The 51,150-nt window shown below is 52.9% G+C and carries 52 protein-coding genes and 8 pseudogenes; 43 read left to right on the plus strand and 17 right to left on the minus strand.

Annotation, left to right across the window (positions count from 1 at the left end):
* Window positions 1-196: 196 nt before the first annotated feature.
* Entirely contained in the window at window positions 197-439 is a 243-nt protein-coding gene (locus tag G6M89_RS20845; RefSeq protein WP_165163830.1) for a hypothetical protein, read from the minus strand.
* A 211-nt stretch (window positions 440-650) separates the two neighbouring features.
* Between G6M89_RS20845 and G6M89_RS20850 the strand changes: the two genes are divergently transcribed.
* The 10 genes from G6M89_RS20850 to G6M89_RS20895 all read left to right on the plus strand — a co-directional run bounded on the left by G6M89_RS20850 (window position 651) and on the right by G6M89_RS20895 (window position 7,718).
* The gene (locus G6M89_RS20850; protein WP_165163831.1) at window positions 651-1,082 is read left to right on the plus strand and encodes a hypothetical protein; all 432 of its coding nucleotides are present in this window, start codon (window positions 651-653) and stop codon (window positions 1,080-1,082) included.
* Complete coding sequence (locus G6M89_RS20855) at window positions 1,079-1,522, plus strand: hypothetical protein (protein ID WP_165163832.1); 444 nt, start codon at window positions 1,079-1,081, stop codon at window positions 1,520-1,522. Before G6M89_RS20850 ends, G6M89_RS20855 begins: the two co-directional genes overlap by 4 nt.
* Window positions 1,519-1,746, plus strand: a complete 228-nt coding sequence (locus G6M89_RS20860) for a hypothetical protein (RefSeq protein ID WP_165163833.1) — start codon at window positions 1,519-1,521, stop codon at window positions 1,744-1,746. Before G6M89_RS20855 ends, G6M89_RS20860 begins: the two co-directional genes overlap by 4 nt.
* Window positions 1,739-2,281 (plus strand): hypothetical protein, encoded by a 543-nt coding sequence (locus G6M89_RS20865; protein WP_165163834.1) that lies wholly within the window; start codon window positions 1,739-1,741, stop codon window positions 2,279-2,281. Before G6M89_RS20860 ends, G6M89_RS20865 begins: the two co-directional genes overlap by 8 nt.
* 35 nt (window positions 2,282-2,316) lie before the next feature.
* Window positions 2,317-3,180 carry a hypothetical protein gene (locus tag G6M89_RS20870; protein WP_165163871.1) on the plus strand — a complete coding sequence of 288 codons (864 nt, stop codon included), beginning with the start codon at window positions 2,317-2,319 and terminating at the stop codon, window positions 3,178-3,180.
* On the plus strand, window positions 3,181-3,960 hold the full coding sequence (locus tag G6M89_RS20875; RefSeq protein ID WP_165163835.1) for a hypothetical protein: 780 nt from the start codon (window positions 3,181-3,183) through the stop codon (window positions 3,958-3,960). It abuts the gene before it with no gap.
* Window positions 3,957-4,877 carry a hypothetical protein gene (locus G6M89_RS20880; RefSeq protein ID WP_165163836.1) on the plus strand — a complete coding sequence of 307 codons (921 nt, stop codon included), beginning with the start codon at window positions 3,957-3,959 and terminating at the stop codon, window positions 4,875-4,877. Before G6M89_RS20875 ends, G6M89_RS20880 begins: the two co-directional genes overlap by 4 nt.
* 143 nt (window positions 4,878-5,020) lie before the next feature.
* Complete coding sequence (locus G6M89_RS22170) at window positions 5,021-6,052, plus strand: hypothetical protein (RefSeq protein ID WP_206335658.1); 1,032 nt, start codon at window positions 5,021-5,023, stop codon at window positions 6,050-6,052.
* A 189-nt stretch (window positions 6,053-6,241) separates the two neighbouring features.
* Window positions 6,242-7,084, plus strand: a complete 843-nt coding sequence (locus G6M89_RS20890; protein WP_165163837.1) for a hypothetical protein — start codon at window positions 6,242-6,244, stop codon at window positions 7,082-7,084.
* Window positions 7,085-7,451: 367 nt separating this feature from the next.
* Window positions 7,452-7,718, plus strand: a complete 267-nt coding sequence (locus G6M89_RS20895) for an AbrB/MazE/SpoVT family DNA-binding domain-containing protein (protein ID WP_165163838.1) — start codon at window positions 7,452-7,454, stop codon at window positions 7,716-7,718.
* A gap of 80 nt (window positions 7,719-7,798) precedes the next feature.
* Here G6M89_RS20895 and G6M89_RS20900 read toward each other — a convergent pair whose 3' ends face one another.
* Window positions 7,799-7,942, minus strand: a complete 144-nt coding sequence (locus tag G6M89_RS20900) for a hypothetical protein (RefSeq protein ID WP_165163839.1) — start codon at window positions 7,940-7,942, stop codon at window positions 7,799-7,801.
* Between the two features lie 53 nt (window positions 7,943-7,995).
* Between G6M89_RS20900 and G6M89_RS20905 the strand changes: the two genes are divergently transcribed.
* Window positions 7,996-9,264, plus strand: a complete 1,269-nt coding sequence (locus tag G6M89_RS20905) for an RNA-guided endonuclease TnpB family protein (protein WP_165163840.1) — start codon at window positions 7,996-7,998, stop codon at window positions 9,262-9,264.
* Window positions 9,265-9,282: 18 nt separating this feature from the next.
* Entirely contained in the window at window positions 9,283-9,732 is a 450-nt protein-coding gene (locus G6M89_RS20910; RefSeq protein ID WP_343162670.1) for a PIN domain-containing protein, read from the plus strand.
* Between the two features lie 834 nt (window positions 9,733-10,566).
* Here the strand turns inward: G6M89_RS20910 and G6M89_RS20915 are convergent.
* Complete coding sequence (locus tag G6M89_RS20915; RefSeq protein WP_165163841.1) at window positions 10,567-11,082, minus strand: hypothetical protein; 516 nt, start codon at window positions 11,080-11,082, stop codon at window positions 10,567-10,569.
* Window positions 11,083-11,449: 367 nt separating this feature from the next.
* On the opposite strand from G6M89_RS20915, the gene G6M89_RS20920 reads away from it, so the two are divergent.
* Window positions 11,450-11,896, plus strand: coding sequence for a S24/S26 family peptidase (locus G6M89_RS20920; protein WP_165163842.1), 447 nt, complete (start codon window positions 11,450-11,452; stop codon window positions 11,894-11,896).
* Between the two features lies 1 nt (window position 11,897).
* Here the strand turns inward: G6M89_RS20920 and G6M89_RS20925 are convergent, their stop codons facing one another.
* Window positions 11,898-12,380 carry a type IV pilin gene (locus G6M89_RS20925; protein WP_165163843.1) on the minus strand — a complete coding sequence of 161 codons (483 nt, stop codon included), beginning with the start codon at window positions 12,378-12,380 and terminating at the stop codon, window positions 11,898-11,900.
* A gap of 327 nt (window positions 12,381-12,707) precedes the next feature.
* Here G6M89_RS20925 and G6M89_RS20930 point away from each other — a divergent pair, with 327 nt between their 5' ends.
* From G6M89_RS20930 to G6M89_RS20960, 7 genes and pseudogenes are all read left to right on the plus strand, one after another.
* Window positions 12,708-13,502: a hypothetical protein gene (locus G6M89_RS20930; RefSeq protein ID WP_165163844.1), complete on the plus strand. Its 795-nt coding sequence runs from the start codon at window positions 12,708-12,710 to the stop codon at window positions 13,500-13,502.
* A 742-nt stretch (window positions 13,503-14,244) separates the two neighbouring features.
* Window positions 14,245-14,805 carry a homing endonuclease associated repeat-containing protein gene (locus G6M89_RS20935; RefSeq protein ID WP_165163845.1) on the plus strand — a complete coding sequence of 187 codons (561 nt, stop codon included), beginning with the start codon at window positions 14,245-14,247 and terminating at the stop codon, window positions 14,803-14,805.
* 321 nt (window positions 14,806-15,126) lie between these two features.
* Complete coding sequence (locus tag G6M89_RS22700) at window positions 15,127-16,080, plus strand: archaellin/type IV pilin N-terminal domain-containing protein (protein WP_165163846.1); 954 nt, start codon at window positions 15,127-15,129, stop codon at window positions 16,078-16,080.
* A 29-nt stretch (window positions 16,081-16,109) separates the two neighbouring features.
* Window positions 16,110-17,075, plus strand: coding sequence for an archaellin/type IV pilin N-terminal domain-containing protein (locus G6M89_RS20945; RefSeq protein ID WP_165163847.1), 966 nt, complete (start codon window positions 16,110-16,112; stop codon window positions 17,073-17,075).
* A gap of 8 nt (window positions 17,076-17,083) precedes the next feature.
* Window positions 17,084-17,629, plus strand: a complete 546-nt coding sequence (locus tag G6M89_RS20950; RefSeq protein WP_165163848.1) for an archaellin/type IV pilin N-terminal domain-containing protein — start codon at window positions 17,084-17,086, stop codon at window positions 17,627-17,629.
* A gap of 53 nt (window positions 17,630-17,682) precedes the next feature.
* Window positions 17,683-18,237, plus strand: coding sequence for an archaellin/type IV pilin N-terminal domain-containing protein (locus tag G6M89_RS20955; RefSeq protein WP_206335659.1), 555 nt, complete (start codon window positions 17,683-17,685; stop codon window positions 18,235-18,237).
* Between the two features lie 3 nt (window positions 18,238-18,240).
* Window positions 18,241-18,945: pseudogene (locus G6M89_RS20960) on the plus strand (hypothetical protein); the annotation flags it as partial.
* Between the two features lie 257 nt (window positions 18,946-19,202).
* Here the strand turns inward: G6M89_RS20960 and G6M89_RS20965 are convergent.
* Both G6M89_RS20965 and G6M89_RS20970 read right to left on the minus strand, forming a co-directional pair.
* Entirely contained in the window at window positions 19,203-19,652 is a 450-nt protein-coding gene (locus G6M89_RS20965; RefSeq protein WP_165163849.1) for a transcriptional regulator, read from the minus strand.
* A 31-nt stretch (window positions 19,653-19,683) separates the two neighbouring features.
* Window positions 19,684-20,007 (minus strand): DUF6516 family protein, encoded by a 324-nt coding sequence (locus G6M89_RS20970; RefSeq protein ID WP_165163850.1) that lies wholly within the window; start codon window positions 20,005-20,007, stop codon window positions 19,684-19,686.
* A 638-nt stretch (window positions 20,008-20,645) separates the two neighbouring features.
* On the opposite strand from G6M89_RS20970, the gene G6M89_RS20975 reads away from it, so the two are divergent.
* The 6 genes and pseudogenes from G6M89_RS20975 to G6M89_RS20995 form a co-directional block, all read left to right on the plus strand.
* On the plus strand, window positions 20,646-20,972 hold the full coding sequence (locus G6M89_RS20975; protein ID WP_165163851.1) for a hypothetical protein: 327 nt from the start codon (window positions 20,646-20,648) through the stop codon (window positions 20,970-20,972).
* Window positions 20,962-21,576, plus strand: coding sequence for a hypothetical protein (locus tag G6M89_RS20980; RefSeq protein ID WP_165163852.1), 615 nt, complete (start codon window positions 20,962-20,964; stop codon window positions 21,574-21,576). The genes G6M89_RS20975 and G6M89_RS20980 overlap by 11 nt, the downstream gene beginning before the upstream one ends.
* A 257-nt stretch (window positions 21,577-21,833) precedes the next feature.
* Window positions 21,834-23,138 (plus strand): RNA-guided endonuclease TnpB family protein, encoded by a 1,305-nt coding sequence (locus G6M89_RS20985; RefSeq protein ID WP_165163853.1) that lies wholly within the window; start codon window positions 21,834-21,836, stop codon window positions 23,136-23,138.
* A 1,058-nt stretch (window positions 23,139-24,196) separates the two neighbouring features.
* Window positions 24,197-24,763, plus strand: coding sequence for a hypothetical protein (locus tag G6M89_RS20990; RefSeq protein ID WP_165163854.1), 567 nt, complete (start codon window positions 24,197-24,199; stop codon window positions 24,761-24,763).
* Window positions 24,756-25,184 (plus strand): hypothetical protein, encoded by a 429-nt coding sequence (locus G6M89_RS22925; RefSeq protein WP_394352383.1) that lies wholly within the window; start codon window positions 24,756-24,758, stop codon window positions 25,182-25,184. The genes G6M89_RS20990 and G6M89_RS22925 overlap by 8 nt, the downstream gene beginning before the upstream one ends.
* 3 nt (window positions 25,185-25,187) lie before the next feature.
* Window positions 25,188-25,484 (plus strand): annotated as a pseudogene (locus G6M89_RS20995) (hypothetical protein); the annotation flags it as partial.
* Between the two features lie 676 nt (window positions 25,485-26,160).
* Here the strand turns inward: G6M89_RS20995 and G6M89_RS21000 are convergent.
* Window positions 26,161-26,685 (minus strand): winged helix-turn-helix domain-containing protein, encoded by a 525-nt coding sequence (locus G6M89_RS21000; RefSeq protein ID WP_165163855.1) that lies wholly within the window; start codon window positions 26,683-26,685, stop codon window positions 26,161-26,163.
* 159 nt (window positions 26,686-26,844) lie between these two features.
* On the opposite strand from G6M89_RS21000, the pseudogene G6M89_RS21005 reads away from it, so the two are divergent.
* Window positions 26,845-27,096, plus strand: a pseudogene (locus G6M89_RS21005) (zinc ribbon domain-containing protein); the annotation flags it as partial.
* Window positions 27,097-27,207: 111 nt separating this feature from the next.
* Entirely contained in the window at window positions 27,208-27,561 is a 354-nt protein-coding gene (locus G6M89_RS21010; RefSeq protein WP_241175490.1) for a DUF86 domain-containing protein, read from the plus strand.
* Window positions 27,562-28,022: 461 nt separating this feature from the next.
* On the opposite strand, the gene G6M89_RS21015 is transcribed toward G6M89_RS21010, so the two are convergent.
* Window positions 28,023-29,402 carry an ATP-binding protein gene (locus G6M89_RS21015; RefSeq protein ID WP_165163856.1) on the minus strand — a complete coding sequence of 460 codons (1,380 nt, stop codon included), beginning with the start codon at window positions 29,400-29,402 and terminating at the stop codon, window positions 28,023-28,025.
* Window positions 29,403-29,495: 93 nt separating this feature from the next.
* On the opposite strand from G6M89_RS21015, the pseudogene G6M89_RS21020 reads away from it, so the two are divergent.
* The 6 genes and pseudogenes from G6M89_RS21020 to G6M89_RS21045 form a co-directional block, all read left to right on the plus strand.
* A pseudogene (locus G6M89_RS21020) lies at window positions 29,496-29,714 on the plus strand (hypothetical protein); the annotation flags it as partial.
* Window positions 29,715-29,974: 260 nt separating this feature from the next.
* Window positions 29,975-30,346 carry a helix-turn-helix domain-containing protein gene (locus G6M89_RS21025; protein WP_165163857.1) on the plus strand — a complete coding sequence of 124 codons (372 nt, stop codon included), beginning with the start codon at window positions 29,975-29,977 and terminating at the stop codon, window positions 30,344-30,346.
* Window positions 30,343-30,801 (plus strand): type II toxin-antitoxin system VapC family toxin, encoded by a 459-nt coding sequence (locus G6M89_RS21030; protein WP_165163858.1) that lies wholly within the window; start codon window positions 30,343-30,345, stop codon window positions 30,799-30,801. The genes G6M89_RS21025 and G6M89_RS21030 overlap by 4 nt, the downstream gene beginning before the upstream one ends.
* Window positions 30,802-30,873: 72 nt before the next feature.
* Entirely contained in the window at window positions 30,874-31,041 is a 168-nt protein-coding gene (locus G6M89_RS21035) for a hypothetical protein (RefSeq protein ID WP_165163859.1), read from the plus strand.
* Window positions 31,014-31,205, plus strand: coding sequence for a hypothetical protein (locus G6M89_RS21040; protein WP_165163790.1), 192 nt, complete (start codon window positions 31,014-31,016; stop codon window positions 31,203-31,205). Before G6M89_RS21035 ends, G6M89_RS21040 begins: the two co-directional genes overlap by 28 nt.
* 341 nt (window positions 31,206-31,546) lie before the next feature.
* Window positions 31,547-32,953: an ATP-binding protein gene (locus G6M89_RS21045; protein WP_165163860.1), complete on the plus strand. Its 1,407-nt coding sequence runs from the start codon at window positions 31,547-31,549 to the stop codon at window positions 32,951-32,953.
* A gap of 165 nt (window positions 32,954-33,118) precedes the next feature.
* On the opposite strand, the gene G6M89_RS22675 is transcribed toward G6M89_RS21045, so the two are convergent.
* Genes G6M89_RS22675 through G6M89_RS21055 form a run of 3 tightly spaced genes read right to left on the minus strand, consistent with a single transcriptional unit; the run spans window position 33,119 to window position 34,687 of the window.
* Window positions 33,119-33,253, minus strand: coding sequence for a hypothetical protein (locus tag G6M89_RS22675; protein WP_255488605.1), 135 nt, complete (start codon window positions 33,251-33,253; stop codon window positions 33,119-33,121).
* Entirely contained in the window at window positions 33,234-34,553 is a 1,320-nt protein-coding gene (locus G6M89_RS21050; RefSeq protein WP_165163861.1) for a zinc ribbon domain-containing protein, read from the minus strand. The genes G6M89_RS22675 and G6M89_RS21050 overlap by 20 nt, the downstream gene beginning before the upstream one ends.
* On the minus strand, window positions 34,550-34,687 hold the full coding sequence (locus G6M89_RS21055) for a hypothetical protein (RefSeq protein WP_165163862.1): 138 nt from the start codon (window positions 34,685-34,687) through the stop codon (window positions 34,550-34,552). The genes G6M89_RS21050 and G6M89_RS21055 overlap by 4 nt, the downstream gene beginning before the upstream one ends.
* A gap of 345 nt (window positions 34,688-35,032) precedes the next feature.
* Between G6M89_RS21055 and G6M89_RS21060 the strand changes: the two genes are divergently transcribed.
* From G6M89_RS21060 to G6M89_RS21080, 5 genes and pseudogenes are all read left to right on the plus strand, one after another.
* Complete coding sequence (locus tag G6M89_RS21060) at window positions 35,033-35,329, plus strand: UPF0175 family protein (protein ID WP_165163863.1); 297 nt, start codon at window positions 35,033-35,035, stop codon at window positions 35,327-35,329.
* A gap of 10 nt (window positions 35,330-35,339) precedes the next feature.
* The gene (locus G6M89_RS22175) at window positions 35,340-35,852 is read left to right on the plus strand and encodes a hypothetical protein (RefSeq protein WP_206335660.1); all 513 of its coding nucleotides are present in this window, start codon (window positions 35,340-35,342) and stop codon (window positions 35,850-35,852) included.
* Between the two features lie 557 nt (window positions 35,853-36,409).
* Entirely contained in the window at window positions 36,410-36,949 is a 540-nt protein-coding gene (locus G6M89_RS22495) for an ArsR family transcriptional regulator (protein ID WP_241175492.1), read from the plus strand.
* On the plus strand, window positions 36,949-37,437 hold the full coding sequence (locus G6M89_RS21075; RefSeq protein WP_165163864.1) for a hypothetical protein: 489 nt from the start codon (window positions 36,949-36,951) through the stop codon (window positions 37,435-37,437). The genes G6M89_RS22495 and G6M89_RS21075 overlap by 1 nt, the downstream gene beginning before the upstream one ends.
* Window positions 37,438-37,704, plus strand: a pseudogene (locus tag G6M89_RS21080) (hypothetical protein); the annotation flags it as partial.
* Window positions 37,705-37,741: 37 nt separating this feature from the next.
* On the opposite strand, the gene G6M89_RS21085 reads toward G6M89_RS21080, so the two are convergent.
* On the minus strand, window positions 37,742-38,131 hold the full coding sequence (locus tag G6M89_RS21085) for a PIN domain-containing protein (protein WP_165163865.1): 390 nt from the start codon (window positions 38,129-38,131) through the stop codon (window positions 37,742-37,744).
* Between the two features lie 3 nt (window positions 38,132-38,134).
* Window positions 38,135-38,503 carry an HTH domain-containing protein gene (locus G6M89_RS21090; RefSeq protein ID WP_165163866.1) on the minus strand — a complete coding sequence of 123 codons (369 nt, stop codon included), beginning with the start codon at window positions 38,501-38,503 and terminating at the stop codon, window positions 38,135-38,137.
* 157 nt (window positions 38,504-38,660) lie between these two features.
* Between G6M89_RS21090 and G6M89_RS21095 the strand changes: the two are divergent.
* Window positions 38,661-38,857 (plus strand): annotated as a pseudogene (locus G6M89_RS21095) (hypothetical protein); the annotation flags it as partial.
* A gap of 496 nt (window positions 38,858-39,353) precedes the next feature.
* On the opposite strand, the gene G6M89_RS22680 reads toward G6M89_RS21095, so the two are convergent.
* Together G6M89_RS22680 and G6M89_RS21100 are read right to left on the minus strand one after the other, a co-directional pair.
* The gene (locus G6M89_RS22680) at window positions 39,354-39,488 is read right to left on the minus strand and encodes a hypothetical protein (RefSeq protein WP_255488606.1); all 135 of its coding nucleotides are present in this window, start codon (window positions 39,486-39,488) and stop codon (window positions 39,354-39,356) included.
* Between the two features lie 24 nt (window positions 39,489-39,512).
* The gene (locus tag G6M89_RS21100) at window positions 39,513-39,743 is read right to left on the minus strand and encodes a TrmB family transcriptional regulator (protein WP_165163867.1); all 231 of its coding nucleotides are present in this window, start codon (window positions 39,741-39,743) and stop codon (window positions 39,513-39,515) included.
* A gap of 917 nt (window positions 39,744-40,660) precedes the next feature.
* Between G6M89_RS21100 and G6M89_RS21105 the strand changes: the two genes are divergently transcribed.
* Complete coding sequence (locus G6M89_RS21105) at window positions 40,661-47,557, plus strand: PEGA domain-containing protein (protein WP_165163868.1); 6,897 nt, start codon at window positions 40,661-40,663, stop codon at window positions 47,555-47,557.
* Window positions 47,558-47,679: 122 nt separating this feature from the next.
* On the opposite strand, the gene G6M89_RS21110 is transcribed toward G6M89_RS21105, so the two are convergent.
* Together G6M89_RS21110 and G6M89_RS21115 are read right to left on the minus strand one after the other, a co-directional pair.
* Window positions 47,680-48,987, minus strand: coding sequence for a hypothetical protein (locus G6M89_RS21110; RefSeq protein WP_165163869.1), 1,308 nt, complete (start codon window positions 48,985-48,987; stop codon window positions 47,680-47,682).
* A 67-nt stretch (window positions 48,988-49,054) separates the two neighbouring features.
* A pseudogene (locus G6M89_RS21115) lies at window positions 49,055-49,531 on the minus strand (RNA-guided endonuclease InsQ/TnpB family protein); the annotation flags it as partial.
* An 80-nt stretch (window positions 49,532-49,611) separates the two neighbouring features.
* Here G6M89_RS21115 and G6M89_RS21120 point away from each other — a divergent pair.
* Both G6M89_RS21120 and G6M89_RS21125 read left to right on the plus strand, forming a co-directional pair.
* On the plus strand, window positions 49,612-50,700 hold the full coding sequence (locus tag G6M89_RS21120) for a transposase (RefSeq protein ID WP_241175494.1): 1,089 nt from the start codon (window positions 49,612-49,614) through the stop codon (window positions 50,698-50,700).
* 380 nt (window positions 50,701-51,080) lie between these two features.
* Window positions 51,081-51,150: pseudogene (locus G6M89_RS21125) on the plus strand (IS6 family transposase); the annotation flags it as partial.

The raw sequence follows: 51,150 nt of genomic DNA on the forward strand, positions 1-51,150 counted from the left end.
CGATGTGTCCGTACCGTTGGCAGCGAATCGTCCCGAGAGTTCTCCCCGTATCCGGCTAGGCGCAAACCCGTGGCAAGGGACGGCATATTACATGTTGCTACTTACCATCGCGATGCGCGCACGTGAACATAATTCGTCTTATAGAGTGTATCTCCGAGAGATCACGGTCTCGTTCAGAGAAATATACTTATAGCCATCACAGATTCTGATCAAGATATTCATGACCTTCATCACTTAGCCACCAAATAGGGACACGCCCTCCAGATTTTGTTTCTAGAAGGCCTTTCTCCTCAAGTTCTCGAAGACGGGGCAGTGTGCCTTGGTTAGAGAATCCAATTTCATCAGCGACTTCACCAGTAAATAGAGCGGGATCGTCTGATTTTGAAAAGAGCATAAGTATTTCAATATCCTCAACAGTTTCTTCTCGTCCGCCAGGCATACCAATAGGTTCTATCCTCTAGCTACATATTATAGTAGGGAATATTGTTTCCCGTGAAAAGCTAGTTTTTTGCAAACAACTAAGTGCGACGAGGTCTATGAATATCATAACGGAAGCTTAGGCAGATCTGACTCACCAGATCGGTAATACGACGGGCCGATGGGACAAGCATCAGCCCGTGAGAAGCTTCCGTAATCACGGTACGGAAGCCATGTACGCTAACAACCCAAGAGACCTTCAAGGTCTCGATAGACCAGATGCATCACCCGAAAACCACCCGGAGTGGACCACACTCACCGCACGCACTCGAGACATTCTTTTCGCGATCGCGTGTCTCGAACAAACAGCCCAACCAGCAATCCCGGCGAAACTGAAACCCGCTCTCCAGCGCTGGTACCCCGACGTAGAACCGACCCAACTCCACGCCGACCTCCAGACGCTCACCCACAAAAACTACCTGACCGAACAGCCAGCGACAAGCACCTACCAGCTCACTCCGGACGCACAGAACCTCCTCGAGACCTACACGAGCCACCTCCAACAGATCCTCAACCCGGATACGATCACCCTCGAGCTCGAGCGCCCGCTCACACTAGGAGACATCGAACAGACCCACACCAAACTGCTGGAGGAGTGTCGATGACCGACCCGATCACGATCCAGTGGACACCCAAAACCGGTCTCCCACGACGACTCACCTTCGAACCCCTCGAGAAGGGCTACCGCCGGATCGAACGCGAGTGGAACGGCAGCGAGTGGCGCCATTGCGGCTCCGAACACACCACGGACCTCACCCTTCACCCACCAGAGGACCCGCCAACACTCGAGGAACTCATCAGCCAAATCCACGGCACCTGGGACCACCCCAATCCAGCCGTCCTCACCTTCACCAACGAAGACACGGTCGCCGAAATCAACGGCCAACTCCGATATCGGTCGCCCACTCAAGACGGCTGGTACGCAGTCACAAAAACAGACCTCGAGAGTCATCTCCGGACGGCTGGGTACCCAACCATCCACAGACTCTCAGAAACGCCGTACAACCGCGCTGACTTTACCGCCGACTCAATCCCAAGACAATGAGCCCGCCAAACGAAGACACCTACCAGAAAACGCTCGAGGGGATTGAGACTCTCACAATCAACCTCCTCGAGGCGGTCGAAGCCGATTCACAGTTAGACAGAACCACCCGAAAGCGGCTCCTCGAGCGCCTCTACACTATCCACGCCGAACTCCAGCCGGCATTACTCACTGTCCGCTGGGATCCACCGACCAAAGACACAGACGGAGGCACTACCGATGAGTGACACCCACTCGAGCCCACTACAGACCATCCCAGCAAACACCCGAATAAAACTCACTTGGGGAACACCCACTGGACCCACCACAAAAACAGGGACCGTCACGGACTCCACCCCCAAACGGATCCGAACCAACGACCGAACGCTCCAGATCACCAACACAGCGGGCACCATCGTCTGGGAAACAACGCCAACCGAAACGATCGAACTCGGGCCCCTCCGAAGCCTCGAGATCACCACCACCGAACCACTCTACCTCACCGACGAGGGCACCACCGTCCCCTCGTACTTCGTCGGCTACGAGGGCTTTCTGACGATCGTTGACTCTCGAGACCGCATTGACGCTCGCATCCCCGACGGCCTCCAGGAGTACGACGACAGAGTCCTCACGGGTTTTGGCCCACTCCCCCCAACATACGACGAAACCGAAGTCGAGATCACATCATGGGGAGGCCCAACGCGCATCTTCGAGATCATCGACGAGCGAACCCCACCGGCACAGTCACCCACCAAAGACTCGCCCGAGACAAATCGTCCATGACTGAACACTTGAAGAGATCCGATCCAATCAACAAAATGATTGATAGCATCGACCGAGACGTGTTCGTCCGCATCCAGACCGACCTGCTGGTGGTTGGCGACTCGATAATGACTGACCGCCATCATGCTTCGAACGGTAACTACGAAGATACCGACCCACAGAACCAAATCGGCGGTATTATTCCGGCATTCCCGCTATCCGGGTGGCTTCGCCATGGAATGGAGCGAGTCGTCCGTGACTACGGGGCTACTGCCTGCCACCCTGGCGAGGCAAACGCGAACTTCCGCAAAGCCAATGTGTACGACCGCGACCTCGAGGCCGGCTACCACGAGAAGGGCGCGTGTACCGACGACCCGAAAGAAGACGACGGCTGTGTCATCTTTGACCTCTTTGGCGGCTTCGGCGACATTCCCGGTAAGGTGATGCGCCGGCCGATCAAGTTCAATCCTGTTCGCTCGAGCGTGGACTACACACGGGGACAGGCTGAGGGTCATTACCGCCGGTTGAACCGGAACGTCGTCTCCCGTAACCGAGAGGACAACCGCGAGCCGCTGCGAAACACGGAGATCGACGCCGTGGCGAACCTCGACGGCTGCTGGCACCTCTCCTTTCGAGAGATGAAGCCGGAGTTCGTCGGGCTGTTGATTGAAGCGATCGAGCTGCTACAAAGAAACAAGACGGATTATATGCACCAGCTCGGCGGAGCCCGCAATTTCGGCGCGGGAATCGTCGACTGCGAACTCATCAACCCGCTCTACGAGGATCGAGAACTGAAACGCGTCTTTGACCGTGGCAGGGGTGCCACGAACCCGATGGACGAGAAAGACGACCGGTGGGAAGCGGAGTACCGTCCGGCGTTCGTCAACGACCTCAAAGAGCGCATTGAGGAGGGACCGTAGATGAGCGAGAACGCTACCCGCAACGACGTTCAGAGTGAGGACACCCCGGACGAAACAGTCGCGGTCTACCGCCACGATGCTCACAAGATGAACGGCCAGTCACACGAGGACGCTCCCAAGACGTTCGCGGGCGTTCCGGTGAATCAGACAGTCCCCTACGGCGCTGACGGCGACGCGTCAGCACTGAGCCGACCCAGCGGCCAGCCTGAGCAAACAGTCGAAAATCATGAGACGCACTACCGACTCTCACTCATCGAGGGCGAGAGTCGGTACAACCCGCAGGAGTTCACGCACAACAGCGTCAAGAGCGCCATACGGGATCTCCTGACCGAAGACGACCCCGAAGCCATGCATCGGGCGTGGCTGAACAGCGATGTTGTCTCGGCGTTCAACGAGAGTGTCTACTATCCGTACACGAGCCTGAAGTACCACACCCTGCTCGTCGCGGCGCTGTTCGACAACTACCGCGCTGACCACGAGTTCGCTGGTCTCCACCTCGTTGTTGACGACGCCGACGAGATCGTTCCCCACCGAACGGTCTATGCAGACGAGTACTCCACACTCCGGATTGATGTCGACACTGGAAGACAGCCCGCTGCACGCCTCGGGAGTCGACCATGGCGATCGTGGGCATCAGTTTGGAACCGACTGCCAGCACACCCGCTCGAGACCAACCACGACAAATACGATATGGTACTCGATACGAACCTCCGACGGATCGGCTCCTGGTCAACAGCACTGCAGTACATCGAGGACTTCCGGGAGGCGTTCGACCAATGACGCGCATCCAGCCAGTCCACTGGGAGCTGGAGATGGACTACATCGGCCACCCGTACTACGTCTCGGGGAACGCCATCCTCCATGCACTCGGCCAGCACGTCCCACACGAGAGCCACCAGCACCTCCACGCCAGTCACGGGATGTTTGTGCCTGGCCAGTTCGGGCAGTTCCCGGATGAACACTCACAGAGCGGTGTGCGCCCGTATCTCGGGAGTGGACTCCCAGATGTCGAATCATACGAGGACTTGTTCCTGATGCGCAACCCCGCACATCGCTGGCTGCTCGACAGTCGCCCACGAGACGCGCTGAACACCCACGATATTCGCCCACAGAGCGGGCACCCAGCACTGGCCCACGAGATGATCATGGGCAAGCCCGAGGATGCACAGTACCAACACCAGACAACGAAGTGGTACATCCACGCCTACCTGCACGCTGACGATCCCGCCGTGCTTCCGCTGGATGAAGCGGTCCTTGACGGGCTTCAGTTCGGCGGCAAGCGGAACTATGGTTACGGCATCACCCGATTGAAAGAGACACGCGTCGTTGACTTAGAGGAAATAGACTATTCCTCCCTTGAAGAGAGCGAGACGTTCATCCTCGAACTCGTGACGCCATTCGTGCTGGAGTCGGAATACGCGAACGTCCATGATCAAGACGTCCCGTGGTGGTGGAAAGAAGACCGCTCCGAACTCCGTGAACGCAAAGAAAAGATACTGGAGCAACGCGAGGTATACAGGCTCCAAACGGTTGACCATGGGCAAGTGGTTTCCTACGATGGTAACCGCCCGGTGAAAACCGCCAAAAGCGGCATTCTCCGAGTTGGCAGTCATTCAAAGTACGGCTTCGGTGAGCTGCGGGTGATACCGGTTGAATCACCGTCAGAACGCACAACGAGGGGTGGATCGCCAGGGTAGATAACTGATGGAGACGAGTGGAATCGCCACGGAAAATCATCCCAGAGATCAAATAAAGAAATCGAATTTGCGACAAAAATTCACCTTCCGGTGGCAACCCCAACGAGACCAATGACTAACGACACCCCAATCCAACGAAACCAATGACTGAGAACACACCAAACCCGAACGCGTACTACGAGCAGCTCAACCCACTGCGAAAGACCGTCGACTCACTGCGAGAAAACGCGATGTCCCACAGCGATCTTGCAGACAACATCTACCAGGTCCGACAGTGTCTCTTCCTGGTCGCACTCAACCTCCAGGAGGCACGTGAGATACTCCCCGATCCGGACCCAGCAGCCGAACTCAATACAGAACAGGACGACTGGGAGGAATACGACGAGGCTATCCAACAGATCGAACGCCGACTCACAATCTGTCACGAACTGGCACAGAACGAACACCCCGATGAGTACCGCTACAGCGAATCCCCCGGAGAAAAATTCGAATCCGCACTCTCAGTGATCAGAGAGCTTCGCGACCTCCTCCCCGGCGTCGACACCAACAGCCCCCTCGAGATTGACCTAAACACCAAAGATGCGACGTACGCCCACGTCGAGGGCCGCGGCCAAGGCGATGGACGCTGGCTCGAGTACCAACTCCAGCGGGCGTTCAGACGCTGGGGCTACACCGCCGACACTCGCCAGACAGCGTTCAGCCTCGAGGTCGACGTCGTCGCCTGCCGGACCGAGAAACAACACGACCCTTCAGACTGGCTCGTCGCCCAGTGTAAAGACTGGACCAACGACACGATCACCCCGGGGACGATCTACCGACTGTGTACCGTGGCGTTTGCCTGCCGAGCAATGCCCGTCCTCTGTCATACGACCGAACTCACGACCCGCGCTGAACAACTCGCCCGCCATCTCGAGGTCCGCGTCCTTGAACTCGAGGATCTCGCACGTGGTGACCTCCCAGCACCGAAGACCACGACCCCCTCCTCGGATCTCTATGAGTACTCCGCGGAGTGGACGGCCCGCAAAAGCCGCGGCACGCTTCCCGTGATGTTTGCCACCGAGCCAGGCAAGCGCTTTAGCTACGTCCCCGGGTTCGAACCCGTCGGAAACGGCTGTGAATACAAACCCGTCGACGACGACCTCGACGATGACACCCACCCCGCCGCCGGTCACTGACCCAGCGTAAGCGTGGGAACCACCACCTGTCGCGCATCGGTGCGCACAGGCGCGTAGTTGGACTCAAACTCGAGCTCGAATCTGAACTCGAGTTCGGGACCCACACAGCACTCACACTCGAGTGCAGTTCCGGGTTCCTCAGCTACGCCTCTCGGTATCGTTCGCTCACTAATTCGATTCCACTTAGCAATGTCCACCAACAGCGATTCGACGACTGCACAGTATCCAGACCAGCTTGCCGACCAACTCGAGGCCCTCCACGAACGAGTGGAGACCCTCGAAAGCGACCTCGATGCCAAAGACGAACGCATCGAAGCCCTCGAGCGCGATCGTGACCGACTTGCAGAGCGAACAGCAGACCTCGAAGACCGCGTCAAATACCTCGAGGACGAAACCGCAGGCCTCGCGACAGCTGCACTCAACAAAGCAAGCGCGAACAAAGACCGGGTAACGGAACTCCAAAGCCGCGAACTCGAGAAAGGCGCACACCTGCGCACAGAAACTGTTGATGAGCATGCCGTCGATGTCGCCGATGGTCGCCTCGAGCAGATCACGAAAGACGATGGCAAGCAGTATTTTCGATTGCCTGAGCAGGCAGACCCGCTCGATCGAGGCGAAGTCTCGTTAGCGTATGGCGACCTCCTGCCGATTCAGCAACTCGCTCAGATGGACGACGATATGCGACGAGCAAGTACGAACGCACTGCCCACACGGCTGGCCGCGAAACTGTGGCAGGCTCGAGCAGACCCGAGCGTCGGCGACAATCCCTGGGAGACCGGTTGCAAGGACATCCAAGAGTACCTCAAGGCGAGTGATCTCAGGCATTGGATTCGTCGGCAAGAACCCGGTATCAGCAAGAGTTATGCGAAGAAGCTGGTCTCGAGGGTGATCGACGCTATCCTCGATCTCTCGAAGCATCGGGTGGCTATCCGGAAACGGACAGAGCGCAAGAACGGCCTCGAGTACACGGAGCGTCGGCTCGTGATCCCCGAAGACGTCGAGATCCCTGGAGAGACGACAGGTGATGAGTAAACACTGGTGACACCTGGTGTCCTCGGATGACCGGGGACAGGGGGTGAAAAAACGCCTCGAGAGGGGCCGTTTGACTCTCACGGAAACCTAATTCACACTAGGACAGCGGGTGTACGAGGGGTGGTTACCGGTGGGTGTGTCGCTCGAGTGGTCGTCGGTGGTCACACTGAAAGACAGGGGTTGAAGGCTGTTCTGAAGACAACAGCTGTCACTGGAGCCTCCAACTCGTCGTTCAGTTCCGGATCACTCCGTTGTAGTTCCTCCAACAGCATCTTCTCCTTTTTCCGTGAGATGCGAATCTCCACTATGGAACAGTCAACCGGTATTTGGGATAAAACCTTTATTTATGTCATACAAACAGATACCTATGTCAGTGGAAACGGATTCGCACGGGCGGGTGTACCTGTCCTCAGAACTGAGGCAGAAGTATGGCGAGAGGTTTCACGTGGTTGAATATGAGGATCGCCTCGAACTCATCCCTATCGACGAAAACCCTCTTCAGGCGATTCGTGAAGCTGCCGGTGACGCATTTGAGGGTGAGTCGATAGAAGAACTCCGTGAAGAAGCGAAAGAGCAGGCGAAAAAAAGATGCGAAAGCGGGATTCGATCGAGGAAAACGCGCGGTGGAGGATAGCGAGGAATGATAAAAAATAAAGCGCGTGCCTCCGCCTGAAGGCGGAGGTTGAGCGGTAGGCACTGCCGACCAACCGCCGACTACTGCTTGTCTGGGGTCTCTTCGCGGACGCGCTTCTCTCCTTCAAGGAGCAAGCCCTTCCACGTTAGTCCGTGGTGTTGCTTCAGTTCTTTCAGCCGACCGTACTGTTCATCGTCGTCGAACTCGATCCGAATCTCAACCACATACCATCACATAAATCACACACTTATGTGTCTTGCGCCACAAGAGATAGTTGATGAAGCGGACGAACCAGTTCGTCGTTCGCCCTCGATCCGAACAGGATCGCGAGCTACTACACAAACTGTTGGACGCTTCTGCCAGCCTCTGGAACGAACTCACCTACGAACGACGCCAGCAGTACTTCGACGGCGAAAGTATCTGGGACACCGCCGACTACCGCAAACAGTACGTCGGTGTGCTCGGAAGCGCCACCGCCCAACAGCTCATCCGAAAGAGTAAGAGTGCGTGGAAGTCGTTCTTCTCGCTCAAAGAAGAGGGCGAACAGTGTTCTCCTCCCGGCTACTGGGGGAATGAGGACGACGGCCGAACGTTGCGGACCTACGTTCGCAACGACCAGTACACACTGGAAATGGGCGACCGCTCCCGCCTCGAGATTCCCGTCGGGAAGGAACTCAAGGAGAAGTACGACCTTGGGTACACCGAACGGCTACGCCTCGAAGTCGCTGGCGATCCGAAGTGGGACGGCAAGCAGGGCCGGTTAGAACTGTACTACGACGAGCCGTCGGACCAATTCAGGGCCTTTCAACCTGTCACGGTAGACAATTCTCGACAGGATTCACCACTGGCGGACGAAACCGCCGCTCTGGACATCGGTGCGAACAACATCGTCGCCTGTACGACCACAACCGGCGAGCAGTACCTGTACGAAGGCCGCGACCTGTTCGAACGGTTCCGCGAAACGACGCGAGAGATCGCCCAGCTACAGTCGAAACTCCGAGAGGGAAGATACTCGTCGAACCGAATTCGGCGGCTGTACCGACGGAGGACGCGCCGGCGCGATCATGCGATGGACGCACTCGCTCGCGATCTTATCGAACAACTGTACGATCAGGGCGTTTCGACGGTGTACGTCGGCGACTTAACCGGTGTTCTCGAGACGCACTGGCTGGTTCGGACGAACGCGAAGACGCACAACTTCTGGGCGTTCCGCGCGTTCATCGACCGACTGGCGTGTACCGCCGAAGAGTTCGGTATCACGGTCGAAGTGCGTACGGAAGCGTGGACCTCGCAGACGTGTCCGAACTGCGGTTCGACCGAGGACACGACGCGGCACCAGGACACGCTGACCTGTCAGTGTGGCTTCGAGGGTCACGCGGACCTCACCGCGTCGGAGACATTCCTGAGGCGGCACGAAACAGACGTACCACGGCCGATGGCACGGCCCGTGCGATTCGAGTGGGACAGCCACGACTGGCTGGAGTCACCACGCTCTCACGAAAGTCCCAAAGAAGCGCGCACGAACCGGAGTATCCTACACACGTAGGAGAAAGTCGCTCGCGTGGTGGTTCGGCATGAGTCGAGACCCCAACGCGAGGATTCCCGCGCCTTTAGGCGCGGTGAGGATGTCAATGCGTATGTCGAGACAGACTATCTCCTCGCTCTTGCAAAAGACTCTGACTGGCTCAAAGCTCGAGCAGAGGAAGAGTTGGAAGAGCACGACGTTGTCACCTCCACGTATTCATATTTGGAGATTCTGCTCATCAGCGAGCGCCACGAGTTCGACTACATCAAGCTGTTCTCGAATATGCTTGAGGTTGTACCCGTTGAGACCGATGAAGAACGCCAGATCGTACTCAAGGCTGTGAATTATTTTGAGAACGGAATGACCGCGTTCGATTCTTTCCACGCTGCTACTGCCGAAAATCGCGGCCATCCCATTTTGAGCTCTGACAAAGCATACGAGGACGTCGATCCCGAGCGTCTTCCGTTGGAGCCGACCGAGGACGCTTAACATCCTCCCTGCGTTGAAGCGCGAGGATTCCACCGCTAGGGGTTCGGCCATGCCGATTCCACAGTGTCAACTTTCCCCTCACAGGTACTCCGGTTTGTACGCTCCTCGTTGGTCGTTGTCCCGGTAGGGGGCGACCTGTGGTCGGGCCGCCATTCGTGATAACATCGAGGATAACCAAAGCAGCCTTCGGAATTATGTTGAATCTTAATGTCTACTCGTATAAATACGCCTGGACACTCAGTTTCAATATCTGCGGTGAGTATTACTGCCAATTTGCGGATGGTCCTCGGCTAGCCAGAATATCTCGGTGCTTGCTCGCGTACTTCGGTCCACTCGTCGCAATCTTCCTTGCCGAAAAGGTTGCTCACTCTAGAAGCCCGACTCGAGAATCAGGATGAGCGTCTTGGGGAAACCGAACAGACGTGTGACCGGCTCGAAAAAGCCACTGAAGCAGCGCTGAACAAGGCCTCCATGAGCAAAAATCGGGTGACGGAACTGCAGTCACGCGAACTCGAGAGACGTTTAGTACGGTTCGCCGGGAGTGAGCCGACAGACAGTCAATCACGACCGATTCGACGCCAGCCACGTCGCCAAGTTGCTCACAGACACAGGCTGCCGAACAGGTCTTGCCCGCTCCTGGTGGCCCAAATAGGAACGCCCCGCCGGGTGCCACACCGTCGGTCAGCGGCTCGAGGACCGAACTCAGGTGGTCAATCTCACTGTCGCGGTGGACGACCACTTCCCGATCCGGTTGTACGTCGGGTTGCAAAACCGCGTAACCGGTAATCATGTCCGAACTGTTCAGTGTGCGGGTATGTATAGGCGACGGGCACCCTACGCGTCGAAAATGGCACTAACAAGTGATTTTACAGCCCGGCGCTTTGGCAACTGCCGACGCGGCGGCACAGGGTATGTAAGCGAAACACCACCACTTCTAATCCGGCCACCTTCGCTAACTTCAACGAGAATTGGGACTTTGAGATCGTTACCCTTCGCACTATCCATATCTGAGACGCGTTCTTTGATAACCCCGTCAATCGGCTCATTAGTGATGAATGCCGGAAACAGTGGTGTTGACGAGAGTTTATCAACACCAACTGTGTCGCTACTCAACCCACTCTCAGCAACCGATTCAAGTGCATCAATCCCAGAACGAACTGTCTCGAGTGACAAATCACCGCCGACGATAGCTGGTGCGATACAGCGGCACTCACGACCTCTGTCCAGATAACTGACTGTTTTCGTCTTTGTATATATACCTTCGAACTGGCCCTTATCGGTTTCAACTGTCTTGTATTCGTGATCTTGCAAACTGAACCGCACGCCCTCGATATATTCGTCAGTATCCATGACTATGCAACACAAGTATATTTACTTAAAGTTGTGTATACTGAACAAATCTGAACCGACAAGTCATGGAAAGGGCAGTAGGGCCGGTCGGGCGGACCGGCGGGTGGCGCAGCGTGAGGGGACAGTCTGGCAACGACAGTCCGACTCCCGCGCTATTTCGAACGTTCACAACGACTGATATAATAGTTTCGGTGACTGGCTGGTTGGTGGGGAATCTTGATATGGGCGACGTTCGTTGATGCCGATGCCTCGAGCGTATCGGGGCAATCCACTGTATGCACGCCGACCTGAACGGTCGGTGCCTCGGCATCCGCCGGGGCTTTCTATCGGCGGGAGTAATTTATAGATTCGAGTGACAGTCTCGAGTATGGATGACCGGCGGATCTACGCGGTTGGTTTGCTTGCATCGCTCTTGGCCGCAGCCTGGATTCTCGCTGGTCCAGTACTAGGCTTGCCGTTCGGAATTGTCGCATCGGACGGGCCGTCAATGGGCGACGACGGAATGATGGTCAATGTATGGGTTGACAGCGAACCAGAGGTTGGGGACGTGGTGATTTTCGAGCAAGACGGGCAGTTAACTGACGACCGCCCGGTCCACCGTGTTGCCGACGAAACCGGGTCTGGATACGTCACCCAAGGTGATGCGAACCCATACACTGATCAAGAGGTAACTGGCGTCGACTACGTAACTGACGAGAACCGCGTCGGTGTTGTCGTGGCTCGAACCCCAGTAAGTACTCTCACTCTCGGGTTATTTTTCACTATCATTGGGATTTCTCTGTACTCGAAAGAAAAAGAATTATATTATTTTTAACTCAGTCGAAGTTCCAAGTTACGTCTCCAATAACGCTCTCTTCACCATCTTCGCTAATAGCGACGATATTTAGGTCTCCATCCTCTGCCAGATCATCGTTTTCAGAGCCACCGTCTTCATAGAGAGTATGAGTCGTCCCAACTCCGTCTAAGTCACTCAACTCAACTTCGCCACCTTGATCACTGTCGTGAAAGTCACTACCATCGTCGCCGCGGACAACGAACTCTGCAGCATTACCGTCTTCTTCTAAGGTAAACTCAATGTATCCGTAGTCGCCGTCGGGATCTTCGGTAACATCCGTTCCTACAACAGCATTGACTGGCGCACTCCCAGTCTGCTGACCAAGGTCCAAGACAAACGCTGCGATTACAGCTGCCAAGATAACCGTTATGGCAACCATGAGTATAACCCCTATGACAGGAGAAACTGCACGTTCGTCTTCTGAACCGACCAATTTGTTCGCGATTGATTTTCCATCAAACATGTGTTTTATCACGCACCATAAACGGTCGGAAGGCCTATGCCCCATGCAGGAGTATCGAAACCCGCACGGGATGGGGGTTCCACACACCCGTCGCACCCTTCCCTGCCGTCCTTTCTGGCGCTGATACAAACCACTGAATCAGAGGTATATATAATTTCCCGATAGTGTATATTATCGAATCAAAAAACTGTCCTAAAGACTTTCAACAGTGATATTCAGGCCCGCACAGAAAATCCACAGCGACCGCTTGAAGCCGCGCCGTCTGCCATTCTCACGTTTGAAACACAATCCGGCACTTACTTGCCGGTCTCGCCACCACACGCGCACATGTCTGACGTTGAACCGTTGCCAACCGAACAGGCGCTCGCGCGCACGTATGACGGTGGGGCCTACGCCGATGCCTATGAAGCCGTCCACCAGTATCGCCGCGCGACGAGCTACGCGTTTCGCAACGACGCCAAGTCGGGCGCGACGGCCTCGGCGACGGGCCTCCCACGCGGGCGCATTCGATTGTGGGTTGACGAGGGCGGTGCGCCGGATGCCGTCAACGCAATCGAAGCCGCACATCGCCACGGGTGGCTCGAGTGCGAGTTCTCCGACCCAACGTTCACGGGCCTAAACGCACTCGTCGCGAACGTCTTTTCCGGCGGCTCTATCGGCGCACAGGATTATAGGCCGTCGTTCGCGCTGAACCAGCGCGGCGAAGACAGCCACGTTATCGACGCCCTCGAGCTTGTGGGCGCGGAGTACGAACTCATCGACGATCGGGACGGGCGGGCTGATGAGATTCGACCGACTGAGGACGGCACCGTGCTTGGGCGCGTACTCGCAGCCCTTGGCGCGCCCGTGGGTCCGAAAACAGACCGCCACCTCGAGTTACCGGCGTATCTCGAGGATGCACCGACGGACGTGTGCGAGACGTTCGTGTATGCGTATCTCGAGAACCGGGCGGTCGAACGGCCAAACAAGGACACACTCACGGTGCGCGAAGAGCGCAATCGGGAGTATCTCGAGTCCCTCTCTGCGTTGATTGAATCCGTGGCAGGCGACGGCGTACACCTGGGCAAACGGGATATCATTATCTCAGCGGACGCGGCGCGGACGCTCGGCACGGTCCGCTGAGACCATTTTTAAACAGCGAGAGAATTCCGCCGTTTCACGGCGTTCGCAAGACCGCAGATCTTGCGTGCCAACCAGAAGTCTTGACTTCTGGTGACGTCCTCAGAACGCAAGCGTTCTGATGGGTATCGCAAACCATCGGGTTGCTCAACGGGCGTGAACCGCATCATTCAAATACACAATTCACCGCTCAATGGCAGACCAAATATTCCGCGGTGATCCACATCATTAATCAGGCCAGCATTTGCTCGACCCGGTTCCAGCAAGTGGCATATCGTTGGCCCCGACGGCTGCCGTTACAGGTTGAAAAAGTACTCGAGAATCGATGAACAACATGCTGTCAAAAGGACGCTCACCGCATTGAACAGTAGAGTCAGTGGCGTCTGCAGAAGGTGGGATTCTCGAAGACGGCTGAGCGCCATCTTCGGTGGTGCGTGGGCAAGGGGGTGATGTCTTCGCACGGATGCCGGTGGCAACGACAATCCCCCACCCCCTTGCCATTTCAAAGAAAGGAACTATCCATATTAAGCCTACTTGCCAACTATTTTGGAAAGCGGACAACGGGAATGGAAGGGAGGTGATTGTGGATGTCAATGAAGACCGAGCCGCTCGTCCTGAACTCCTATGGTGAGCTTTTCGCGACTTTAGGTGCGTGAGGAGGTCAACTACGTGGAGTGAGGTGGGTGAACAGCATCTGGAATAGTACCCGAAAACTATTAGCAGGTTGTGGGGTCAATCTCCCGATATGCCCCAGAAGATCCCGCGCGAAGATCTCCTTGCGGAACTCCGACGACTTGCCAATGATCTCGACCGATCACCAACTACGACAGAAATGAACGAGCACGGCAAATACAGCGCTTTGACCTACAACAAACGGTTTGGATCGTGGAGTGAAGCACTTGATGAGGTTAATCTCAAGGCATCTCGCAAACGCCGAGTCACGGATGAGGAACTCCTGGAGGAACTCAATCGATTAGCCGACGATCTTGGGCGAATACCGGCTGCAAATGAAATGGTTAGCGACGGGGAATTCCACAACCGAACGTACACAGACCGGTTCGGGTCATGGGATGAAGCCTTGGATGCAGCTGGCCTCGAGGCAAGTGGCGAAGGGTATATTCCAAAGGAAACGTTACTTGGAGAGTTAAACCGACTCGCAGAGACGCTTGGTCGGACCCCCACGACAACCGATATGAACGAACACGGAGCACATAGTATTGGAACATACCGGAAGCGATTCGGATCTTGGGATGACGCACTCGATGAAGCAGGAATTGAGTACCCCACCCATACGCGTAGTAACTAATTCTAAGCCCGAGTACATATCTACTTTCGTTTATTTCTGAAGCCTAATCATTCGCTAGATGTTGCAATGACAAACGAATAGTCGAAGAAAGCATTACCCCGTCCATGGGTTGAATACACGCAGATTTTCGGATATGAAACCAATGGTTATTTTGATTTCGACCAGCAGCCAGAGGGCCATCGGCAAGTAGAGTTAAATACAACATGTCAAAATCGGCGAATAGATTTAAGCTATAATAGTCGAATCAACTGATACGCTCCGGCAGTTCCCAGTGAAGGCATAGGTGTCTTCGAAACTGGAACCGGACGCAAACACAACACTATGTTCGAACGAATCACAGACGAAGAAGAACGCGGTCAGGTGGGTATCGGTACACTCATCGTGTTCATCGCGATGGTGCTTGTCGCAGCGATTGCCGCAGGGGTACTGATCAATACTGCTGGATTGCTCCAGTCGCAGGCAGAGGCAACAGGTGAAGAAAGCACAGCACAGGTCTCAAACGTTGTCGATATTAATTCAGCTACTGGTCAAGTAGTTGGAGATGGAGATATTAACGACTTTGGTGATATCTCGGTTGAAATCGATAAGCTAGAAGACGTTAGTCTTGATAGTGACGATGAAGTCACTGTTACAATCAATGACAATGACGCAAGCGATGAGTCTCCAGATTCCGAAGTGGACCTCTCAGATAATAATCTGGATGGAGACTTTAACATTGACGAAGAGGACCTCAGATGGGGTCAAGAAGTCGTAGTCGAATTTGACCATAACGACGAGGATCCAGAAAACTTCGTAACCACTGTTGATCTCAACGACGTTGATACAAACTCGGACGAGATTGTAATTGGATTAACCGGTGAAGACCGAGATGTCGATGGGATCGAGCTGGTAAGCGAGAATGAAGATGCTCAGGTCGGCGACTCGGTCAGTTCCGTCTCGATGATGGTGTCACTCGGTCCTGGTGCAGATGCAGTTGACCTCGAGTCTGCAACCTTCGAGTACGTTGGAGATACCACGCAGAGAGGGACTGCAGCAGAACTCGATGATCTCGATATTCAGGAACTTGACGGTGAAAGCCTCGAACACAATGACATCAGTCCAGTGCTCGAGTCAGATAACGAATATCAGATTGAATTGAACCTTGGCCACGAAGAGTTCACGCCAATCGATGCTGGTGATGATGCGACGTTCACTATCACCACAGCAGACAGTTCTCAGACAGTGGAAGTGCTGATGGCACCGTCGACGCTGACTGATGACGCAGTCACACTCTAAAAACACGGATAAAACAATAACTAAATAAAATGTTCGAAAAAGTAACTGACGAAGAAGAGCGCGGTCAGGTGGGTATCGGTACACTCATCGTGTTCATCGCAATGGTGCTTGTCGCAGCGATCGCGGCAGGTGTACTGATCAACACTGCTGGTCTGCTGCAGTCGCAGGCAGAGGCAACAGGTCAAGAAAGTACGGCACAGGTCTCGAACGTCGTGGACATCAGCTCAGCTACTGGTGAGGTGAATCAGCTGGCTGAGCCTGATGAAGTTGTAGAAAATGTTAACCTTGCATTCAATAATGAGGACGATGTGGTTGAAGATGATGCTGATGATGAAGTTACAATAACCATCACAGATGAAGGTGGGGATGGCTCTGAAGTTGTTAGTGAAGATGTTCAAACAGATGATTCATTGATTGAGGAAGGAGACTTCGAAGAACTCGACTTGACTGGCGAGACAGAAATTCTAGTAGAGACTGCGAGTAATGGAGACTATGATGACGCAGATGATGAGTTGATTATTGCACTGCCAGAAGACTACCACGAGGAGGGTGAAACAGTCACTATCGATATTGTCGAGGTAGACGAGAGTTCAGATGACTTCACACTCGAGAGCAACTACGAAGCAGTCGATAACGGAGTCAACGACAGAATTGACACCGTCTCGATGATGGTATCACTCGGCCCAGGTGCGGATGCAGTTGACCTGAACGCAGCGACGTACGAATACGTTGGCGAAGATACTGTTCGAGGGACTGCAGAGGATCTCGATGATCTCTACATCTTAGACATGGAGAACAACGAGATTGACGCGGACGGGAACGCAGTTCTCGAGTCGGATGACAATCTCCAGATTGAGTTAGACCTCAATGGTGAATTCTCACCGATCTACGCAGGCGATGATGCAACGTTCACCATTACCACTGCAGACAGTGCCCAGACGGTCGAAGTGCTGATGGCTCCATCCACGCTGACGGATGATGCGGTGACGCTCTAATATAACTGATGTGGGGAAGAAGTGCTGAGAACGATCAACGAGGTCAAGTCGGAATCGGGACGCTCATCGTGTTCATCGCGATGGTCCTTGTCGCAGCAATCGCGGCAGGCGTCTTGATCAATACGGCTGACCAACTCCAGTCTCAGTCTGAAGCAACCGGGCAAGAAAGCACAGCTGAGGTTTCGAACACCCTCAATGTCCACTCGTCGATTGCTGATCTCGACAATGGTGACATTCAGGAGGTCGAAATATCAGTCGGGCTTGCGCCCGGATCCGGGCCAATCGATCTCGAGAACATTGTAATCGATTACAATGGGCCAAACGGCCAACAATATATCGAGGTTGATGAAGACATCATAGACGGAAATGATGGAACGGTGTTGGAATCTGGGGCCGACCGTGGAACGATCACAATCGAGGATATCGATGGTGATCTCGAAGCAGGTGATGACGCAACGCTCATGTTTGCCATCAATGATGGCGGACAAACAACTGTAGAGTGGAACGTCCCAACCGTCATTGATGATGATGATGACGGAGACGTTCACCTCTAATCAGCTGTAAGCAACGCCTCAGTGATGTCCCCGGTAATTTTTTGAGATAGACAATGTGGAAATCGGCTTCTGACGAAGAAAGACGCGCGCAAGCAGGTATTGGAACACTCATCCTGTTCGTAGCGATGGTGCTCGTTGCCGTTGTCGCGGCGGGTGTCCTAGTGAACACTGCTGGCGTCCTTCAGTCACAAGCCGAAGTAACTGGACAAGAAAGTACGGCACAGATAGCAAACACACTGAGCGTATATACCGCGGTCGGAACCATCAATGAAGATGGAAACATCGAGGAGGTCGATATGACTGTCAGTTTAGGACCTGGATCGAACTCCATCGACCTCGGGGATATCATCATTGACTATCTCGGACCAAGCGAACACGCCCATATCAAAAGCGAACATGTCGCTGTTGACGGCTCTGAGGGAACGATACTCGAGGACAGTTCCGATCGTGGGACGATCACCCTTGACCTCGAGGAAAAAGTCCAACCACTCGAACCCGGTGATGACGCAGTGATTACAATCTACACTCATGATGGAGCCCAAATCAGTCAGGAACTCACCGTGCCGACCAGCCTCAACGGTGAAGAGGGCGAAACAATTCGACTCTGAAACGATCGTAATCGCCTCGCAGAGCGAACAACCGACCTCGAAGACCGCATCAAGTTCCTCGAGGACGAGACCACAAGCCTCGCGACGGCTGCACTCAACAAAGCGAATGTGAACAAAGACCGGGTTGGGGAACTCCAAAGCCGCGAACTCGAGAAAGGCGCACACCTGCGCATAGAAACCGTTGATGAGCATGCCGTCGACGTCGCCGATAGTCGCCTCGAGCAGATCATGAAAGACGACGGCAAGCAGTATTTTCGATTGCCTGAGCAGGCAGACCCGCTCGAGCGAGGTGAAGTCTCGTTAGCGTATGGAGACCTCTTGCCGATTCAACAGTTGGGGCGCATGGACGACGAGATGTTACGCTCGACGGCGAACGCACTGCCCACACGGCTGGCCGCAAAACTCTGGCAGGCTCGAGCAGACCCGACCGTCGGCGACAATCCCTGGGAAACCGGCTGCAAGGACATTGCTGAGTATCTCAAGGCAAGTGATCTCAGACATTGGATCCGCCGGCAAGAACCCGGCATCAGCAAGAGTTATGCGAAAAAGTTGGTTTCGAGGGTGCTCGATGCGCTGTTGGATCTCTCAAAGCACCGGGTGGCTATCCGAAAACGAACGGAGCGAAAGAACGGCCTCAAGTACACGGAGCGTCGGCTCGTGATCCCCGAAGACGCCGAGATTCCAGGAGAGACGACAGGTGATGAGTAGGAGCCGGTGACACCTGGTGTCCTCGGATGACCGGGGACAGGGGGTGAAAAAACGCCTCGAGAGAGGCCGTTTGACTCTCTCAGAAACCTAATTCACAGCACGAGAGTGAGTGTACGAGGGTTGGGTACCGGTGGGTGTCTCGCTCGAGTGGTCGTCGGTGGTCACACTGAAAGACAGGGGTTGAAGGCTGTTCTGAAGACAACAGCTGTCACTGGAGCGCCTCACTCACCGTTCAGATTCATTAAGAAAGATTGGCATCAGTCTGCACTAGCAGCAGCGTCAGCATCAGTATCGTCGTCGACGAGCGGGTAGTCGATGTGCATCTCGATCCGTTCGTACGGGACGATGGGTTTCTTCGCGCCGCCGCGACCGCCCTCATCGAACTCGACGACGTCGAGCATTTCGAGTCGCTGCAGATCTGCATGGACATCAGAGACATCCCGATCGACAGTGCGAGCTGCATCGCGGATGCTCGATGGCTCATTCTTGACGATTGCCTGGATGAGCTCAAGCCGCAGCGGGGACAGATGTTCGTAGAGATCGTCGTAGCTCCCAAACTGGAGCACGGACCGATCTGTGAGATGCTTCGGTACCGAGTCCTCAATATCTTCGGGTGAGTCAGCGCTATCGATCACTCGAGCGACCTCAAGTGCGTCCTCACGAATCTGTTCGCGGTTGCCGACAGTGATGTGGAGTGTGGATGGCATGGGTGTGGTATAGTGGATGGCCGGGTCTAGTTCAGAACGAGCGATCAGGCCCGTCAGCGCCTTCAAGTTCCTTCCAGTAGGCGTCCGATTCGGAATAAAACTGCACCAGCAGTGATTCCAAACCGGGGTAGTCGATAGTCGTGTCACCGGCAGCAGTGTGCTTTTCATGGCCTTTCGTCGCTTCGTGGGAGTTATCGTAGCGGAGTAGCGTCATTCCGTCGAACGTGCCGATATGCATTGAGTACCGGTCACCGGATGGGTACGTCTCGATATCGGTTGCATATCCGATTTTGACTTTCTCAATCACTCCCGCTTCGATATGGCGCTGTTCGTACAGTACCGTGTATCCGACCATCCCTATTTGTTGGATCTCGGCCCAACACCATGAATGTTGGGATAAGAACCAACATTAGGTGTGTTTGTATGTCCAATCAAATCACCATACAACAATCCGCGAGACACTCTCGGCCACCACCGACCCAAAAGGGACCGTTCGTCGCCGTCGGCATCCGGGCCACAGTTCGAATCGAGACGCCAAGTAGTCGTTCTAGACCAGATCCGTCCAACTGTCGATCACTAACCCCACGACAGCAGTCACTCGGACCGGTAGAAGCCAGCGTAGACAGCTTGCCGATCCGGTTAGCAGCGTGCGCTAACCAGCCACGGTTCGCCGAATACACGACACGGAGTCTGCATTCACCAACACGACCGACACCAACGAACAGTTAGTCGACCAGTTCAGTGTTGTCTATGTCGAAAATCGCTAACTCAACTCTTCATCCACCGTAGCGAGCTACCGTTCAAATTTTCATTGGACGAGTTCACTAGCTTTCCCTTATTTCATTAGATCATAATGGTTCTACCCGATCTCTACCTCATATGCACCCCTTGAGAGAGGGAGACCTGTATGGTAGTGCTACGTTTTTGGCCACTTGTAATGACAAGTAAGTACGCGTCATAACATATATGCCTCTTCACATCGAACGTCAATGTATGAGCGGATCAAGCTATGACAAGACGATTCAGTTCCGTGCCGGAGCCGAAAAAGAGGCCGCGGAACTCCTCGATGAGATCCACATCGGTGGCGTCAACGTGAGCGAACTCGCCCGCGTCGGCCTGGTCGAAATGCTCCGACAGTCATTAGATGAACAAGACAGGATTGCGGTGTACGAACGATACAGTCGTGGTGAGATCAGTGAGGACGTGACCCGTGTCCTTCTCGGTGAGAAACTCGATAGGATGGAAGAGGAGAAAGAGTCGTTCGAGGCGGCTATGGAACGAGACACGTCTGGATTCTTGACGGGCAGCGATGGCGAGTGAGGCTCGCTATCCGATACTGGCTGATACGAGTTCCTTGATCGCGGTTGCGAACACCACTCAGTGGGAACTGCTGAAAGACGCGATCCACCTTACAACGACAAACGTCTGCAAGCACGAACTTCAAAACCACGTCAGCTCGAACAAATACCCGCCTGAGGGCAGCCGTGAGCACCACTTGAAACGAGGGAGCCAACGTGTTCTTGAACATCTAGACGAGGATTCGTCGCCGTGGTCGTGCGTCACTGTCGTTCCCCGCCTGCATGGACCAGACGCAGGCGAGCAATCGCTCAAGCAAGAACTTTCTGAGCATGCTTCTTCGTGTCAGATCGTAACGGTTCTTGACTCAGCTGCGAGACGGTCAATTCGGCGTCTCATTGACGACAACGCGTACGACATTGACGTTGTCGGACCACCGTATCTCCTCTACATCCTACTTGACAACGACCTCATCGAAAAGCCTGAATTCTGCGAGGCAACCGTGGAGATGATTCAGGCAGAAGGGTGGACCGGGTACGAGGTTGTGAAGAACGCGTGGACTAGTATCCCCGTCGATTGTTCCGAAATCCTTGACGGCGAATATGATGATGCTCTTCCACCAAGCTGATCCGACAAATCGTGTTCATCTGATCAGTACAGATGTAACACGCACCAGATCGACTCCGTTATCTGCGTTAGTGAAACTCGATATTACGTGTAGTGTATGGTCATTCGTCGGCCTTTTCTATCTTTCTACGAGGAGAGAATCCCGGCGTTCACGCCGGGCGTGAATCCGACAATCCCTCTACAGTCGACCGTCAATAGCAGGCCGGATATTCAAGACCAATCCACATCATTAAGTAGGATTATCTACATAGACTATGTATGGCGATTCAAGTCACTCGAACCTCTGTTGCTTCCATCCAAAATCAGCAACAGGTACAGAGTGATCTGGACTCGCTAGGGTTTGCCGCCTCGAAGCTCTGGAACATCGCACGCTGGACGTGCGACCGAATCTGGAACGAAACAGGAATAATCCCCGAGGATGGCCCGCTCAAGGCATACTTGAAGAACCACGAACGCTACGCCGACCTCAATTCTCAGTCGAGTCAGCGAGTCATTGAAGAACTCGCTGAAGCGTTCGGTAGTTGGTATGCCAAACGCCGAAACGGGGACGACCGCGCAAACCCACCGAAGTATCGCAAAAGTGGTGATGACCACCCACGGTCGACGGTGACGTTCAAAGAAGACGGTTTCAAACACGACAGCAAAAACAATCGGATTCGTCTCTCGAAAGGTCGGAATCTCAAAGAGCACTGGTCTGATTTCATCCTCTGCGAGATCGAAACCCGACCAGATGTTACTGTCGAGAACGTTCGTCAAGTGAAAGCGGTCTGGAATGGAGACGAATGGGAACTTCACATCGTCTGCAAGCACGAGATAGAGGCTGATTCTCCTGGCGACGAAACTGCTGGGATCGACCTTGGGATCTCGAATTTCGCTGCCGTCTCGTATTCCACGGGAGGCCACAAGTTGTATCCGGGAAACCTTCTAAAGACCGACGAACGGTATTTCGCCAAGGAGATAGCGAAGTGCAATTCGTCACGGTCGAACAAAGCCTTAAGACTCCGTAAGAAGCGATCTGAGCGTCGGTCACACTACTTGCACGCCGTCACGAAACACATTGTATCCGAGTGTGTTGAACGAGGTATCGGAACAATTGCTGTCGGCAACCTCGGAGGTATCCGTAAAGACGACGAGACAGGTGAGCCCCGCAATTGGGGCGACCGTGGCAACGAAGGCTTGCACGGATGGGCGTTCGACCGCTTTACGAACTTGCTCACCTACAAGGCGAAAGCCAAAGGCATCACCGTAGTTGTAGTGAGCGAGCGAGACACGTCGAAGACGTGTTCGTGTTGTGGGGAGAAACGAGACGCTAATCGTGTAGAGCGTGGCTTGTACGTCTGTCAAGGGTGTGGAGCCGTGATGAACGCCGACTCGAATGGTGCGGAGAACATTCGACTTCGGTTAGACCAAGCAGAAAAGGTAACTCTGAGTCCTCGGTCATCCGAGGATAGGAGTAGCGGGCGTGTGGCACGTCCAGTAGTCAACCTGTTCCGTCGTGGAGAACACGACCCCAGCTGTGGACAGGGGATGTTCGCTCAACAGGCGAGCAACTGCGAACCATAAATATCCCAACTGCGGTCGGGAAGCCTCGCCGTTCACGGCGAGGAGGATGTCACATAATACATTAACAGGTGAGCGACTGCCAGTCGGTCCAAATATTAAACGCGTGGTACTAGAATCGAAAATCGCCCGCCATCTCTTCAGCAATGTCAGATTTGACTCTCTTTGGAAACGTGATGCCCTTTATGGTGTTTGGCATCGGTATTTTCGGTTACTGTGTGACGATGGCTCTCAGAGACATGACCCACCAGAACATCATCTTCGACAAGTCCTTAATTACGCCCGCCAAATGCTGTAGATAGTACTATTCTGCAGATTCTACAGATTCCATTGTATCTGCGTATTCAGCACGACCCATAGCGAGATAGAAATCACTGTTCGCTTCACGGTGTTCGCGTGCTATGGAGAGGCCCTCTTCTTTCATCGCTCCTACCTAGCCTGTCCCGCTATAAATTTTTACTGGTGATCTCTCTGTGGCCAAATCCGAACATCAGCAATTGACATTCTCCTGCGGCTAACGTCGGCAGCTGACAAAAGTTGATAGCCAGCAGTGCTACCGGCTGCCTGAGAATACGGACTCGCTCAACCACGGTGGCGTCTCCCTCGCGTATGGCAACCTTCCACCGATTCAGAAATTAGCACGAACAGATGGCAAAATGTTGCGAACGATGGTGAATACCCTGCCCACACGGCTCGCAGCAAACCTCTGGCTGGCATTGACGGACTCGAGTGTCGTCTGCATAAGGTGGGATTCTCGAAGACGGCTGAGCGCCATCTTCGGTGGTGCGTGGGCAAGGGGGTGATGTCTTCGCACGGATGCCGGTGGCAACGACAATCCCCCACCCCCTTGCCATTTCAAAAATAGGAACGATCCATATTAAGCCTACTTGCCAACTAATTTGGAAAGCGGACAACGGGAATGGAAGGGAGGTGATTGTGGATGTCAATGAAGACTGAGCCACTCGTCCTGAACTCCAATGTAGCAAGAAGAGGCCTCACCTGTGTACTGAAATAATTCTGTGCACGGTGGATATATGACAGAGTACCCCGTTAGTGAGTATATGGAAATAACTGATACGCCTGATGGAATACCCGGTGAGGACGAAGAGCCGCCTGATTTCGATGCCTGGGAATCTCCTGAAGAGTTGCTAGCGGGGAAGCCAACGAGAGAGCGGCTGCTTGATGTCGTAATGCAGTTGCGGGAGCCGACGAAGGTATCAAAGATTGCTGAACGTGCAGATTGTGATACGGAGACCGCGCGTGATTATCTGGAGTGGTTTACGGAGATGGGAATGGTCCGTGAACTGTCCGGTCGACCTGTGCGGTACGAGCGGAATAATTCGTATCTGACGTGGCGCAGGATCGAGCAGATTCGCGGACAGTATTCGGAAGCAGAGATCGTCGAGCAACTCAAAGACACGCTTGACGCAACTGAGGAATACCGCCAACGCTTCGATGCGACGTCTCCGAGTGAGGTGTCGCTGGTTGATGAAAGCCGTGAAAGAGCTATTGAGGACGTCTGGGAGGCGGTATCTACCTGGAAGACGCTCGAGAAACGGGCGGCATTGCTAGATGCGGCACGCCGTGATGATCTGTCGAGTGGACGCGCTGGGGAAGTCAATGCCTGAGGGAGAATCAGATGACATTGGCGGTATCGATAGTGACGTCCTAGAGCGAATTGGTCGGCGGTTGCGCAGCAGCGCTCGGTTCTCAAGTGTTGAATATCGGCCTGCGTATGCACCGAACGCTGTAGTGGCAGATTTTGATGACGGGTATTTTCCGCGGGATGTTGAGCGTGCGTATCTTCGTATTCGCTGGTTCGAGACGGACGATTTCAATGTACACTATTCGGAGCAGTACCGTGATAGGGAAACGTGGGAGTGTCGGTGGGATAGGCATCCGAACAGTCACAACGACCGAGAACATATTCATCCGCCGCCAGATGCGCCAACACCTAGAGAAGATACAGCGTTCGCTAGCGATTGGCGGGAAGTGATTTCATATGTATTATCGGAGTTGGATGAGCGAATTCACTCGTTCTGGGAATGATGAGCTCGAGCAGACCCGAGCGTCGGCGACAATCCCTGGGAGACCGGTTGCAAGGACATCCAAGAGTACCTCAAGGCGAGTGATCTCAGGCATTGGATTCGCCGGCAAGAGCCTGGCATCAGCAAGAGTTATGCGAAAAAGTTGGTCTCGAGGGTGATCGACGCTATCCTCGATCTCTCGAAGCATCGGGTGGCTATCCGGAAACGGACAGAGCGCAAGAACGGCCTCGAGTACACGGAGCGTCGGCTCGTGATCCCCGAAGACGTCGAGATCCCTGGAGAGACGACAGGTGATGAGTAGAAGCCAGTGACACCTGCTGTCCTCGGATGACCGGGGACAGGGGGTGAGAAAACGCCTCGAGAGAGGCCGTTTGACTCTCACGGAAACCTAATTCACAGCACGAGAGCGGGTGTACGAGGGGTGGTTACCGGTGGGTGTCTCGCTCGAGTAGTCGTCGGTAGTCACACTGAAGGACAAGGGTTGGAGGAGATACTGAAGACAACAGCTGTCACTGGAGACTCCAACTTGTCGACGACTCACTCTTGAAGATGCGCTTGAAGTTCGTCGAGAATTTCCCACACAACCCGTGCTGGCTCTTGACTACCAAACTGGAACCTTTGATACGAGTAATCATCAGTCCCAGACTCCCGCTCTTGGTAATGACCCCACCCGGTTACGTGATCCTGTTTGTGATGATGCCACCCACAATCGAACCCTGACTCGTCCGAATAGTGGAAAATGAATTCAGGACGGTCATTCGGTTCAGTTACGAACCACCGGACAGTCAGTGTTCCACTCGGAGTATCTGTTCCAATGTGTGATGGTTCAATTTCTGCTCTCAATTCGGTATGAAGAGTATCGTGGGGAAGCCCCTTAACACTCATGACAGGATGGCGATTAAGCTCCCTGCGGATCTGTCGTAGTGCTTCATGTGCTATCTGGCGAGAATCATGACCCCCGTCGAAAACATACATATTCAAGCGTGAAGGCGGTTATCCAAGTCTGCATATTCACTGTAGTTGTTGATTGCATCGTTAGTGATCGAGAGATGGTAAAGAGCCAATTCCCAATCACTGGCATCCCTGATGATCTCTCTTGTTTCCGTCGATGACTCAGTTTCTGCCGCCTGTTCCCGCAACGTTTCCGGTGAGCCGACCTCGTACTGTTCCCGGAACCCCTCAATATTTTCTTGGAGATCTGATTTGAGTTCCAGAAGTTCTTCGTGGTCATGATCGTTGATGAGACGTCGAAGTGTCCTGAACCGAGCGTAAAGTGGATCAGGTTCATATCGCGTTGCATCTTCTCCATCTACTGGCCGGATGATATCCATTTCAGCAAGACGCTTGAGGTGCTCATGGGCTGTCGTCTTAGAAACCGCAGCTTCCTCTGCAATATACTTCGCTGTCCGAGGACGGTCAACACCTTCTGCAATCGATCGAACCCTATCGAAAGCCGTTGTGTGCTCCCGCCATGCATCCACACCACGTTTTGTTTTGTCCATATAGAGAGTTACGCACTCCAGTCCAATAAAGTCATCTCCAATCCAGAAATATGAACTTCGGCAGTCAATCACTCGCGTATTGGGACCTGCTGCCGATTCAGCAACTCGCAAAGATGGACGACGAGATGCTGCATGCAACGACGTCTTCGCTGCCCTCTCGGCTCGCTGCTAGAGTGTGCGTCGTGCGGTGTGGAGACAGAGAAACCCATCTGGGTCAGGGAACACTCCTGTCCGAGTTGTGGGTTCGAGTGTAACCGGGATGCAAATGCGGCGATGAATGTCCTGCAACGCGGCTTTTCTGAGTTAGGGCTGGGATGGCCCGAATCGACGCCTGTGGAGACTGCGTTCCCTACGGACACCACTCAGATGTCTGCAAAGCGCGTCGTAGAAACAGGAAGCCTCGAGGCTTAACCCCGAGGCGATTCACCGATCGACTTGCCGAGGGGAACGTCTGATGGTCGACGATGACGTCGTTGTCGATCGCCTCGAGTTGATCAACCAGTATACAACGAGTGCAAGGAGATGCAGGATGTCTCCAAAGCGACGTACCTCGATGATATCGTGCTCCAACGTGCTGTCGAGCGATCGCTGATGAACGCAATTCAGTCGTGTATCGATCTGGCGAGTCACATCCGAGCGGCAGAGGGCCTCGGCAATACCGAGACCTCTCGCGAAGAAATCGAAGCGCTGGTCGACGCCGAGATTATTTCCACTGAAACCGGCTCGAAGCTCGCAGATGCGGTTGGATTTAGAAACCACCTCGCGCACCTATACGGTGATGTCGATCACGATCTGGTGTACGATGTATTACAGGACGATCTCGAATGGATCGATCGATTTCAGCAGGAAATCGCAGCGTGGTTTCGAAATCAATAGCGTAGTACGGCTCGTGACGATCGGCCACCCCACTCGAGCCAGCTCTCACGAAAGTTTACGACGAGAACCATCGACGCGATCCTCGAGCTCTCGAATCACCGCCTCGCGGTCCACAAACGAACCCAACGGACAAACGGCCTCGAGTACACCGAACGCTGGCTGATCCTCCCCGCTGACGCCGAGATTCCGGGTGGATCAGGAGGCGAGGCGTAACAATAGTGTCCTCGGGTGACCGGGGACAGTAGGTTTGTGGACGGCTCGAGAGAGGTTGCATGACTCTCGAGGAAGCCTCACTCACAGGATGCACGTGGGTGTACGAGGATTGGTTAGCGATTGGTGTCTCGCTCGAGTGGTCGTCGGTGGTCATACTGAGAGACAGGGGTTGGATGAGATTCCGAGGACAACAGCTGTTACTGGAGTCTCGAACTCGTCGCTCTGTGTTCTACAAAGAGCTGGGAACGTCACCCGGACGCAAAAACAGCGGCGAGCTCTTCTGGCGTATACAGATAGAGGTCCGGACGTTCCGTTGCAAGCGTTTCCAATTCATCTGTGAACCCGGAACGCGAAAACAGGGTATACGCAATGGTACGATCATCACCCTGCCATCGAACGTCTTCCTCGAGTGACTCGAGATCGGCTAGCAAACTGGTTCCGACAGCAGAAGTAGTCCACTTACATTCGCCGAGTAGTAGCGTATTCGTCTGTGAATCGAGTCCAACGACATCGATTTCTTCCTCCTTGTACCACCATCGACCGACACGAGAGCAGTCAACCGGAAATGCCGGTGTCTGGACTGCTTGTTGGCACACAATTTCAAACGTCTGACTCGTATGCTTCGGGAGTGAATCGGCAAGCGAGTCTCGAATTACTTCCGTTTGCCCCTGCTCGAGTGTTCCCCGATTTGGAGCGACAAACCTGAACCAGAACCGAAGATAATCATCTGCAATCCGGTATATGCCACGCCCGTCTGGATCAGTTACTGGTGTCTCTCGTTCAACAAGCGCTAGCTTCGAGAGGTTTTTGAGATACCGAGAGATACCGCTGGCATCTTTTCCGATCGTGTTCGCGATGTCTGTCACACGGGTCGCTCCCGCAGCAATTGCCTCGAGGATGGCCATGTATGTTGCCGGTTCTCGGAGCTCTTGCCGTAAGAGAAATTCTGGTTCTTCATACAGGAACGCTCCCTTTGAGAGGATGTGTGTCTCGATATTCGCCAGCAGTGAGTGATCAGGATCGAACTGCTCCAGATATGCCGGAATTCCACCAAGTACACTGTAGGCTTGGATCTGCGTATCAATATCATCGTCCGGAAAAAACGCCCGCATGTCCGCGAATGAGAGCGGAGCTAACTCCCACTGGCCGGTTCGTCGACCGTACAGCGGGCTTTCGTAACTCAATACACCCTCTTCCATCACCGAGATTGAAGATCCGAGAAGAACAAGGGAGATCTCCGTGCCTGCGAGTACCTCATCGACAATAGTTTGAAACACAGAAGAGATCGTCTCGTCAGCCTCAACGAGATACGAAAATTCATCCAGAGCAACAACACATGGTCCATCAACTCGGTTTTTGAGATACTGGAATGCATCAACAAACCCATCAACGTTAGGGGTGATGTCGTCAAAAACCGCCGCACAGTGACTAGCAAACTGCGCAGCGTTGTGAGCTGAGCCACGCTGATCACAGAGATAATACAGAGACTGCATCTCGAGCGTTTCCAGAGCCTTGGATACCAGTGTCGTTTTCCCCACACGACGCCGGCCATATACGACGAGTAATTGGCGCTCATCCCGAGCGAGGTGTGAGGTGAGCCACTGTAGCTCTTCGTTGCGGTTGATCATTATGCACGAGATAATATGATCCAATGCATAATAAAGTGGTTGGTTAAAGCCCTCGGTCGAGATCGAAAGATGACCTCCACAGACTGCGTTACGGACAAACTCGTCTCGAGAGTGATCGACGCGATGCTGGACCTCTCAAAGCATCGCATTGCCGTTCGGAAGCGTCAAGAGAGGAAGAACGGCCTCGAGTACACAGAACATCGGTTCATGCTTCCCACCGACGCAGCAATTCCGGGTGAGTCGCCTCGGGAACAAGCCCCAAGGCACTCTCGCTGTATCTCTGTAGAACAGGAGATGAGTAACAGCCGGTGACACCTGCTGTCCTCGGATGACCGGGGACAGGGGGTGAAAGAACGCCTCGAGAGGGGCCGTTTGACTCTCTCAGAAACCTAATTCACAGCACGAGAGCGGGTGTACGAGGGTTGGGTACCGGTGGGTGTGTCGCTCGAGTGGTCGTCGGTGGTCGGACTGAGAGACAGGGGTTAGAGAGGACTCTGAAGACAACAGCTGTCACCGGAACGCTGTGAGCCGTAGTGCACAGAGTTATACCGGTACACTACGTAGTGAGCTACATGAGTCGGAATGATCGAGGTGAGTATTCATCGACGGTAACGGATGAGGAGATCCTTGCATTCATTGCTCGCGAGGATCGCCCAATCCAGACAGCACAGTCAATCAGCGATCAGTTCGGTATCGATCGTTCGCAAGCCTACCGACGACTCCAACATCTTTCCGACGATGGCGTTCTCGAGCGATCAAAGGTTGGAGGGAGAGCTGTCGTATGGTGGCTCTCTACCGAGAGTGAGCAGGCGAGCGAAGCACTGATCAGTGACGTCAACCCAGACGACCCACTGTTTGATCGCGAGACCTTCGAGGCAGGAGAGCCGACCACTACCTCCGAACGCATCGATGACATCCTCTACGGTGACGCTGAATTGGCATGAGCCAGGAGACACCAACTCCACTCTTTATTGACACTGGCGGATTTTACGCGGCGTATGTCGAAGACGACGCTAACCATGCTCGAGCTTCAGCTGTGTTCGACGCGATTCAGGCTGGTAAATACGGACCGATCTTCACGAGCCGGTACGTTCTTGCTGAGCTCGCGACCGTGATCCTCTACCGGAAAAGCCACTACCACGCTGTCTCGACGATCGAGGAGCTCCGGGCCTCAGAGACCATCAATGTGGTTCCAATGACTGAAGACATATTCGACGCGGCAAACCAGCGGTTCGTCGACTACGATGACCAAGAAATCGCGTTCTTCGATCACCTTGGCGGTGCACTCGCTCGTGAATACGAGATTGAACATGTCTTCACATTTGATCCAGACGATTTCCATACGCTAGGATTCACTGTCGTTCCGGCCGATACGGCAGAAGGCACTCGATGTGGTTGACATCCACCCACGGCTTCACAGTAGTTGCTGAAGTAGCCAAGCCACGATTATCGTTGCGGTCGTTGTCTCGGTATGGTCGAGACAACCGAGGCAACACAGGTCAGTAACCCACGACTGAAGTCGTGGGCTTCCTCCTTGCATTTCTGTGAAGCGACCGTCGACGAACACGCCGTTGACGGTCCCGATGGCCACCCCGAGCAGATCACGAGACGATGGCCAGCAGTACTTCCGGTTGCCTGAGCAGGCAGATTCACTCGAGCGAGGCGAAGTCCCGCTTGCCTACACTCGATCTCTCGAAGCATCGAGTAGCCGTTCGCAAACAGACAGAGCGCAAGAACGGCCTCGAGTACACTGAGCGTCGGCTCGTGATCCTCGAAGACGCCGAGATTCCAGGTGAGGAGTAGAAGCCGGTGACACCTGCTGTCCTCGGATGACCGGGGACAGGGGGTGAAAGAACGCCTCGAGAGGGGCCGTTTGACTCTCTCAGAAACCTAATTCACAGCACGAGAGCGGGTGTACGAGGGGTGGGTACCGGTGGGTGTGTCGCTCGAGTGGTCGTCGGTGGTCGGACTGAGAGACAGGGGTTGGAGTGGATTTTGAAGACAACAGCTGTCTCTGGAGACTCCAACTTATCAACCACTCACTCTTGGAGGAGTATTTAGAGTTTCGGCTATTATAGTTCAGACTATTATAGTTCTGCTCGTAACTCCGGAGCACATATGTATCTCCTACCACGACTAGAAGTATGGACCAGTTCGTCAATCGTATCGATGAACTCGAGCGGTTGCAGGCCCTCTATGAGAGTGACGCTGCAGAACTCGCAATTATCTATGGGCGCCGCCAGATCGGCAAGAGCGAACTCGTCCGCCAATCGATTGTCGACCGCGACGATGCCGTGTACTATCAGGCAGTCCAAGGAACAGCGACGACACAGCTCAGACGATTCGTCGAGGCAGCAGCGACGACCTATCCAGACATCACTGCTGTCAAAGAGGAATGGGAACCACTCTTAACGTATCTCACCGACAGAGACGCCATCATCGTCATCGACGAATTCCCGTACCTCATTGAATCGAATGAGGGACTTCCATCGGTCATTCAACACTTGTGGGATACAGCTGTCGAGGAGAGTCAGGCGACGCTCGTACTCACAGGCTCTGCAATCGGCATGATTCATACCCACGTCCTCGATGGCGGTGCGCCACTCTACGGCCGGGTATCCCAGACACCGAATGGCCGCCTCGAACTCACCCAGCTGCCGTTTCGTTCCATCCAAGAGTTCGTGCCGACGTACGATCCCGAAGAACGGGTGTTCGTCTATGGCGTCTTCGGCGGCACACCCCGATATCTCAGCCCTCTCAATCCATCACAGAGTCTCGGAGAAAACATCACGCGGCTGTTGTGCGACCCGGATGGTCCACTCCACGACGAGCCCGAAACCGTCCTCCAGATGGAGCTCAACGAGGTGAACACGTATTTCTCCGTACTGGAATCGATGGCCAGCGGGAGCCGCAGTCGAAACGAGATCGCCCAGGGAGCCGGCATCGAGAGCACCAACACATCGTACTACTTCGACCGGCTGGAAACACTCCAGATCATCGAGAAACACCATCCGGCGCTCGCCGACCCAGCGCGCAGCAAGCGGACTCGGTACCAGATTCGAGATCCCGTATTCCGGTTTTACTTCCGGTATCTCTACGGCCGCGGGGGACAGTACGAACTCTACGGCGAGAACGCCTACGCGGATCTCATCGAACCGGAATTGCCCGACTTCGTCAGCGAAACGTTCGAATCGCTCTGTCACCAGGCGGTACCGGCGCTCTATGCAGACTACCAGCTCACACAGGTGCCAAGTCAGTGGTGGTACAAGGGCCGGGAGGTAGATGTCGTCGCACCAACTGACGAGTCAACGCTGATCGCTGGCGAAGCGAAATTTACCAACACCCCCCTTGGTTATGACGTGCTCACGGATCTCGAAGGCGACGTGGAGCACATCGACTGGACGCCCATTGGAGGTGGTGAGCCGACGTATGAATTCGCCTTGTTCAGCCGTTCTGGATTCAAACGCTCCGTCGAGGAAGCTGCAGACGAGCGTGATGATCTTCGTCTCTTCGATCTATCTGATATCGTTGCTATTCTTGAGAGTCAGTAACCCACGACTGAAGTCGTGGGCTTCCTCCTTGCATTTCTGTGACTGCCCGACGAGCTGTAAGTACAGGGCAAGCAGGTACCGGAGTAGCTATCGATCTCTATGATCACTGTCAAAATCCGCCTGCTGCATACAGAGGATGGATGCAGCAAATCAACCTCATTTGTTTCAATCAAGCCACGCCAAATCAGCCGTTCGGTTGACCGGTGTGACATCCTCGCCCGGCGTGAACGCCGGGGCTTCCACCGCAGGTGGAATACCAGCAAGGTGCTGGATTGAGGTTTCAAGACGTGTGCGCGTCACCGGTCTCCGGCTCCGTCCCCGCTCCCACTGCTGGTGAGCTGGACGAAACCTTGTCATCGGAAGCCCGCCTCTCGGACGGGAGTTCCTTACTCGGTGGCGTGTCTTGGTGAGCCTGCCACTGGCCCCCGCTCTGTGGCGAGTCATCGTCTGCCGATTTCCAAGGCAGGCTCTCTCCCCACGGATTTAGCCGATTGGCTATATTCGCTGCTGCGTTCAAATCCGCCTGATATTCCGACACCCAACACTTCTCATTCGTACACTTGAACGTGCCTTGATGCGGTCTGTACCCGACATGTTGACACGTATGGCACGTTTTCGACGTGTGGTGCGGATGCACGTATTCCACAGGAATCCCGTGTTCCGCTGCCTTATCTTCGATTCGTGACTGTAAGCGGGAGAACAGCCACTTACCGAGGCGTCGATTCCAGTACTTCCCGATGTCCTCGTCGGTGATACCGTCGAGGTATTCAAGGACGATGACCGGGTTTTCGAACTGGGTTGTGTATTCGACGGCCCGATATGAGGCTTTCTCTACTTCGTCTTCGATGGCGTCTTGCCACCGCCCCCACACGAGATCGTCCAAGAGGTCCGACGCATATCGTGGTTTCAACCGGTCTTCAGTACTGGCTTGTTTCTGTCGGAGGTGTCGGACGCGGCCACCATCCACGAACAACGGGTCAACGGGCGTGTCGTCCCGGAGGGCACAGCCCACCAAGAGTTTGGATTCACCCACGTCGAACCCGACAGGGGTCACGTCGTCACTGTCACACGAACACGAGTGGTCTGGTTTGACTTCGTAGTTCGCGGTGACATGCAACACCCATCTGTCACCGTCGCGTTGTAGGCGGAGTTCGCCCGACCACACGCTGTCGTCTTCGTCGTCGATCAGTGAGTGCCACCAGTCTTCTTGTTCGGGGTTCAATTGGAGTGGTATCCAGAAATTTGTCCCGCGACCGGGGAGCGGGACTTCCCAACAGACTTCGTGGTGTCGGTCGTCGTCGTGGTCGAAGACGGCTGCGGTGTTTGCGTAGCGGATTGGATGGGTGTCTGCGAGTTGCTTCGCATCATACGTGTCCTCATCGAGCAGGTTTGGGACGTATTGTTTGAGTGCGTTTTTGGAGTGGTAGTTGAGGTCTTCACCAGTGACGATCTCGTTGACCGCAGTCATCGTGTCGCACTCGCCATTGAAGCTGCGACGGAGCAACGATTCGTATCGATCATGTTCATCATGGAGCTTACGCTGCTTGTGCTGGGTGGGTGGGGCAAGGTACGCTTCGAGCGTCTTGCACTCTTCACTCATTCTTCAGCAGCGTCGAGTCCTTGTTCGATGAGTTCGGCGTATGCGAAGTCCATTCGCAGACCGTTCTCTCGGGAATATTCTTTGACTCGTTCGTGGAGGTCGCTTCCACGGTTGATGGCGATATCAACTCGCATCCGTTTTTAGGTACGTTTTCTCGTACCTTAAAGGTTCGTGTCGGCATTGGGTATTCAGAGGGCTGTCGCTCGTGGTTTACGTAGTGGAGTGACGCGATTCACGCCCGCCGTGAACGGCGGGATTCTCTCGCTGCAAGAAGATAGCGTACCAGCGCAGATGACGCTCACGGCCTACGAAGAGTCGGAACCCTCTGCCAGCGACGACTAACTGGTATTCTCCATGCGTGGGAAGCCTCGCCGTTTACGGCGAGGAGGATGTCACGCAATCTCAACACACCAAATAACGTCGAATAACTACTTGATCCGTCCCAGTGTTTATTTGTGACTCAGCCGTACGACTACCTAATGTCTCACTTTGCGGATGACGTCGAGACGATTGCGGCAGTCGGTGGCTACGACGACACCGACGACGTTCTCGAGGATGCGGTTCGAGAACTGCTGCGGCGGCGGCCAGAACTCCGAACGTCGCTTGCAATCGAAAAGTACCGGACGGGAGATGTGAGTCTCAATCGAGCGGCTGAGTTGGCAGATATGTCGACTGAACGGCTTAAAGATGAACTCACCGACCGCGGTATCGATCGGTCAGCCGGGTTTTTGGACCCTGCCGATCGCGAACGCGAACTCAACGAGTTCAGTGGGTAGTGGTGTGTCGATGACGATCGTCGATAACAACGTATTGAGTGCGCTGGCGAAGATTGAGCGCTGCTCTCTGTTAGCGGAGGTCTTCGAGACGGTTGGCACACCGACGGGGGTTATCGGTGAGCTTGACCGAGCTGAGGCTTCGGGATACGAATTCGTCTCTCGTATTGAGTCGGTAAAGTCGTACAACGATGGCTGGTTGGAGGTCCTTTCGCCGACACAAGCAGAACTTCAGGTTGCGGACGATTTTCGAGATCACGCCCTGTCGACGACTGATGCGCAGTGTCTCGCGATTGCATCCGAACGAAATCGACGCCTCATTACCGACGACGCTCATGTCGGAACGGTCGGTCAGCAACGAGACGTGACGGTCTGGGACCTCACGCTGTTTCTCAAAGCTGCAATCCGGGTTGATGCAATCGAAACCGTCGACGAACTCACGGCGATACGTGACGACCTCCAGCATGCCGATGGCTATCGATTCGCCGCTGCCGACGAGGAATCGTTGTTTGATGAATTCTCGTAGTGTAATTGGCGCTCATCCCGAGTGAGGTGTGAGGTGAGCCACTGGAACTCTTCATCGCGGTTAATCATTATGCACGAGATAATATGATCCAATGCATAATAGAGTGGTTGGTTAAAGCTCTCGGTCGAGATTGAAAGATGGCCCCATAGACTGTGTTACGGGAAAACGGGTCTCGGGTACACAGAACATCGGTTCATGCTTCCCACCGACGCAGCAATTCCGGGTGAAACAGGAGATAAGTATCAGCCATGATAGTTGGTGTCCTCGGACAGCTAGGGACAGGGGGCGAGAGAACGCCTCGAGAGAGGCCGTTTGGCTCTCTCAGAAACCTAATTCACACTAGGACAGCGGGTGTACGAGGGGTGGTTACCGGTTGGTGTGTCACTCGAGTGGTCGTCGGTGAGAATAGTGACGGACGGGGGTTGAAGAGGATATTTCGACGACAACAGCTGTCACTGGAGATCGTTACGAACTTCCCTTTATCGGCCGACTCCGATATAGTGTTCATATATTTGGACTGGAGTAAATTATTTGAGCGCACGAGTTATAGGGTGGATATGGGAGAATCAGATCAGGGGAGGTGGACAGAACAGATGAGCGGCCGTGAACGAGTCCGCGGAGTCGCCGAAACGCTAAGTGACCCAACACCTGTCCAAGAAATCGCAGATCGGGCAGCGGTGTCACGGACAACAGCGGACGATGAACTCCAGCGGATGGAAAATGACGACTGGGTCATTGAAACGACAATTGATGGGGCAAAAGCATACGACGTGAATCCAGTTCGGATGCTTTTTGACGAGGTCAGCACCCTCATTGAGGAGCATACGCGGGAAGAGTTAGAGGAGCAACTCACGGAGTTGAAAGACGAACAAGAAGCGTTAACATCGGAATTCAACGCCGGCTCACTCGAGGAGTTTCGGGAACAACTCGCCGAAGAGGAATTGTCGGCTTCGGAACTTCGCGAACGGCGGAATGTGATCGCTACATGGGAGACGGTCAACACGGAACTCGCGCTCGTGAAACATGCGCTCCACCTGTATGGCGATGTCGTCGAGCTTACCTCAGCCAAAAATAACAGTTTCTCCTCGTTTGCCTAATGGTCGTTTTTCTCGCGAACCGAGCCAATCTACAGAGCAAACGGCTCCACGATCGCATCCGCAATCGGATCAGTGCCGAGTTCGATGACGTTCACCGACGCCGCACCGAACCACGGGAGGCTGGACCGTACCGCGTCGTCGGCACAGTGAACCCACAACAGTTCCTAGATGAGAAAACATATCCGACGACGATCGCACGAATCGAAGTCGGATTCCAACTGCAGACGGGCGAACCGTACGAGTACTACTGGTTCAACTGGATCGAACCGGAACGACAACTGTTGGTTGGATGGCACCAGGACGATACGCACGACGATCTTGGACCAGTTCACCTGCAAGTGAGCGATAGCGCAACAGCTGTGGACCATCAACCAGCCGACTTCATCGACTCACACCCGCTCGACGTGGTCGAGCAAAGACTCGAATCACTCCCCGATGCAGTCACTGCAGTCAAGTGGAACGACGAACGACCGGCTGGGCTTCGGTGAATGAACAAAGCCACCGCAAATAAGAATCGTGTACGGAACTCCAAAGCCGCGAACTCGAGAACGGCGCGTACCTGCGTGAAGACACCGTCGACGAGCATGCCGTCGATGCCACCGAGGGCCGCCTCGAGCAGATCACGAGACGATGGCCAACAGTACTTCTGGTTGCCCGAGCAGGCAGACCCACTCGAGCGCGGTGACGTTTCGTTAGCCTATGGCGACCTCCTCCCAATTCAGCAACTCGCTCGGATGGACATGGATTGGAGGAGACCCTGAAGACAACAGCTGTCACAGGAGTCTCTCGGGATCAGTATGTTTCGACGCTGATCTCATCAACACGACTGAACTCATCCACATTCCGGGTAAGAACTCTTGAATCGGGTCGTTCGGCGGCTGTAGCGGCGATAAGGATATCAACCGCTCCAATTTGCTCGCCGCGATCTTTCAGTGAGCCCTGGATCTGGATCGCTCGACGGGACTCACTCGGTCCAAGCGGGACCACCTCCATCTCTTCGATCATCGTATCGAACTGGTTCTGATATTGTTTGGATTCACCCCGCAATCCAATCCCGACCTCATAGACCGTTAGCGACGAGACAGCAACCGGGGTTTTTGACCCAATCAATTGCTCAAGGAAGTCGACTGCAACGGGGTGCTCCCTGACCAGATCATTCAGAAATGTCGAATCGAGGATCATCAGCTACGAACTCTTCCCGTCCATCTGCTGGTTGAACTCTTCTCTCCACTCTCGGGAGCGCTCCTCCGCCCGGTCCGCAGCATCATCACCAAGTATACCGACGATCTGACGCAATGGTTCTGCGGGTGCCACCTCCTCGTCGGTAGCAGCATCAGGTCGCCACCAGACCACGGCTCGGCTACCGACCGTTTTCCCCCTCAACGTACTCTGGTCCTCGAGTGTGTGTAACTTCTCAAGCACCGTTCGCCGTGAACAACCGAGTATTTCTGCAATCTCAGGGGCAGTTAGTGGCTCCGTCGGATCATCGCGCTCATCAAACACGTGTAAAACGTCCTCGAGTGTGACGTCCGGTGTCGGTCCCGGCTTTCCCATATCTATCTATACACACGAGGGCAGGAAAAGTGTTCCTACGTAGGCAGTGTTTTAATCAGCCGTAGTTGGTACTTGCTGTCTCGGGCGCCCGTCGCTTCTCGAGTCGAGACGAGCACATCGCCCACCTCGAAGAGGATCGTGATCGACTCGAGGGTCGGGCGACAATCCGTGGAAGTGCGTGGCACAGGAAGTCCAAGAGTACGTCAAGGCGAGCGACCTCAAACACTGGATCCGCCGGCGAAAACCCGGTGTGAGCGACACCTACGCGAAGAAGCTGGTCTCGAGTACACGAAGCGTCGTCTCGTGATCCCCGAAGACGCCGAGATTCCAGGAGAGACGACAGGTGATGAGTAGAAGCCGGTGACACCTGCTGTCCTCGGATGACCGGGGACAGTCAGTTAGAGAGGGCCTCGAGACGGGCCGTTTGACTCTCTCAGACGCCTAACTCACAGATGTACGCGGCTGTACGCGGGTTCATTACCGGTCGGTATGTTTTTCGAGTGGTTGTCGGTGGTCACAATGTGGGATACGGATCGAAGGTGAACCTGAAGACAACAGCTGTCACTGAAGTTCCTAAAAGATAGTATAACGCCCTGCACGCCCGCGATGTGGATGTCGTCTTTCACCGTTGCCACTGACCACGGGAAGACATTGCTTTGTGCCCCAGGCTCGCCTCGCTCGGTACCGCAAAACTGCCGGGGCGGTGCGACTGGGTAGTGAACGCGACGACGATCGATTCTTCATCGGGATAGGGTAGACGGTCGGCTGACACGACTAACCACGGCCTTGGGTTCCCGCCGCCCGGTTTGAACGGGTCGGGCGCCCACACGCCCTCCCCTCGTGACGCCATCTAGGCGTCCCCACTCTTGTCGCGCTCGGTGATGGGTTCAACGGCGGTTTCCATCCACATCTCGACTTCCTTGTCGGAGAACCCACCGTCTCTCGCGTCAACCGCGGTGGCGCTGTGGTGGGTAGCTGATGCCACTGAGTGTTCAGTGTCGGCGATTTTTCAGTACTGACCACGGTGGTTGACTAGCCCGTGCTGTTCGAGACGATTGAGCGTCGGCCCGACGCTCCCCTGTGGCACGTCGACAGCGTCGACGATTTCCCGCTGTCGGAACGCCTTGTCGGCGTTCTCGAGGAGGAATTGGTAAACCTTCCCTTGTGTCGTGTCGGGGGCGAGATCCAACGTTGGCCCATCCTCATCAATCGTCTGGAATTTGTCTTTGGAGATCGGCATCGTATGTATCTATTTGTATTCGTTCCTATAGACCGTTAGCGAGGACACTGCAACTGGGGTTTTTGACGCAATCAATTGGTCGAGGAAGTCTACTGGCGGAATAGGTCGAGTGCCTCGGGGCTTGATTCCGAGGCGGTTCACAAAGAGGCATACGTGGACCGTCTACGAGAAACGCCGACGCGAGGCAACACCGATCGGAAGTGAGTGACGGCCCAAACGGCTGTATAGCGCTGTTTCGTTAAGTGTGAAAAGTGAGGCGGTGAGGTTTTGTGGTGGCCGTGTGAAAAATCGATCCCCTCAGCGGGTATATCGACTGAATTGATTGGAGTTTGGTGGAGCAAGAGCGGATACCCAACCCTTGAAGTCGGGGTTATTAACAGCTCGGAGGATGTCACTCTGGACGGTACGGTCATACAACCACATTCGTTGAGAGTCCTTGAAGGGCTGTAGCAGAAGACACATACATTCACATTGAATCACTATCATTTTCACAGTATCACTGTAGGATAGATATCATATTTGTGTAGAGTTCTTTATCAAAGACATATACGCATTTTTGAAATCGCGCACATGCGTCGAACCGATTAATAATACAATCCAGATACCTACACAACAAATACATGAAATAAAACCTATATTATCGGCAAGTGACGCTAATCAAACATTCAATCACTAATAACGAGTTATCGGTTTTAGCCGTCTATAGCCCTAGCATTGCGCCATCAGCACAGCCAATTCAAATGAATGGGCAGACATGTGTTATGATCAAATGATTTAATACACACGAATAAATATATCTCATAGTATGTTCGGGGGAGCTACATATTCGGGCAGTAGTACAAGTAAAATATCTTTGAGAAAACGTTCAAAAATCAAGACGGGATACAGAGCGAGTTCCGTTACTCCGGGGGACTCAGATGAATAATCAATCCACTTTTATCGGCACCTGGGTTGTCATTTTTCTTCTGATTACTGGGGTAGGAGTCGTTGCTGCCAGTACAGATGTTGGATGGAACACAACACCACCTGCAGAAGTAGAATACGGTGATACCTTTACAGTAGCCTTCAGCGGTGAAGTTGATGATACTGGCGAACACACTATTAACGATTTTGTTGATGGTGACAGAGTTGAAATCGACAGCACAGATATTGAAGGTTCTTTTGTCGAATTCTGGACCGTAGACACTGAGGATTTTGATCCAGGGGAAGAGTTGAACTTGTATGGAATGGTAGAAGAGGATAGTTGGCTGGGTGGTGAAACTGATACTACACCGGCGGCAACGGTCCAAATAGCAGATGTTGCTGATGAACTTGAGTGGGAAACAGCACCGCCAACAGAGGTTGACGATGGTGATTCATTCACGATAATAGTTTCCGGATCGACATCTGAAGAGGGGGAAGTGTGCCTCGACCAATCTGGATACTTTAGTCACGACGAGTGTGAAGAGGTAGATGTTGGTTCGTTCGAGATTGATTTCACAGTTGATAGTGATAATGACCTTGGACTTGAGCCTGGTGATGATGCTGAATTAACGGTGAGCACGCCGACTGACGAATCGCTTACTCGGACAGTAGGCGTTACTCCAGCAACACATATTGATTGGCAGACGAGACCTCCAACTGAAGTAGAGTACGGGGAGACGTTCCAGGTGGCTTTTGCTGGAGAAGTTGAGGAAGAAGGAGACCTTGCCCTTCGAGAGGCCGGTATTCTCGATTCAACTCTCGCAACAGCCGAAGAGGAAGACGAGTTTACGCGAACAGCAGAGGTTGATACTACCGACTTTGATCCAGGTGATGAGATTGATCTCTACGGCGAGATCGAAGAGGACGGATGGTGGGGTACTGAGGATGATACCACGTCAGTTGAGACAGTACAGATAGAAAATATACCAGACGAAGTCGAATGGGGTGAAACACCTCCAGACAATGTTGAGGAAGATGAAACAGTGGATGTAACTGTTATAGGCTCTACTTCTGAGACTGGGGAAGTCTGTCTTGACCAGTCTGGATACTTCAGCCACGAGGAGTGTGAAGAGGTAGACATTGGATCGTTTGAGGTTGATTTCACAGTTGATCCAGAAACAGACCTCGGACTTGAACCCGGTGATGAAACCGAGTTGACTGCGACAGCACCAAATGATGAATCATCTGTTCAAACAGTCGGTATTCCTCCAAAAACGTTCATTGAGTGGGACACTTCTACACCCGAGTCAATTGAGTATGGAGAGACATTTCAGGTGACACTCGAGGGGGCTGTCGAAAACGAAGGTGAACTCGCTTTGCGAGAGTCCAGTATCCTTGATACAACTCTCGCAACAGCCGAAGAGGAAGATGAGTTTACGCGAACAGCAGAGGTTGACACCACCGACTTTGACCCTGGTGATGAGATTGATCTCTACGGCGAAATCGAAGAGGACGGATGGTGGGGTACTGAGGATGATACCACGTCGATTGAGACAGTCCAAATAGGGGGCGTATCTGATGAGATACACTGGGAAGAATATCCTCCGAATCAGGTTGAGAATGGTGAGAATTTTGATGTCTCCCTTAGTGGATCGACAACTGAAGCTGGAGAGGTCTGCATTGAGCAATCCGGGTTTCTGAGTCACAATGAGTGCGAAGAAGTAGACGCCGGATCATTTGAAGTTGATTTCAACATTGATGTCACCGAGGACCTAGGAGTTGAGCACGGAGAGGAAACTGAACTAACTGCCACGGCACCAGATGCAGAAACCTCAACTACATCTGTAGGCGTTCCACCGGCAACATACATTGAATGGGATACTGAACCTCCTGAATCGGTTGAACATGGAGAAATATTCCAAGTGAGTCTTGCAGGTGAAGTTGAAAGTGAGGGAGAACTTACACTCCGTGAGTCAGGACTTCTTGATACGACACTTGCATCAGATGACGAGCAAGGGGAATTTACACGTACTGCAGAAGTTGACACTGATGAGGTAGAACCCGGTGACGAGATTGAACTCTATGGGGAGATTGAAGAAGATGGATGGTGGGGTACCGAAGACGATACAACGTCGGTCAAGACCGTTCAAGTCGGAGATGTTGCTGACGAAATCCGATGGGAAGAAACACCTCCCGAAGAAGTCGAAGAAGGCGAGACTTTCGAAGTGGCTGTTTCCGGTTCTACTTCCGAAGATGGGGAAGTCTGTCTTGATCAAGCCGGGTACCTAAGCTATGAAACATGCGAGGACGTCGAAGTTGGTTCGTTTGATGTTGATTTCAGCGTTGATGCAGAAGACGACCTTGGAATCGAACCAGGTGATGAAACCGATCTAACTGTTTCTGCACCGAATGATGAAACATCAGCACAAACTGTTGCAGCCCCACCAACAACCTTTGTCCAATGGGAGTCAGAACTACCAACTGAAGTTGAATACGGTGATACTTTCCAAGTAACACTCTCGGGAGAAGCCGACAGCGCAACCGACTTAGAACTGCGTGAATCACGGATAGTGGATCGGACACTAGCATCAGAAACTGAAGATGGTGAATTTTCACAAACTGCCCAAGTCGAGACCACTGATTTCGACCCTGGAGACGAAATTACACTCTATGGCGAAATTGGAGATGATACCACCACATCGCATACTGTTGAGATTGGTGACCGCACCGAAACAGAATTGGATGTAGATCTGCCAGCAGAGACAGATGGCGACACTGTACGAATTGATGGACAACTGCTGGAAAAAGATACTGGAGACGAAGTCAGTAATCAGCCAGTTGACCTAGTCGCCGATGGTACTATTCTCAACGATGAACTTGCAACGTCAAAGACGGATAATGACGGTGAGTTCACAATCAAATGGGATACTGGGGAAACCGATACTGATGAATCAGTGAACGTTTTCGTCGAATTTGAGAACTCCTCAAGTATATATGAAGGGGAACAATCCCCCGGAGACGGAACGTACCCAATTCAAACTGATCCAGAAGTGGAGGTGTTTGACCACGATATTGGTGCAGTTTGGTCTTCTCAAACGGTTATGCAAGGTAATACGACCAAATTGTATCTGTTACCCATGTCAGAAGATGGGTTTGAAACAGATCCACCAGCGGATATGCCCGAGGTTGAACTAGCCATTGAGGGGCTTCCAGACGACGCATACGAAATAGATCGTCCAGAAGATCAATTGTTGACAACCTTCCCACTGACAAATCAACGAGCTACGGGATATGCCACACCAGTTGAAATTGATACCGAAAACTTAGAAATGGGTGAACACTCGTTCGAGGTCACGAGTAAGACGACGGACAGCAATATTTCACAGTCGAACGAGTTGTCAATGGAAGTCGTTGACGAGACAGACGAGGGAGCCCGCTCAGTTGCGTTTGATTCCTTTAATCGGACTACTACGCCGTACTGGTGGAGCGATACCGCAACTGTGTCCGTTTTGGACGAAACCGGTATCGAGGATCCCGCAACCTATACAATGGACAAAACATCGAGTATGTTGAAAAACGTCCATAGCAAAAAAGGGCTTGTGTCACCCCTGAAAGTCTTAGCAGACACATATACCAACCGTGTTGCTCCACTGCTTGGAGCTGTTGAAGACATGGAAACAGGTGTTCTACTAGCTGAGTCCGCTAACGAGAGCGATACGGACATTGATCAGTTCCATCAAACACTTGGCTCAGCAGAGACACAGCTGAACGAGGGAGATGACGCAGAAGCTGCGGATACAATCGATTACGCACTTGATGATGTACAGACTTGGCGTAATCAACTTGAAGAGGTAGAAACGGCTGATGAAGTGTCAAAAGAAGTTGCTCTCGAGCAATTAGTAACAATAGAAGAGCACCTCCAGGCTGAAAAGCAACAACTCGAGCCTGAAGACGCATCTATCACATTTGTCGATGAGCCAGACTCCGAGATCGATGTCAGTGATAATGAGGATGTAGAAGCCACTGTTGAGGTCACGAATACGGGCGTTGAATCTGAGGAGTTTTTCGTCGGGTATTCCGCAATCGGACCTGATGGTAACGAGTTTGACAACGATGGAACGACAGGAACAACGGTAGAACTCGAACCCAACGAATCGAAGACCACTCCACTCACATGGTCTCCTGAAGAAGATACTCCCAGCGGAGAATTCGACTTATACACGTCAGTATGGAAAGAAACTGACCGCGATGACCTCGAGACGAGGCTTGATGCCGATTACAGTGTAGAACCAGTAGTAGTCACTACGTCAGAAGATAGGGATGTGGAATTTGAAACTGAATTGGAAACGGAACCAGCTGAAGAGTTTGAGGTTGGAGATGAGTTCCAGATGGCAGGGATCGCTGAAAACACTGGTTACGACACCGGTGAAGTGATCCTTGAAGCCTCTGTCAATGGCGAAGCCCGGGATTCAAAAACTGCTGAAGTAGATCCGGGTGAAGGGGTTGATGAATATTTCACTGTTGAACTCGAGAACGACGAAGAAAAAGAGATAGAACTTGTAGCGTATGTGGATGATGACCCTGTAGACGACGTCAGGGTCGAGGTTGAACCTGTCGGTCAAGACCTGCGTGTCGAAGATCTATCAATTGAGAATCCAACTACCGATGACCCATTCGAAAATGGAGAAGACGAAATGGTCATCGATACCATCGCCAAGTATTCGGATAACATCTCGCCAGAGGAAGTAGCTAATCAAAGCGAGTTTGGTGTGCAGATCGGTGACGAGTGGGCAGAAGTCGAGTCGACAGAGTTCGAAGAGGGTGTCTGTGATGCTGACTGTCCGAGCGAAGTGCCGGTCACTCTTACAACAGAGATTCCAGACACTACTGAGGGAATAAACAATGTATCTGTAATTGCAGATCTCCCCGAAGGAGAGTCATTGACCGAACTACAGACAATAGAACGAACTGAAAGTTCAGCTATAACTCTTGAATCGGCTATTGATGTTGTCTCTTCGCCAACTGGTGCAGAAGTTACAGTCGATGGTGAAAACGTCGGAACAACCCCGGTTGAAATTGAGCACCATCCCAAAGAAGACGAGACAGTTACTGTCGATAAGGATGGGTATGAATCTGAAGAGGTCCAGTTAGAGGAGACAGAGTCTATCGATGTGGACCTACACGAGAAAGACGAACGAGGAACGGATGTAGAGGTTACTGAATCCGACTTTAGTGCCCATAGTAGTAACGGGGAAGCAGAAATTCTTGCAGAGACAACGATCGAAAACACCGGGGAAGAAGATGATGAAATGACAGTCGAATTCTTCGTGGATGGTGAGTCCGTCGATGAAGAGTCTATCTTTGTTGAGGCAGATGAATCAGACTCCATTTTGTTGTCTACGACTGTTAGCGAACCCAGAGAGTACGATGTACAAGTAACTGGTGGTGACGAAGAGTCGATTGAGGTATCGCTAGATGACGATAAATCATACTTCAGTGTACAACATACTGAGTCAGTTGAACATACACAAGGCGAAGATCTCAACTTCGAAGTAGAAATAGAGAATACAGGGAATGAAGACGATACGCAAACGATAGAAATTGATGGTGGCGACCTTGGCAGTGACTCCATTGAAACGACAATAAACAGCAATGAATCCACAACAGAGAATGTCACACTCGAAAGTGCAGATTCAGACGCTGGTACACACACAGTGACTGTCGAGAGTGAAGACGATAGCACTGATATACCAGTTGAAATTCAACCAGATGGGGATGGACCCTTCTTTGATTTCGCCACTGAGGAAGCAAATGAACCGGTCGAAGGAGAACAACTCGAGGTTCCAGTTACGACAACGAATATCGGGGATGAACCTGACGAACAGACTATTTCAATGGCAGTCGATGGTTCAACTGCGGATGAAGCTATAGTTGATCTTGATAAAAATACATCTGCAAACGAGACGCTAACTTACGAAACAGAGACTGGCGATGCACCCTCTGTAAATCTGACTATAGACTCCGATGGAGAAAGTGCTTCCAAAACACAGACTGCAACAGTAGAACCTTCTGGTGAGCCAAATATTAGTATTGAACCAGAAGATGAGCCAATTGAAGTGAATGAGACAACGTCACTAATCGTATCTTCAGAGTATGAAAATGGCACAGTCAATAATGTGTCAGATGTAGCGAGAATTGAAAGCTCTGATTCGGATACTGCTACTATTGAAGAAACAGAAGTGACTGGAAACAGTGAGGGGAATGTGACAATAGAAGCTGAATACGGTAGTGAGAGTAGCGCTACAGAGTTGGCTGTTGAAAGCGAAACAGAAAGTGATGGAAATGGAGGTCCCGGATTGTCTCCCCCGGACGAGTCGGACGAGTCCGAAGTGTTTGAACTTGGACCAGCAGACGTACCAAGCGATGTCGGTGCAGAGACAACAGCTGAAATTGAAGTACCAGTCGAAAATGTTGGCGAAACAGCTGGGATAACAGATGTCACCCTCTCGTTTGCCGACTACGAAGAAAGTTCGAGCACTGGGGCGCTTGGGGAAGGTGATGAGACAACAATCACCTTTGAAGTTACAACTCCAGATGAACCAGGAGAGTATGAAATAGTCTTTGAGACAACTGGTGATGAATACACAACTGAATTGTCAATAGAAGAGGATATAGAAGATGCAGAAGATGATAGTGAAGACGGAACTGATGAAGAATCACAAGAGGACGACAGTACTGCTCAAGAGTCTGAAGAGGATAGCGAAGAACAACCAGATGACTCATCAGAAGACGATGAAGTCGTTGGAGTGAGTGCCGATGAAGTTCCTGGCTTTGGTGCCTCAATCGCTGTCGTGGCCATCGTGATAGCAGCGGTCATCACTCGAGTGTTTGGTCAGGTACCTAACGAGTAGGAGTTTGCGTTGTTCTCGTTCGAGTTATTGTAAAATAGGAATATATCAAAATAGGATATATTAAGAAAATGTTCACCTGACTCGTCTGAATTCTAATTCACCTTCAAGTCAGATTGTTTATCTTAATGTACAACTGTATTTAGTAGATATTCTTCAATCGAATCCTTTTCCCAAACGACTGTAATAGAGGTCTGAGATTCAACTTCGATCTCAATGTAATCTCCGGGTTTTAGTTTATTATATTCGTCATCAAATTGAATATCTATTGGTTCGCCATCAATTAGAATTTCGGTATTAGCGGCTTCTACTATGTCACCGCCAGTATGTTCTATCATATACAAATCTTCTTCAACGTCAGAAAATCGGAGATTCACTGACGCCCCCATCGGTTCCGGATCAAGCAGATTGAAATTTTCGACAGAGATTTTCCAGTCGTACAACAAACATTGGTCTGCCATTTCTTCACCCAATGGCTCATACGCCTGAAACAATGATTCCTCGTCTTCATTCTCAAATAGTGTGTTTTCAATTTCTTCAATATCAGTCTGATCAAATCCATCAGATTTCCCAAAGACGGTTCTCATAACCACGAAATCACTATTTATTTGCCACCCGTATGCAACGCCATAGTCTTCAGAATTATTCCCTGGATTAACGTACATTGCTGTAGGCCGACCTAGCAATTCGGTCGCCTCTGTAAACCACGTTGGTTGGTTGTCTGGAGTGGCTTCTGATTCGTGAGTGTAGATCCGATCAAGAAGGTAAGGTTTCACCTGTTCGACGCCCTCGGAGTGATCCTCCAATGACATCCAAGCATACCCAAAAGTAGACTCCCCAACAGCAACTACCCCTTCCTCACTTTCCATAATCATCAACCCATCGTCATCTGTTGATTGGTCTTGTAAGTCAATGTCATCAAGTTCCGAGTTAAACTTATCAAATAACTCTTCTTGGGAACCTGTGTAATCACCAATATAGAATGCCGGATTTCTTCTAGACTCCGGATGTTCAAAAACACCTGTTAGATAGAAGTCTTTGTCATCAAAAGGAAATTTCGGGCTAAAGTCAGGATCATCTAATATATCAGTCGATAAACTGTCCTCGTTATAAAACATAACATAAACACCATTTCTTAAATAATCAAAGTACTGCTCAAACTCAACAGGATTCCAGTACCAACTCTCTGAGTCCGATTGAAGCCTAATTGGAAACTCCCCGGTCACAGACCAGGATACATCACCAGCATCAGACCCATCGCCATTTTCGTCAGTCTCTGAGGGTTCGTCATCACCACTATCAGCAGATGTGTTATCTTGATCGTCATAACTTACAGATTCATTAGAACCATTTTGATTATCACTGCTTGTGCAGCCTGCAACTGTTATAGAGCACGATCCAATACCTGTTACTATATACTCTCTTCGATTCATAATATATGCTATGAACAGGAATTCATTGAATGTTTCCCCGCGCACAGTAGCGCGGGGAATCCTTCTCTCACGAGGGTAGGCTTCCTGTTTCGAGGACGTGACTTGCAGACACGCGCTGGAAATCAGAGGTGTCCGTAGCGGTCACAGTCTCAACAGGCGTCGATTCGGGCCATCCCAGCCCTACCTCAGAAAACCCACGCTTGAGAACCTTCATCGCCGTCGCAAAATCGCGTGCGATTTTGCTGCCCGTCAGACGTAGTCTGACGACCGCGTTCGAGTCTCTATCTGTCTCGAATCCACAACTCGGACAGGAGTGTTCCCGCACCCAGATGGGTTTCACCGTCTCCACACCGCATGACGCGCACTCTTTGGTGGTGCCTCGTGCTTCGACCTGCACAACGTGCGTTCCGTGCAGGTCGCCTTTGTATTCGAGGAGCGTGATGAACTGTCGCCACGCCGCGTCCTGCTTGTTGCGAGCGTTGTGCGACTGTTCGAACATCCCCTTCACGTCCAAGTCCTCCACGGTCACAAGGTCATATTCTCTCGCGTATTGAGCTACCCACCGCTAAACAGTAGTTGCTGAAGTAGCCAAGCAACGATTGTCGTTGCGGTCGTTGTCTCGATATGGTCGAGACAACTGAGGCAACGCAGGTGACTCGTGCGGCTTCATCACTGCTGTTTCCGGAACTAGAATTTGGGATCGGTGCAAACGGAACATATCCGAGCGAGGACTTCCAGCGAGTCCTCGCTCGGATCGCCTTCGATAATGAGTTCGTAAATACTGGTGCGAAAGCCTATCAACTTGCCCGTGGCGACGATATTTCTATTGACGCGACCGCTCGAAATCCCCTCGCACGAGCACTCCTCTATCATTTGCGTGGACTCGACGCGGACGCGGTCGACGATCAGTTCGACCGCGTCCGCGAGGCGATCCTCGAGGAAGCAACTCGCAACCGGATGTTTACCCGGCCGGTCGACGTCACCATCGACGTTCACGACTGGCTCTATTACGGGGACGAAGAGACTCCTCACGTCTGTACAACGAATCCAGCGCAGGGCACCGATCGCGCGTACAAGTTCGCTACCGTCTGTATCGTCGATCCGAGCGTCCGCTTCACGCTTGGATCAGTAGCCTTGGAGGGCAGCGATACCGACGAGTTGGCGGATGCACTCCGCCAACTCGTCTCAGAAGCCCGCGAGTACGTCGAAATCAACCGGCTCTACCTCGATCGTGGTTTCTATCGTGTTCACCTTGCATTAGTGCTCGAAGAACTCGACGTTGAGTTCTTGATGCGTGCGCCGCAAACACGGAAGGTACAGCAGTTCATCGATGACCACGATAGCGACACGTTCATCGCAGAATACGAGATGGCTCGGTCGAACCCGCCGACGGGTCGGACGACAGTCCGGCTAGTCGTCGTTCCGCATCGAACACGAGAAGACGATCACTTCTGTTTGGTCACCAACCGCGATCTCGACGTCGGCACTGACGTCGAGATCGCTCGTCCGCTAGCTGAAGCATATCGTCGTCGCTGGGGCATCGAGACGTCCTACCGAAAGATCACAGAGTTACTCCCGAGAACGTCTTCCCCAACATTCTCAGTACGGCTCTTCTACTTCCTGTTCGCCATTGCGCTGTACAATCTGTGGGTATTGACGAATCTACTCGTAACTCCACGTCGGGCGTTTCTCGGTCAAATACCGTACGGATAGCGGTTGTCTCGGCGATTGACTCGGGCTTAGGGCCCGAGTCACTACGCCCCTCAGTACTGGCAAGACTGGGAGAACAACGGCTGACAGAAAGCTTCGGCAGCTATTCCACTCTCTGGACAGCACTGAGCACGGTTTCATGAAGCCGGAGTCGAGACGAGACCTCAATCTCTGCGGCTTTCCGAATCGAATCAGCAACTACTGTAAAGCCGTAGGTTTTTTCCTGTATTTCGTATAATCACGCAAGGTTAGATATTTGCTGGTCTATGATACCTCCCTACCGCGTCCAAGCCCTCACCTTGAGGAAAAAGAAAGGGGGGTCAAAAGGCACCGTCTAGTTAGCGTGGTTTGAGAAGTGAGCAGGTCGTAGAGTTGGTTTGATCATGCAGCTCGCAGACCTGCTCAGCGAGTCATACGCGGCGGAATTTGATGAAGCTTGGGAGCGTGAGCGGA

The organism is Natronolimnobius sp. AArcel1, from assembly GCF_011043775.1.
In the GTDB taxonomy this organism is placed as follows: Archaea; Halobacteriota; Halobacteria; order Halobacteriales; family Natrialbaceae; genus Natronolimnobius.

What these genes read in the sequence shown, in the direction of transcription:
- G6M89_RS20845 (WP_165163830.1), bottom strand. Translation starts at nt 439, where the DNA reads ATGCCTGGCGGACGAGAAGAAACTGTTGAGGATATTGAAATACTTATG.
- G6M89_RS20850 (WP_165163831.1), top strand. Translation starts at nt 651, where the DNA reads ATGTACGCTAACAACCCAAGAGACCTTCAAGGTCTCGATAGACCAGAT.
- G6M89_RS20855 (WP_165163832.1), top strand. Translation starts at nt 1,079, where the DNA reads ATGACCGACCCGATCACGATCCAGTGGACACCCAAAACCGGTCTCCCA.
- G6M89_RS20860 (WP_165163833.1), top strand. Translation starts at nt 1,519, where the DNA reads ATGAGCCCGCCAAACGAAGACACCTACCAGAAAACGCTCGAGGGGATT.
- G6M89_RS20865 (WP_165163834.1), top strand. Translation starts at nt 1,739, where the DNA reads ATGAGTGACACCCACTCGAGCCCACTACAGACCATCCCAGCAAACACC.
- G6M89_RS20870 (WP_165163871.1), top strand. Translation starts at nt 2,317, where the DNA reads ATGATTGATAGCATCGACCGAGACGTGTTCGTCCGCATCCAGACCGAC.
- G6M89_RS20875 (WP_165163835.1), top strand. Translation starts at nt 3,181, where the DNA reads ATGAGCGAGAACGCTACCCGCAACGACGTTCAGAGTGAGGACACCCCG.
- G6M89_RS20880 (WP_165163836.1), top strand. Translation starts at nt 3,957, where the DNA reads ATGACGCGCATCCAGCCAGTCCACTGGGAGCTGGAGATGGACTACATC.
- G6M89_RS22170 (WP_206335658.1), top strand. Translation starts at nt 5,021, where the DNA reads ATGACTGAGAACACACCAAACCCGAACGCGTACTACGAGCAGCTCAAC.
- G6M89_RS20890 (WP_165163837.1), top strand. Translation starts at nt 6,242, where the DNA reads ATGTCCACCAACAGCGATTCGACGACTGCACAGTATCCAGACCAGCTT.
- G6M89_RS20895 (WP_165163838.1), top strand. Translation starts at nt 7,452, where the DNA reads ATGTCAGTGGAAACGGATTCGCACGGGCGGGTGTACCTGTCCTCAGAA.
- G6M89_RS20905 (WP_165163840.1), top strand. Translation starts at nt 7,996, where the DNA reads ATGAAGCGGACGAACCAGTTCGTCGTTCGCCCTCGATCCGAACAGGAT.
- G6M89_RS20915 (WP_165163841.1), bottom strand. Translation starts at nt 11,082, where the DNA reads ATGGATACTGACGAATATATCGAGGGCGTGCGGTTCAGTTTGCAAGAT.
- G6M89_RS20920 (WP_165163842.1), top strand. Translation starts at nt 11,450, where the DNA reads ATGGATGACCGGCGGATCTACGCGGTTGGTTTGCTTGCATCGCTCTTG.
- G6M89_RS20925 (WP_165163843.1), bottom strand. Translation starts at nt 12,380, where the DNA reads ATGTTTGATGGAAAATCAATCGCGAACAAATTGGTCGGTTCAGAAGAC.
- G6M89_RS20930 (WP_165163844.1), top strand. Translation starts at nt 12,708, where the DNA reads ATGTCTGACGTTGAACCGTTGCCAACCGAACAGGCGCTCGCGCGCACG.
- G6M89_RS20935 (WP_165163845.1), top strand. Translation starts at nt 14,245, where the DNA reads ATGCCCCAGAAGATCCCGCGCGAAGATCTCCTTGCGGAACTCCGACGA.
- G6M89_RS22700 (WP_165163846.1), top strand. Translation starts at nt 15,127, where the DNA reads ATGTTCGAACGAATCACAGACGAAGAAGAACGCGGTCAGGTGGGTATC.
- G6M89_RS20945 (WP_165163847.1), top strand. Translation starts at nt 16,110, where the DNA reads ATGTTCGAAAAAGTAACTGACGAAGAAGAGCGCGGTCAGGTGGGTATC.
- G6M89_RS20950 (WP_165163848.1), top strand. Translation starts at nt 17,084, where the DNA reads ATGTGGGGAAGAAGTGCTGAGAACGATCAACGAGGTCAAGTCGGAATC.
- G6M89_RS20955 (WP_206335659.1), top strand. Translation starts at nt 17,683, where the DNA reads ATGTGGAAATCGGCTTCTGACGAAGAAAGACGCGCGCAAGCAGGTATT.
- G6M89_RS20965 (WP_165163849.1), bottom strand. Translation starts at nt 19,652, where the DNA reads ATGCCATCCACACTCCACATCACTGTCGGCAACCGCGAACAGATTCGT.
- G6M89_RS20970 (WP_165163850.1), bottom strand. Translation starts at nt 20,007, where the DNA reads ATGGTCGGATACACGGTACTGTACGAACAGCGCCATATCGAAGCGGGA.
- G6M89_RS20975 (WP_165163851.1), top strand. Translation starts at nt 20,646, where the DNA reads ATGAGCGGATCAAGCTATGACAAGACGATTCAGTTCCGTGCCGGAGCC.
- G6M89_RS20980 (WP_165163852.1), top strand. Translation starts at nt 20,962, where the DNA reads ATGGCGAGTGAGGCTCGCTATCCGATACTGGCTGATACGAGTTCCTTG.
- G6M89_RS20985 (WP_165163853.1), top strand. Translation starts at nt 21,834, where the DNA reads ATGGCGATTCAAGTCACTCGAACCTCTGTTGCTTCCATCCAAAATCAG.
- G6M89_RS20990 (WP_165163854.1), top strand. Translation starts at nt 24,197, where the DNA reads ATGGAAATAACTGATACGCCTGATGGAATACCCGGTGAGGACGAAGAG.
- G6M89_RS22925 (WP_394352383.1), top strand. Translation starts at nt 24,756, where the DNA reads ATGCCTGAGGGAGAATCAGATGACATTGGCGGTATCGATAGTGACGTC.
- G6M89_RS21000 (WP_165163855.1), bottom strand. Translation starts at nt 26,685, where the DNA reads ATGGACAAAACAAAACGTGGTGTGGATGCATGGCGGGAGCACACAACG.
- G6M89_RS21010 (WP_241175490.1), top strand. Translation starts at nt 27,208, where the DNA reads ATGCAGGATGTCTCCAAAGCGACGTACCTCGATGATATCGTGCTCCAA.
- G6M89_RS21015 (WP_165163856.1), bottom strand. Translation starts at nt 29,402, where the DNA reads ATGATCAACCGCAACGAAGAGCTACAGTGGCTCACCTCACACCTCGCT.
- G6M89_RS21025 (WP_165163857.1), top strand. Translation starts at nt 29,975, where the DNA reads ATGAGTCGGAATGATCGAGGTGAGTATTCATCGACGGTAACGGATGAG.
- G6M89_RS21030 (WP_165163858.1), top strand. Translation starts at nt 30,343, where the DNA reads ATGAGCCAGGAGACACCAACTCCACTCTTTATTGACACTGGCGGATTT.
- G6M89_RS21035 (WP_165163859.1), top strand. Translation starts at nt 30,874, where the DNA reads ATGGTCGAGACAACCGAGGCAACACAGGTCAGTAACCCACGACTGAAG.
- G6M89_RS21040 (WP_165163790.1), top strand. Translation starts at nt 31,014, where the DNA reads ATGGCCAGCAGTACTTCCGGTTGCCTGAGCAGGCAGATTCACTCGAGC.
- G6M89_RS21045 (WP_165163860.1), top strand. Translation starts at nt 31,547, where the DNA reads ATGGACCAGTTCGTCAATCGTATCGATGAACTCGAGCGGTTGCAGGCC.
- G6M89_RS21050 (WP_165163861.1), bottom strand. Translation starts at nt 34,553, where the DNA reads ATGAGTGAAGAGTGCAAGACGCTCGAAGCGTACCTTGCCCCACCCACC.
- G6M89_RS21055 (WP_165163862.1), bottom strand. Translation starts at nt 34,687, where the DNA reads ATGCGAGTTGATATCGCCATCAACCGTGGAAGCGACCTCCACGAACGA.
- G6M89_RS21060 (WP_165163863.1), top strand. Translation starts at nt 35,033, where the DNA reads ATGTCTCACTTTGCGGATGACGTCGAGACGATTGCGGCAGTCGGTGGC.
- G6M89_RS22175 (WP_206335660.1), top strand. Translation starts at nt 35,340, where the DNA reads ATGACGATCGTCGATAACAACGTATTGAGTGCGCTGGCGAAGATTGAG.
- G6M89_RS22495 (WP_241175492.1), top strand. Translation starts at nt 36,410, where the DNA reads ATGGGAGAATCAGATCAGGGGAGGTGGACAGAACAGATGAGCGGCCGT.
- G6M89_RS21075 (WP_165163864.1), top strand. Translation starts at nt 36,949, where the DNA reads ATGGTCGTTTTTCTCGCGAACCGAGCCAATCTACAGAGCAAACGGCTC.
- G6M89_RS21085 (WP_165163865.1), bottom strand. Translation starts at nt 38,131, where the DNA reads ATGATCCTCGATTCGACATTTCTGAATGATCTGGTCAGGGAGCACCCC.
- G6M89_RS21090 (WP_165163866.1), bottom strand. Translation starts at nt 38,503, where the DNA reads ATGGGAAAGCCGGGACCGACACCGGACGTCACACTCGAGGACGTTTTA.
- G6M89_RS21100 (WP_165163867.1), bottom strand. Translation starts at nt 39,743, where the DNA reads ATGCCGATCTCCAAAGACAAATTCCAGACGATTGATGAGGATGGGCCA.
- G6M89_RS21105 (WP_165163868.1), top strand. Translation starts at nt 40,661, where the DNA reads ATGAATAATCAATCCACTTTTATCGGCACCTGGGTTGTCATTTTTCTT.
- G6M89_RS21110 (WP_165163869.1), bottom strand. Translation starts at nt 48,987, where the DNA reads ATGAATCGAAGAGAGTATATAGTAACAGGTATTGGATCGTGCTCTATA.
- G6M89_RS21120 (WP_241175494.1), top strand. Translation starts at nt 49,612, where the DNA reads ATGGTCGAGACAACTGAGGCAACGCAGGTGACTCGTGCGGCTTCATCA.